This is a genomic window from Pseudomonas sp. NIBRBAC000502773, from assembly GCF_006517195.1.
GTDB classification, from domain to species: domain Bacteria; phylum Pseudomonadota; class Gammaproteobacteria; order Pseudomonadales; family Pseudomonadaceae; genus Aquipseudomonas; species Aquipseudomonas marginalis.
This window is the reverse complement of sequence record NZ_CP041189.1, coordinates 5,595,687-5,653,042: the sequence shown is the minus strand read 5'-3', so window position 1 is coordinate 5,653,042 and position 57,356 is coordinate 5,595,687. Positions and strand designations below refer to the sequence as shown.

The 57,356-nt window shown below is 59.3% G+C and carries 50 protein-coding genes and 1 pseudogene (1 of these 51 only partly in view); 25 read left to right on the top strand and 26 right to left on the bottom strand.

What is annotated here, in order from left to right:
- Positions 1-29: 29 nt before the first annotated feature.
- Both NIBR502773_RS26265 and NIBR502773_RS26260 read right to left on the bottom strand, forming a co-directional pair.
- Positions 30-797 carry a coniferyl-alcohol dehydrogenase gene (locus tag NIBR502773_RS26265; RefSeq protein WP_141157312.1) on the bottom strand — a complete coding sequence of 256 codons (768 nt, stop codon included), beginning with the start codon at positions 795-797 and terminating at the stop codon, positions 30-32.
- Between the two features lie 37 nt (positions 798-834).
- Positions 835-2,310 (bottom strand): benzaldehyde dehydrogenase, encoded by a 1,476-nt coding sequence (locus NIBR502773_RS26260; RefSeq protein WP_141157311.1) that lies wholly within the window; start codon positions 2,308-2,310, stop codon positions 835-837.
- A gap of 270 nt (positions 2,311-2,580) precedes the next feature.
- Between NIBR502773_RS26260 and NIBR502773_RS26255 the strand changes: the two genes are divergently transcribed.
- The gene (locus NIBR502773_RS26255; RefSeq protein ID WP_141157310.1) at positions 2,581-4,338 is read left to right on the top strand and encodes a sigma-54-dependent Fis family transcriptional regulator; all 1,758 of its coding nucleotides are present in this window, start codon (positions 2,581-2,583) and stop codon (positions 4,336-4,338) included.
- 98 nt (positions 4,339-4,436) lie between these two features.
- Positions 4,437-5,048, top strand: coding sequence for a TetR/AcrR family transcriptional regulator (locus NIBR502773_RS26250; protein WP_115488008.1), 612 nt, complete (start codon positions 4,437-4,439; stop codon positions 5,046-5,048).
- A 26-nt stretch (positions 5,049-5,074) separates the two neighbouring features.
- Here the strand turns inward: NIBR502773_RS26250 and NIBR502773_RS26245 are convergent, their stop codons facing one another.
- The 3 genes from NIBR502773_RS26245 to NIBR502773_RS26235 form a co-directional block, all read right to left on the bottom strand.
- Positions 5,075-6,178 carry a polyamine ABC transporter substrate-binding protein gene (locus NIBR502773_RS26245; RefSeq protein WP_065939623.1) on the bottom strand — a complete coding sequence of 368 codons (1,104 nt, stop codon included), beginning with the start codon at positions 6,176-6,178 and terminating at the stop codon, positions 5,075-5,077.
- Positions 6,179-6,218: 40 nt separating this feature from the next.
- Positions 6,219-7,556 (bottom strand): hypothetical protein, encoded by a 1,338-nt coding sequence (locus tag NIBR502773_RS26240; RefSeq protein WP_141157309.1) that lies wholly within the window; start codon positions 7,554-7,556, stop codon positions 6,219-6,221.
- A gap of 116 nt (positions 7,557-7,672) precedes the next feature.
- Positions 7,673-8,935, bottom strand: a complete 1,263-nt coding sequence (locus NIBR502773_RS26235; protein ID WP_141157308.1) for a serine hydrolase — start codon at positions 8,933-8,935, stop codon at positions 7,673-7,675.
- A gap of 252 nt (positions 8,936-9,187) precedes the next feature.
- Between NIBR502773_RS26235 and NIBR502773_RS26230 the strand changes: the two genes are divergently transcribed.
- Positions 9,188-10,330: a polysaccharide lyase family 1 protein gene (locus tag NIBR502773_RS26230; RefSeq protein WP_141157307.1), complete on the top strand. Its 1,143-nt coding sequence runs from the start codon at positions 9,188-9,190 to the stop codon at positions 10,328-10,330.
- 59 nt (positions 10,331-10,389) lie between these two features.
- On the opposite strand, the gene gspF is transcribed toward NIBR502773_RS26230, so the two are convergent.
- Genes gspF through gspG form a run of 7 tightly spaced genes read right to left on the bottom strand, consistent with a single transcriptional unit; the run spans position 10,390 to position 18,412 of the window.
- A complete protein-coding gene (gene gspF / locus NIBR502773_RS26225) occupies positions 10,390-11,601 on the bottom strand; it encodes a type II secretion system inner membrane protein GspF (RefSeq protein ID WP_115488004.1) in 1,212 nt (403 codons plus the stop codon).
- Positions 11,601-13,019, bottom strand: a complete 1,419-nt coding sequence (gspE, locus tag NIBR502773_RS26220) for a type II secretion system ATPase GspE (RefSeq protein WP_141157306.1) — start codon at positions 13,017-13,019, stop codon at positions 11,601-11,603. Before gspE ends, gspF begins: the two co-directional genes overlap by 1 nt.
- Positions 13,020-13,065: 46 nt before the next feature.
- On the bottom strand, positions 13,066-15,396 hold the full coding sequence (gspD, locus tag NIBR502773_RS26215) for a type II secretion system secretin GspD (protein ID WP_141157305.1): 2,331 nt from the start codon (positions 15,394-15,396) through the stop codon (positions 13,066-13,068).
- Positions 15,393-15,902, bottom strand: a complete 510-nt coding sequence (gspM, locus tag NIBR502773_RS26210) for a type II secretion system protein GspM (protein WP_141157304.1) — start codon at positions 15,900-15,902, stop codon at positions 15,393-15,395. The genes gspD and gspM overlap by 4 nt, the downstream gene beginning before the upstream one ends.
- Positions 15,895-17,034: a type II secretion system protein GspL gene (gene gspL, locus NIBR502773_RS26205; protein ID WP_141157303.1), complete on the bottom strand. Its 1,140-nt coding sequence runs from the start codon at positions 17,032-17,034 to the stop codon at positions 15,895-15,897. The genes gspM and gspL overlap by 8 nt, the downstream gene beginning before the upstream one ends.
- Positions 17,031-17,954 (bottom strand): type II secretion system minor pseudopilin GspK, encoded by a 924-nt coding sequence (gspK, locus tag NIBR502773_RS26200; protein ID WP_065939615.1) that lies wholly within the window; start codon positions 17,952-17,954, stop codon positions 17,031-17,033. The genes gspL and gspK overlap by 4 nt, the downstream gene beginning before the upstream one ends.
- 8 nt (positions 17,955-17,962) lie before the next feature.
- A complete protein-coding gene (gspG, locus tag NIBR502773_RS26195) occupies positions 17,963-18,412 on the bottom strand; it encodes a type II secretion system major pseudopilin GspG (RefSeq protein ID WP_027603442.1) in 450 nt (149 codons plus the stop codon).
- A 137-nt stretch (positions 18,413-18,549) separates the two neighbouring features.
- On the opposite strand from gspG, the gene gspI reads away from it, so the two are divergent.
- Positions 18,550-18,936 (top strand): type II secretion system minor pseudopilin GspI, encoded by a 387-nt coding sequence (gene gspI, locus NIBR502773_RS26190; protein ID WP_141157302.1) that lies wholly within the window; start codon positions 18,550-18,552, stop codon positions 18,934-18,936.
- Positions 18,937-18,940: 4 nt separating this feature from the next.
- Here the strand turns inward: gspI and NIBR502773_RS26185 are convergent, their stop codons facing one another.
- Entirely contained in the window at positions 18,941-19,372 is a 432-nt protein-coding gene (locus NIBR502773_RS26185; protein ID WP_115487997.1) for a type II secretion system protein N, read from the bottom strand.
- 68 nt (positions 19,373-19,440) lie between these two features.
- Between NIBR502773_RS26185 and gspH the strand changes: the two genes are divergently transcribed.
- Positions 19,441-19,902, top strand: a complete 462-nt coding sequence (gene gspH / locus NIBR502773_RS26180) for a type II secretion system minor pseudopilin GspH (RefSeq protein ID WP_092488366.1) — start codon at positions 19,441-19,443, stop codon at positions 19,900-19,902.
- On the top strand, positions 19,899-20,504 hold the full coding sequence (gspJ, locus tag NIBR502773_RS26175) for a type II secretion system minor pseudopilin GspJ (protein ID WP_115487995.1): 606 nt from the start codon (positions 19,899-19,901) through the stop codon (positions 20,502-20,504). Before gspH ends, gspJ begins: the two co-directional genes overlap by 4 nt.
- A gap of 63 nt (positions 20,505-20,567) precedes the next feature.
- On the opposite strand, the gene NIBR502773_RS26170 is transcribed toward gspJ, so the two are convergent.
- Both NIBR502773_RS26170 and NIBR502773_RS26165 read right to left on the bottom strand, forming a co-directional pair.
- Positions 20,568-21,341: a YkgJ family cysteine cluster protein gene (locus NIBR502773_RS26170; protein ID WP_257228074.1), complete on the bottom strand. Its 774-nt coding sequence runs from the start codon at positions 21,339-21,341 to the stop codon at positions 20,568-20,570.
- 244 nt (positions 21,342-21,585) lie between these two features.
- A complete protein-coding gene (locus tag NIBR502773_RS26165; protein WP_115487994.1) occupies positions 21,586-22,704 on the bottom strand; it encodes an NADH:flavin oxidoreductase in 1,119 nt (372 codons plus the stop codon).
- A gap of 102 nt (positions 22,705-22,806) precedes the next feature.
- Here NIBR502773_RS26165 and NIBR502773_RS26160 point away from each other — a divergent pair, with 102 nt between their 5' ends.
- Positions 22,807-23,190, top strand: a complete 384-nt coding sequence (locus NIBR502773_RS26160) for a helix-turn-helix domain-containing protein (protein ID WP_065939609.1) — start codon at positions 22,807-22,809, stop codon at positions 23,188-23,190.
- A 254-nt stretch (positions 23,191-23,444) separates the two neighbouring features.
- Positions 23,445-24,871 (top strand): annotated as a pseudogene (locus tag NIBR502773_RS26155) (aldehyde dehydrogenase family protein).
- 321 nt (positions 24,872-25,192) lie between these two features.
- Here NIBR502773_RS26155 and NIBR502773_RS26150 read toward each other — a convergent pair.
- Together NIBR502773_RS26150 and NIBR502773_RS26145 are read right to left on the bottom strand one after the other, a co-directional pair.
- On the bottom strand, positions 25,193-27,325 hold the full coding sequence (locus tag NIBR502773_RS26150; RefSeq protein ID WP_257228073.1) for a TonB-dependent siderophore receptor: 2,133 nt from the start codon (positions 27,323-27,325) through the stop codon (positions 25,193-25,195).
- A gap of 385 nt (positions 27,326-27,710) precedes the next feature.
- On the bottom strand, positions 27,711-28,577 hold the full coding sequence (locus NIBR502773_RS26145; protein WP_141157876.1) for a helix-turn-helix transcriptional regulator: 867 nt from the start codon (positions 28,575-28,577) through the stop codon (positions 27,711-27,713).
- A 152-nt stretch (positions 28,578-28,729) separates the two neighbouring features.
- On the opposite strand from NIBR502773_RS26145, the gene NIBR502773_RS26140 reads away from it, so the two are divergent.
- Positions 28,730-29,137, top strand: a complete 408-nt coding sequence (locus tag NIBR502773_RS26140; protein WP_115487991.1) for a hypothetical protein — start codon at positions 28,730-28,732, stop codon at positions 29,135-29,137.
- Positions 29,138-29,349: 212 nt separating this feature from the next.
- On the opposite strand, the gene NIBR502773_RS26135 is transcribed toward NIBR502773_RS26140, so the two are convergent.
- From NIBR502773_RS26135 to NIBR502773_RS26110, 6 genes are all read right to left on the bottom strand, one after another.
- Positions 29,350-30,645: an OprD family porin gene (locus NIBR502773_RS26135; protein WP_115487990.1), complete on the bottom strand. Its 1,296-nt coding sequence runs from the start codon at positions 30,643-30,645 to the stop codon at positions 29,350-29,352.
- A 286-nt stretch (positions 30,646-30,931) separates the two neighbouring features.
- Positions 30,932-31,627 carry a DUF4286 family protein gene (locus NIBR502773_RS26130; protein ID WP_115487989.1) on the bottom strand — a complete coding sequence of 232 codons (696 nt, stop codon included), beginning with the start codon at positions 31,625-31,627 and terminating at the stop codon, positions 30,932-30,934.
- A gap of 21 nt (positions 31,628-31,648) precedes the next feature.
- Positions 31,649-32,542, bottom strand: a complete 894-nt coding sequence (locus NIBR502773_RS26125) for a fumarylacetoacetate hydrolase family protein (protein ID WP_115487988.1) — start codon at positions 32,540-32,542, stop codon at positions 31,649-31,651.
- Between the two features lie 3 nt (positions 32,543-32,545).
- Positions 32,546-33,346 carry a 2-keto-4-pentenoate hydratase gene (locus NIBR502773_RS26120; RefSeq protein WP_115487987.1) on the bottom strand — a complete coding sequence of 267 codons (801 nt, stop codon included), beginning with the start codon at positions 33,344-33,346 and terminating at the stop codon, positions 32,546-32,548.
- Positions 33,343-34,149 carry an IclR family transcriptional regulator gene (locus NIBR502773_RS26115; RefSeq protein WP_141157300.1) on the bottom strand — a complete coding sequence of 269 codons (807 nt, stop codon included), beginning with the start codon at positions 34,147-34,149 and terminating at the stop codon, positions 33,343-33,345. Before NIBR502773_RS26115 ends, NIBR502773_RS26120 begins: the two co-directional genes overlap by 4 nt.
- Positions 34,150-34,439: 290 nt before the next feature.
- A complete protein-coding gene (locus NIBR502773_RS26110) occupies positions 34,440-35,618 on the bottom strand; it encodes a fumarylacetoacetate hydrolase family protein (RefSeq protein ID WP_141157299.1) in 1,179 nt (392 codons plus the stop codon).
- A 120-nt stretch (positions 35,619-35,738) separates the two neighbouring features.
- On the opposite strand from NIBR502773_RS26110, the gene NIBR502773_RS26105 reads away from it, so the two are divergent.
- The 7 genes from NIBR502773_RS26105 (at position 35,739) to NIBR502773_RS26075 (ending at position 44,880) form a co-directional block, all read left to right on the top strand.
- The gene (locus NIBR502773_RS26105; protein WP_115487984.1) at positions 35,739-36,725 is read left to right on the top strand and encodes a LysR family transcriptional regulator; all 987 of its coding nucleotides are present in this window, start codon (positions 35,739-35,741) and stop codon (positions 36,723-36,725) included.
- Between the two features lie 123 nt (positions 36,726-36,848).
- A complete protein-coding gene (locus NIBR502773_RS26100) occupies positions 36,849-38,396 on the top strand; it encodes a UxaA family hydrolase (RefSeq protein ID WP_141157298.1) in 1,548 nt (515 codons plus the stop codon).
- Between the two features lie 60 nt (positions 38,397-38,456).
- Positions 38,457-40,037, top strand: coding sequence for an aldehyde dehydrogenase (NADP(+)) (locus NIBR502773_RS26095; RefSeq protein ID WP_141157297.1), 1,581 nt, complete (start codon positions 38,457-38,459; stop codon positions 40,035-40,037).
- A gap of 273 nt (positions 40,038-40,310) precedes the next feature.
- Entirely contained in the window at positions 40,311-41,738 is a 1,428-nt protein-coding gene (locus NIBR502773_RS26090) for an MFS transporter (RefSeq protein ID WP_115487981.1), read from the top strand.
- 151 nt (positions 41,739-41,889) lie between these two features.
- Positions 41,890-42,714 carry a shikimate dehydrogenase gene (locus NIBR502773_RS26085; RefSeq protein WP_115487980.1) on the top strand — a complete coding sequence of 275 codons (825 nt, stop codon included), beginning with the start codon at positions 41,890-41,892 and terminating at the stop codon, positions 42,712-42,714.
- 307 nt (positions 42,715-43,021) lie between these two features.
- Complete coding sequence (locus tag NIBR502773_RS26080) at positions 43,022-44,020, top strand: Gfo/Idh/MocA family oxidoreductase (RefSeq protein ID WP_115488052.1); 999 nt, start codon at positions 43,022-43,024, stop codon at positions 44,018-44,020.
- Between the two features lie 38 nt (positions 44,021-44,058).
- A complete protein-coding gene (locus NIBR502773_RS26075; protein WP_115487979.1) occupies positions 44,059-44,880 on the top strand; it encodes an IclR family transcriptional regulator in 822 nt (273 codons plus the stop codon).
- Between the two features lie 182 nt (positions 44,881-45,062).
- Here NIBR502773_RS26075 and NIBR502773_RS26070 read toward each other — a convergent pair whose 3' ends face one another.
- Complete coding sequence (locus tag NIBR502773_RS26070; protein ID WP_115487978.1) at positions 45,063-45,872, bottom strand: sugar phosphate isomerase/epimerase; 810 nt, start codon at positions 45,870-45,872, stop codon at positions 45,063-45,065.
- A gap of 270 nt (positions 45,873-46,142) precedes the next feature.
- Here NIBR502773_RS26070 and NIBR502773_RS26065 point away from each other — a divergent pair, with 270 nt between their 5' ends.
- Positions 46,143-46,934, top strand: coding sequence for an SDR family NAD(P)-dependent oxidoreductase (locus NIBR502773_RS26065; protein ID WP_141157296.1), 792 nt, complete (start codon positions 46,143-46,145; stop codon positions 46,932-46,934).
- A 188-nt stretch (positions 46,935-47,122) separates the two neighbouring features.
- Here NIBR502773_RS26065 and NIBR502773_RS26060 read toward each other — a convergent pair whose 3' ends face one another.
- Positions 47,123-47,731, bottom strand: coding sequence for a TetR/AcrR family transcriptional regulator (locus NIBR502773_RS26060; RefSeq protein ID WP_141157295.1), 609 nt, complete (start codon positions 47,729-47,731; stop codon positions 47,123-47,125).
- 78 nt (positions 47,732-47,809) lie between these two features.
- On the opposite strand from NIBR502773_RS26060, the gene NIBR502773_RS26055 reads away from it, so the two are divergent.
- Positions 47,810-48,694: an NmrA family NAD(P)-binding protein gene (locus NIBR502773_RS26055; protein WP_141157294.1), complete on the top strand. Its 885-nt coding sequence runs from the start codon at positions 47,810-47,812 to the stop codon at positions 48,692-48,694.
- Between the two features lie 198 nt (positions 48,695-48,892).
- Here the strand turns inward: NIBR502773_RS26055 and NIBR502773_RS26045 are convergent, their stop codons facing one another.
- Entirely contained in the window at positions 48,893-49,810 is a 918-nt protein-coding gene (locus tag NIBR502773_RS26045; protein ID WP_027603431.1) for a LysR substrate-binding domain-containing protein, read from the bottom strand.
- Positions 49,811-49,997: 187 nt separating this feature from the next.
- Between NIBR502773_RS26045 and NIBR502773_RS26040 the strand changes: the two genes are divergently transcribed.
- The 7 genes from NIBR502773_RS26040 to NIBR502773_RS26010 all read left to right on the top strand — a co-directional run.
- Positions 49,998-51,518: an ABC transporter substrate-binding protein gene (locus NIBR502773_RS26040; protein ID WP_027603430.1), complete on the top strand. Its 1,521-nt coding sequence runs from the start codon at positions 49,998-50,000 to the stop codon at positions 51,516-51,518.
- Positions 51,519-51,599: 81 nt separating this feature from the next.
- Positions 51,600-52,517: an ABC transporter permease gene (locus NIBR502773_RS26035; protein WP_024077467.1), complete on the top strand. Its 918-nt coding sequence runs from the start codon at positions 51,600-51,602 to the stop codon at positions 52,515-52,517.
- Between the two features lie 9 nt (positions 52,518-52,526).
- On the top strand, positions 52,527-53,429 hold the full coding sequence (locus NIBR502773_RS26030) for an ABC transporter permease (RefSeq protein WP_065926124.1): 903 nt from the start codon (positions 52,527-52,529) through the stop codon (positions 53,427-53,429).
- Between the two features lie 32 nt (positions 53,430-53,461).
- On the top strand, positions 53,462-54,478 hold the full coding sequence (locus NIBR502773_RS26025; RefSeq protein WP_065939603.1) for an ABC transporter ATP-binding protein: 1,017 nt from the start codon (positions 53,462-53,464) through the stop codon (positions 54,476-54,478).
- Entirely contained in the window at positions 54,475-55,464 is a 990-nt protein-coding gene (locus tag NIBR502773_RS26020; RefSeq protein ID WP_141157293.1) for an ABC transporter ATP-binding protein, read from the top strand. The genes NIBR502773_RS26025 and NIBR502773_RS26020 overlap by 4 nt, the downstream gene beginning before the upstream one ends.
- Positions 55,461-56,885 carry a M20 family metallopeptidase gene (locus NIBR502773_RS26015; RefSeq protein ID WP_141157292.1) on the top strand — a complete coding sequence of 475 codons (1,425 nt, stop codon included), beginning with the start codon at positions 55,461-55,463 and terminating at the stop codon, positions 56,883-56,885. Before NIBR502773_RS26020 ends, NIBR502773_RS26015 begins: the two co-directional genes overlap by 4 nt.
- Positions 56,882-57,356: the 5' end (the start) of a M20 family metallopeptidase gene (locus NIBR502773_RS26010; RefSeq protein WP_115487972.1), read on the top strand. It continues 680 nt past the right edge of the window; the window shows 475 of its 1,155 coding nt (coding positions 1-475); the start codon lies at positions 56,882-56,884; the stop codon falls past the right edge of the window. The genes NIBR502773_RS26015 and NIBR502773_RS26010 overlap by 4 nt, the downstream gene beginning before the upstream one ends.

Below are 57,356 nucleotides of genomic sequence, written 5' to 3'. Positions count from 1 at the left end.
CGCACCGGGGTTTACCGCTGTAGCAACCCCTACACGTAGGTCGCCGCCAACCCACCGTCCACCGGCAGATTGACCCCGTTGACCCAGCGCGCGGCGTCGGAGCACAGGAAGGCGATCACCGCCGCCACCTCATCGGCCAGGGCCGGACGGGTCATGCGCTGGCTGTCCGCGGCCACCCGCTCCGGCCCGAGCATGCTGACAAAATCGTCGAGAATCGGGGTAAACACCGGCCCCGGCGCCACGCAGTTGATACGCACCGAGTGATCGCGAAACCAGGCCTGGGATTGCTGGAAGCTCCACACGATCAGCGCTTCCTTGAAGTACTGATAACAGCTGGCCTGCTCCACCGGATTGGCCGCCAGCCACTGCTGCCCGGCCTCGAAGCCTTGGGCGGCAGCCAGGGCCTTGTGCAGCTCCAGGCGTTGCGGCCACTGCGCACCGAGCACCGAAGCGACATTGACGATGCTGCCGCCCGCCGCCATGCGTGGCAGCAGCGCTTGAGTCAGGTGCCGCAACCCCAGGTAGTTGACCGTGGCCACCGCTTGCACGGGCGCGGTACCGGGCACGCCGGCAATGTTGCACAGCCCGTCGGCCCGCGCCGGCAGGCGTGCCACCAGGGCATCGATGCTGGCCGGATCGCCCAGGTCAGCCTGGAAGAAGCCATCCAGGGTCAGTTGCGGTGCATGGCGATCAACGCCGATCACCGTGGCACCCTGGAAGCGCGCGAGCCGCGCCAGCTCGGCGCCAATGCCGGAGGCGACGCCGGTGACGACCAGGGTTTTGTTGTGCAGGTTCATGTTCAAGCCCTCTTGTTTTTGTATAGGCATAGGTGGATCAAAACGGATAGGCAGGTGCAGTGTTCTTCACCGTGACCCACTGCCACTGGCTGTACTCGTCCCAGTCGGCCGGCCCGCCCACGCTGCCGCCATTACCGGAAGCACCGCGCCCACCAAAGGGGTTGATGCATTCGTCGGCGACGGTCTGGTCATTGATGTGCAGCAGACCGCAGTCAAGCCGCTCGCCGATGGCCATGGCACGCCCGACCGAAGGCGAGATGATCGCGGCCGAGAGGCCGTACTCGGTGCGGTTGGCCAGTTCGATGGCCTCCTCGTCCGTGGCAAAACTGACCACCGTGGCCACCGGCCCGAAGATTTCATCCTCAAACGCACGCATGCCTGGCCGCACACCGCTGAGCACGGTGGGCTGGTAGAACAATTGGTCGTATTCGCCGCCCGCCTCCAACCGCGCGCCCGCTTGCAGGCTGTCGCTGACGATCTCGTGCACGCGCTGCAATTGCCGTTGGTTGATCAATGGGCCGAGCGCGGCTTCACCGCGGGCGGCATTGCCCACGGTCAACGCCCGGGCCTTGTCCACCAACTTGCGCGTGAGGCGTTTGGCGATGGATTCATGGGCGAGAATCAAGCCGGTGGCCATGCAGATTTGCCCCTGGTGCAGCCAGGCGCCCCAGGCGGCATTGCTCGCGGCCAGGTCGAGGTCGGCGTCTTCGAGAATGATCAGCGGGTTCTTGCCGCCCAGTTCCAGCGCGACTTTTTTCAGGTGGCGTCCGGCCACTTCGGCGACTTTGCGCCCTGCCGCCGTCGACCCGGTGAACGCAATCATCTGCACATTCGGATCGCGGCACAGCGCCTCACCCGCCGGCGCGGCACCGGGCAATACCTGCAGCAGGCCCTTGGGCAAGCCCGCCTCTTCGAACAGCCGGGCGATCAGAAAACCACCGCTGACCGGGGTCTGCGGGTCGGGCTTGAGCACCACCGCATTGCCCGCCGCCAGGGCCGGGGCCACCGAGCGCAGTGAGAGCACCAGCGGAAAATTGAACGGTGAAATCACCCCGACCACGCCATGGGGCTGACGCCGGGCATAGGACAGGCGACCTGCCGCACTGGGCAGCACCAGCCCGTGAGGTTGGGACAACAGCCCCGCCGCCTGATGCAGCAGCACAATCGCCTCGCGCACTTCGTGCTCGCCCTTGAACAACGCGCCGCCGGTTTCCCGCGCGACGTACAGCGCCAGTTCGGCAAAGGACTGCTGGGCCAGGTCCGCCGCCTTGCGAAACACCTCGGCGCGCTCCCGTGGGCCGAGTGCTGCCCAGGCCGGCTGCGCCAGGGCCGCGCTGCGGCAGGCGACGGCGATGTCGGCCGGGTTGGCCATGGCGCAGCGCATCAGGGGTTCGCCGGTGGCGGGTTCGATCACCGCGATCACGGACCCCGAGGCGGGTATCCAATCGCCGTTGAACAGGCATTCGGACGCAATGGCCCGCTGTAGCAAGTGGGTGGTTTCAGGTACTGACATGGCAACTCCCGGTTCTTGTAATTGTCATCGCCTGCACAGGGTGCAAACGCCGCATCAAGCCTTGAGCAAAGGCTGTGCCGCTTGCACCCAACCACGCAGACATAAAGGACCGAGGGCTCTGGGACAAGGCCTGCCACGCGGCGCCCACGCCTCACCGCCCCATCGGCTGCAAAAACCGCGGCACCGCCACTTGTTCAATTGATAAGGTTATGTTTAATAACTATCTGAGCAGTTACTCATATCGATCACTCGCTTTGCAGGGGCATAACAATGACTAATCCCCACAGCGCGCTGCCCGACGACCGGGTGGCCAGCGCGCCCTACCATCCGCGCGGCGACAGCCGTCAACTCAGTGAGAGCAGTTCGCCCACCCCGGCGGAACTGACCGATTGCCTGTTCTTCTCGCCCGAAGACGGGCGTATCTGGCTCAACGATCAACGCATGGTGTTGCTGCACGGTTCGTCGTTCGGTGCCCTGCGCGCGGAGGTCATTGAACGTCTGGGGCTGGAACAGGCGCGTGGCCTGTTCACCCGCACCGGTTATGTCTCCGGCGCGCGGGACGCGCGGTTGATCCGCGAGCGCTGGCCACAGGCCGATGCCGCCGCCGTGTTTCGCGCCGGGACCCACCTGCACACCCTGGAAGGCATGACCAAGGTCGAACCGCTGCACTTCAAGTTCGATGCCGACTCGGGGTTCTATGAAGGCGAGTTCCTCTGGCACCACTCGTGCGAGGCCGATGAACACGTGGGTGCCTACGGCATCGGCCAGGACCCGGTGTGCTGGACTGAAACCGGCTATGCCATCGGTTTTGTCAGTGGCCTGTTCGGGCAAATGGTGATTTTCCGCGAGGTGGAATGCCGGGGCATGGGCCACCGCTGTTGCCGGGTGATCGGCAAGACCGCGGAGCAATGGGGTGACGTCGAGCAGGACCTGCGCTACCTGAATGTGTCCCAGGCCGTCACCAACGCCACGATCGCGCCCACGCCCGACCACCCGGTGAGCCACAGTGCCAGGGCCAACCCGCCGCAAACACTGGTGGGTGCGAGTGCGGCCTTCAACGCCGCGACACAAGCCCTGCAACGTGTCGCACTGACCCCGGCAACGGTGTTGATCAGCGGCGAGTCCGGGGTCGGCAAGGAGATGTTTGCGCGCCAGTTGCACCAGCTCAGCCGCCGCCAGGACAGCCCGTTCGTGGCGCTCAATTGCGCCGCGATTCCGGACAACCTGATCGAGGCCGAGCTGTTCGGTGTCGAACGTGGCGCCTATACCGGCGCGACGCACTCGCGGCCTGGACGTTTCGAACGGGCCCAGGGCGGCACGCTGTTTCTGGATGAGATCACCAGCCTCAGCCTGGCCGGGCAAAGCAAGTTGCTGCGGGCCTTGCAGGAACGGGAAATCGAACGGGTCGGCGGGGGGCGCGGGATCAAGGTGGATGTGCGCGTGGTGGCCGCCACCAATATCGACCTGCGTAAAGCCGTGGCTGACGGCAGCTTTCGTGAAGACCTGTTCTACCGCCTGAATGTCTACCCCATCGCCCTGCCCCCGCTGCGCGAACGCCGGGACGACATCCCGCTGTTGATCAATGCGTTCCTCACGCGCTTCTGCCAGGAATACGCGCGAACGCCGGCGGGCCTGACCATGCGCGCCCTGAAGGTGCTGCTGCGCTATGACTTCGCGGGCAATGTGCGCGAGCTGCAAAACCTGATCGAACGCGGCCTGATCGCCAGCGACGAAGGCCAACCCATTGACCTGGTGCACCTGTTTCGCAACGAACCGATGCCGACCGATCCCTACGGCCTCGACGACCACGGCAGCCTGTCCAACAGCGCACCGCCGCCGTGCCTGGCACTGTTCGACACCCTTGGCCAACTGGAACCGGGGTTTTCCATCGAAGGCCTTGAATCGCGCCTGCTCAACGAAGCCCTGCAACGCAACGCCGGCAACCTGGCCGCCGCCGCCAGGCTCGTGGGGCTGAGCCGTGCACAATTTGCCTACCGGTTGAAGAAGCATCAGCGGCAAAGCCCTTGATGGACAATTAGTGCTTTAAAAGCTTTACCCAATTAAGTATTTTGCAGGGATACCGGGGCGATAAGCGCCCCTCTTTTTACTCGTGACAAGGATCTCCTGTGAGCGGACTGCGTGAACGTCAGAAAGCCGAACGCCGGCAAGCTATCAGCCAGGCCGCGATCGAGCTGTTTGAGCGCCAGGGTTTCCAGAACACCACCATCGAGCAGATCGCCAGCCAGGCCGGGGTGTCGCCGCCGACGGTGTTCAAGTACTTCGGCAACAAGCAGGAAATCATCCTGGAAATCCTGCACCACGCCGATCAGCGCGCAATCAGCGACACCCGCCGCGAGATCCACACAATGGACGATCCGGTCGAAGCGCTGTGCCACCTGGAAAGCCTGCTCACCGGCTATGCCCTGGAAGTCATGCACCCCAGCCTCTGGCGTGAACTGCTGCCGCTGATCCTGTTCGGCGGCAGCAATGAACTGCCGGCCGGTTATCGCGCCATGAACGATGCGCTCAGGGCGGAAATCAGCGAACTGCTGCGGGAACTGCAACGGGCCGGCAAGCTGCGCCCGCAACTCGATGTGGAATTGGCCGCGTTCCTGTTGAACGACTATTCGCACCTGCAACTGTTCAGGCTGGTGAACCAGGAACAGCCGGATCTCGACGCGCACTCGACGCAGGTACGGCGCATCACCGAGCTGCTGTTCTACGGCATGCAGGCCTGACCCGTTGCAGGGTCAGGCCACACTGATCAGCGGTTGCTCTTGATGGCCGTCCAGGTGCGGGTGCGGATGCGCTCCACGGCGGCCGGAATCGGCTCCAGGGCGAACAGGGTCTTGCGCGCTTCCTCCGGCACATACATGTTGGGGTCGTTGCGGATGCTGGCGTCCACCAGCGCAGTGGCGTCCTTGTTCGGGTTGGGGTAGCCGATCTTGTTGCTGATGCGCGCAATCACGTCCGGGCGCAGGATGTAATTGATGAACGCATGGGCCTCCGCCAGATCGGGTGCCTTGGCCGGGATCATCATCACGTCCGCCCACATCGGCGCGCCTTCCTTGGGCAGTGCCATCTCGACCTTGACCCCCTTGCCGGCGGCATCCGCCAGTCGCGTGGCCAATGCGACACCGCCGGACCAGCCCACGCCCACACAGATATCACCGTTGGCCAGGTCCATGCCGTAGCGCGACGAGTTGAAGTAAGTGACGTAAGGGCGAATCTTCATCATCACGGCCTGGGCTTGCACATAGTCCTCACGCTTCTGGCTATTGGGGTCGAGGCCCTTGTAGTGCAGGGCAATCGGCAGGATCTCGTTGCCGGCGTCGAGGAAACCCACGCCACAACTGGCGAGCTTGGCGAGGTTTTCTTCCTTGAAGATGATGTCCCAGCTGTTCATCTGCACGTCGGGGCCCAGGGCCTTGCGCACCTTGTCGACGTTGTAGCCGATCAATGTGGTGCCCCATAGGTAAGGCACGGCGTAGCGGTTGCCGGTGTCACCCACGGCTTCCAGGGATTGCATGAACTGCGGGTCCAGGTGCTGCCAGTTCGGCAACTGCTGGCGGTCCAGCGGCTGCACGGCTCCGGCCGTGATCAAGTGCCCCAGGTTGGCGGTGCCGGGGAACACCACGTCATACCCGGAGTTGCCCGTCAGCAGCTTGGACTCCATGGTTTCGGCGCTGTCGAACACATCGTAAATCGGGCGAATGCCGGTTTCTTCCTGGAAACTCTTGAGCACTTCGGGTGGCAGGTATTCGATCCAGTTGTAGATCCGTACGGTGCGTTCTTCAGCCAGGCAAAAACCACTGATGAGCAACGAGGCGATAGTGCCCAGCACGGTGTTACGCAAAAATCTGTTCATGATCAAAACACTCCAGCGCGGCCGCGATGGCTCGCAGCACTTAATAGCGGTAGGTGAAATACAGTTCCAGCGCACTGAACATCTGGTCGTTACCGAACACCTGTTTGGCGGCGGCCAGCGGCTTGACCCAGTTGTAGGACAGCGACGTATAGAACGACGGCGTGGGCGTCCAGTCGAGAAAAACCACACTTTCGTCAGCAAAGCGCCGATCGCTGACCGGCGCGCCCATGTAGTTTTTCTCGTCCAGCCAGAACTGGTAGTGAATCGCGCCGAGGGTCAGGGTGTCGTTGAGGTGGGTCTTGAGGGAGAACTGCTGGACGTTTTCGTTGCTGTTGAACAGCAGGTAGTTGCCGACCACATCCCCGACCAGCCACGTGCTCCAGTCGACAAAGCCTTTGCTCAGTGAATCCCAGGCTTTCTGGCGGTTGTCGGTAAGGTTGTCGTCGCCGGAAAAGCTCGCGTAGCGGTAGCCAATGATCTGTGTCAGCGGCAAGGTAGCGAAGGCATAGTCGGCCTGGGCATACCAGGCGTTGGCATCGTAGTCGACACCCTCGCCGCTGCCGCGCTCCAGCGCGTACTCGGCATTCAGGGTCAGGGCCTGGACGCCGGGCACCTTGGCGTTGAGCGCCCTGACGTTGTACACCTGCATCCCGTCCCGACGGCGCGGCAGCGTGCTGCCTTTGGGGCCAAGGGCGTTGACCTTCATGGCCATGGCGCCAAGCGTCACTTGGTCATCGAGGTTGTAGTCGAGGTTGACGCCGGTCATGCGGAAATCGCCCAGGTCATCATCGGTGCGCAGGGTGAATACCTGGGACTTCAGCGCGCCATGGTCCCAGGCCAGGATCGCTGAATCCTTGAAGGCGGTTCGCGGGCCGAGCCAGTAGGCGCCATCCTTGTACTGGTCGAGGTTACCGTCCATGACGATGAACCCCGTACCGATCATGTAGTTCTGGCGGCCGGCGGTGAACTTCCACTCGCCGGCGCGAAAACCGCCGTAGAGTTCTTCGGCGGCGACCTTGCCGTCGGAGCTGCGGGTGAAGCCTCCCGCATCGCCATCGCCGAACGTGCTCGCCCCAACCAGGGAACCGCCGGCCAGCAGGCTGAAATCCGGTTGCAGCGCATACTCGAGCTTGACACCCGGTTTTACGTAGACCTCTTGCCAGTTGATGCGGGCGCCGCCGTTCTTGCCGCTGCGTGCATCGACCTGGCCGCTGCCGAAGTTGACGCCACGGGTAAACAGCGTCGCCCCGCCCACGGTGAGATTGACTTCACCCTTGAGATCGCCCTCCTCAAAGGTGTAGCCCGCCAGCGCGACGTGGGTGGTCAAGGGTAAGCCGAGCGCTAACAGCGCTCGAGAGAAACGCTTGGTGAAAACCATAAGAAGCTCCTGTGGAATTATTGTTGTTACAGGGCAGTCAATGGCGACGCAGGGCGCCGCCAACACCTGGGCAAGCCAGGTGAATAGAACGCAAGACTCTTATTGTTTGGCGTGGATCAGCGACTCAGGTGGGCGGCGATCGCGCGCAGCATGCGCACGCTGTCGTTATCGAACGGGCTGACCGCATCGGTGAGTGACGATTGCTTGACGATCACCACGCCGGACGGTTTGTCGATGAACAGGTATTGGCCGTGGATCCCTCCGGCCATCAGGGCTTGGCTGTGGTCGTTGAACACGTACCACTGGCTGCGATAGGACGCACCCGGCGTCCAGCTGGCGAACTCGGTATTTTGCGCGTAGATCGCCGGATCAGAACCGGCGGCGATACGCGCTACGGTCTCGGGCGACAACAGCTCGACCCCGTCCTGGCGACCGTCGTTGGCCAGCAGGCGACCGAAGCGCGCCATGTCTCTCAAGGTGGCACTGAAGCCCGCCCCGGCAACGTTACGGCCCCAGGGATCGGCCATGAAATAACCGTCGCGTTCGCACCCCAAGCGCCCCCAGATCTGTTCCAGCATCTGACTGCACGCCTGGCCCGAGGCCCGTTCCATGACCCATGCCAGGACTTCGGTGGTGGCGGTCACGTAATGGAAAAAGCCGCCGTGTGCGCCACGTTTTTTCAGTGACGGCAGGTATTGGTACAGCGATTCAAACTGGGCGTATGGCGCCGGTGCCGGCTGGAAACCGCAGGCATAACCGTACTGCGAACTCTCGGAGGCGGGATCGTCATACACCTCGCTGTAGTCGATGCCCACGGCCATATCGAACAACTGGCGCACGGTGGCATCGCCAAACGCACTGCCCACCAGCTCAGGCACGTAGTACGCGGCGGACAGCTCGGGCTTGAGCATGCCGTTGGAAACCAGTTGTTCGCCAAGGGTGCCGATCAGCGACTTGGTCACCGAAAACATGATGTGCCGGTCATCCGCGCGCTGGCCGTTGAAGTAGCGCTCGAACAACACCGTGTCGCCCTGCATCACTAAAAAAGCGTCGGTCTGGCTGGCCACAAGGTGTTCGATCACGCTGATGCTCAGCCCGCATTCGCTGTCGAAACACAGCGGGTCCAGCGCTGTGGGCGCTTCCTTGAGCTGACCGGCAGGCCTTGAACCCGCCGCCACATCAATCGTGGGACGCAGCCGCGCCAGATGACGGAACCCCCACTGGCTGAAGGGCGCGCGCATCCAGTTGTGCCACGTTACCCGGTGTTTCGGCTCGGCCGGGAAGCCCTGCATCAGCGCAGGTGCCACGGGGGTTGCAAAGCACGACTCATTGGCCTCGACGTAAAGAGTCGCCAGTACAGACGGGGTTTTAACACTCATCGGGATAACCCTGAAAATGACTCTGCGTGGGAGCAGATGCACAGGAATAATTATCCGATATTTTATTTTAGTCAATAAAACTTTTTACTCGTTAATTTTAAAAACAGTTGTACGACAACAAAGATACGCATGATAGTATTTCTCATGCAGCGGACGTTCGATTCGCTGCACCAGTGGCAAGGACGTCCGCTCGAGAAACGCGCATGCCTGTGCGCGTTTAAACACTCAAGTTAATCAAGGATCTGATTACTCATGACAAACCCCTCAACCTTCACTGCCTCAAAACTGGCCAGTGCCGTTATCGGTGCCCTGCTGTTTTCCAGCGTTCCTGCGCATGCCGCGGACATCTGGCTGGATTCGGCCACCACCGGTTGGGCCACTCAGAACGGCGGCACCAAGGGCGGCTCGCGAGCTGCGGCGAATAATATCTACACGGCAAAAAACGCGGCGGAGCTGAAAACCGCACTGAGCGCGTCGGTGGGCACCAATGGTCGCATCATCAAGATCACCGGCATCATCGATATCAGCGAAGGCAAGGCTTATACGACGACTGCTGATATGAAGGTACGCGGTCGCCTGGATATTCCTGGCAAAACCACCATCGTCGGTACCACCAGCAATGCCGAGATCCGTGAGGGTTTCTTCTATGCCAAGGAAAACGACGTCATCATCCGCAACATCACCATCGAAAATCCTTGGGATCCCGAGCCGAAGTGGGACCCCACGGACGGCAGCGCCGGCAACTGGAACTCGGAATACGATGGCCTGACCATCGAGGGTGCCAATAACGTGTGGGTCGATCACGTGACCTTCACCGATGGCCGCCGTACCGATGACCAGAACGGCAGCGCCAACGGCCGTCCGAAGCAGCATCACGACGGCGCGCTGGATGTTAAAAACGGCGCCAACTACGTGACCATCTCGTACTCGGCGTTCAAGTCGCACGAGAAGAACAACCTGATCGGTTCCAGCGACAGCCGCACCACCGATGACGGCAAGCTCAAGGTCACCATCCACAACAGCCTGTTTGAGAATATCTCTGCCCGTGCGCCGCGCGTGCGTTTCGGCCAGGTGCATCTGTACAACAACTACCATGTGGGCAGCACCAGCCATAAGGTGTACCCGTTCTCGTACGCTCACGGTGTGGGCAAGAACTCGAAGATCTTCTCCGAGCGTAACGCCTTCGAGATCGCCGGTATCAGCGGTTGCGACAAGATCGCCGGCGATTACGGTGGCAGCGTCTACCGCGACACCGGCTCGACCCTCAACGGCAGCGCATTGAGCTGCTCGTGGAGTTCGAGCATCGGCTGGACCCCACCGTACAGCTACACTCCGTTGGCTGCCGATAAGGTCGCCGCCGACGTCAAGGCCAAGGCCGGCGCCGGTAAGCTCTAAGCAGCGGTGTCACCTTCGTGAAATGAAAAGCCCTCGGTGACGAGGGCTTTTTTGTGCAGCTACTGCACCAGTTGGTTGATCTCGATGATCGGCAACAGCACCGCCATCACGATCACCAGCACCACCGCGCCCATCACCACGATCATCAGTGGCTCCAGCAGTGCGGTCATGCCCATCGCCCGGCGCTCGATATCGCGGGACAGTGTCTGCGCCGCGCGATCGAGCATCGGCGGCAGCGATCCGGTCTTTTCGCCGCTGGCGATCAGGTGGATCAGCAGGGGCGGAAATACTCTCTCCGCCGCCAGCGCCGTGGCCAGGCTGACGCCTTCGCGCACCTTGGCGGTGGCGTCGTTGACGCACTGGCTCAGGCAGTCGTTGGACAAGGTCTGGCGTGCCGCTTCCAGTGCACGCAACAGCGGCACCCCGGCGCCACCGAGAATCGCCAGGGTCGAGGCAAACCGTGCGGTATTGAGCCCGAGTACAAAACGCCCGATCAACGGCAGGCGCAACACGCGACGATGCCAACCCAGACGCGCCAGCGGGTTGCGCAGGTACACACGCCAGCCCCAGAAACCCGCGATCAAAGCACTGAGGCACAGCCAACCCCAACCGCGAATGAAATCACTGGCATTGAGCATCGCCAATGTCAGCCCGGGCAAGTCCTGGCGCGCCTGGGAAAACGCACTGACCACCTGGGGCACCACGTAGCTGAGCAGGAAGATCACGATGGCGATCGAGACCAGCCCTACCACTCCAGGATAGATAAACGCGGTGAGGATTTTACTGCGCAGGTTATTGCGTTCTTCGATGTAGTCGGCCAACCGCTCCATCACCTGGGCGAGGTCGCCGGACTCCTCTCCCGCCGCAATCAGCGCGCGGTAGATCTCCGGAAAGTCCCGTGGCCGCGCGGCCAAGGCATCCGCCAGGCGCATGCCGCTGCGTACATCGGCACGCACCGCACTCAGGGCCTGGACGATGTGTTTGCGCTCGGCTTGTTCCACCGTGGCACTCAACGCGGCCTCCAGTGGCAGGCTGGCGCTGAGCAGGCTCGCCAGTTGCCGCGTGGCCCAGGCCAGGTCGTTGTCCGACAGCTTGGCGCTGAACAGGCCCGCGCCAGCCCCCGAGGCCGTATTTTGCTCAAGGTGCACCGACAAGGCTGTCAAGCCACGCCGGCGCAGAATCCCGAACGCCTCGCGCTGACTGTCGGCTTCCAGGTGTCCACTCTCGATCTTGCCCATGGCGTCGGCGGCTTCAAAACGGTAGCGATTCATCAGGCGTCCCGTGTCACGCGGAGCACTTCTTCGGGTGCCGTCACGCCGCTGTTGACCCAGCGTTCGCCATCCTCACGCATGCTGCACATACCGGCGCTGCGGGCTGCGGCCCTGAGCGCCTGCTCACCGGCGCCCTGGTGAATCAGCGCGCGAATCGCGTCGTCAATGCAGAACAGTTCATGAATGCCGGTGCGACCGCTATAGCCGGTGTGGTTACACGCCAAACACCCCAGTGGACGCCAGGTGCCCGGGCTGGCCGGGTCTTCTTCCTTGCATTGCGGGCAGAGACGACGCACGAGGCGTTGCGCCAGAACCCCAAGCATTGAAGACGCCAGCAAAAACGGCTCGACGCCCATGTCCAGCAGGCGGTTGACGGCGGATACCGCGTCGTTGGTGTGCAACGTAGCGAGTACCAAATGCCCGGTGAGCGAAGCCTGCACCGCGATTTGCGCGGTCTCCAGGTCGCGGATTTCACCGATCATGATGACGTCCGGGTCCTGACGCAGGATCGCTCGCAGCGCCAGTGCGAAGGTCATGTCGATCTTGGCATTGACCTGGATCTGGCTGATGCCCGGCAGGTCGTATTCCACCGGGTCTTCCACGGTGAGGATATTGCTGGTACTCGCATCCAGCCGCGCCAGGGCGGCGTAGAGGCTGGTGGTCTTGCCGCTGCCCGTGGGCCCGGTGACCAGCACGATGCCGTGGGGCTGGCGAATCAAGGTATCGAGCCTGGTCAGTACCGAGGGCGCCATGCCGAGGGTTTCCAGTTGCAGACGGCCGGCTTGCTTGTCCAGCAGGCGCATCACCACCCGTTCGCCATGCCCGGTGGGCACGGTCGACACGCGAATATCGATGGGCCGCCCGGCCACGCGCAGGGCGATACGGCCATCCTGGGGCAGGCGTTTTTCGGCGATGTCGAGCTGGGCCATGATCTTGATCCGCGACACCAGCGCACCATGCAATGCCTTACGCGGCGACACCACGTCACGCAGGGTGCCGTCGACGCGGTAGCGCACCACGGAGTGGGTTTCATAGGGCTCGATATGGATATCACTGGCCTCGTCCCGCGCCGCCTGGGTGAGCAAGGCGTTGATCATGCGGATCACCGGCGCGCCGTCCTGGGTGTCGAGCAGGTCGGTGATCTCGGGCATGTCCTGCATCAGGCGGTCGAGGTCGACCTCGTTCTCTGCCGCACCCACCACGGCGGCGGCGCTGCCCGTATCGGCATAAGCACTGGCGAGAAGGCCGTCGAGTTCGTCGTCGCGTACCTGCTCAACCCGCGACTGGCCGAACTGGCGCCGTACTTCGCTGATCGACCAGCCGGGGGTTGAGGGGCAGACGGTGAGCAGCATGCCGTCGGCGCCGGGACGCAGGAGGATGCGTTGGGATTTGGCCCAGGCGTAGGGCAGCAGGCTCATACCCCTCTCCCACAGGAATACACATTTGGTCCTGCGTAGAGCAGGCTCACGGTCGTGCACCTACAGGCACCGCGCGAATCACCGCCCTCGGCCCCTGCTGCTGCCCGCCCGGAATCCCCTTCTCCACCACCGGCAACTGCGGCGCCTGCACATCCGGCATCGCCCAGCTGTGTTCCGGCTGGGAATGGCCCTGGGCACGGCGCATGTAGTCATAGCGGTTCAGGGTGATCGCGCGCCCGGCACCACTGTCGCGGATGATATACGGGCGCAGGAACACCATCAGGTTGGTCTTGGTGACCGCCCGGCGTTCATTGCGAAACAGCACACCCAGCCCCGGAATGCTCGACAGCCACGGCACGGCTTCATTGCTCTGGCTGTAACCGTCCTGGAGCAGGCCGCCGAGGACCATGATCTGCCCGTCGTCGAGCAAGATACTGGTGTCGATCGCGCGCTTGTTGGTGACGATGCCGGCCGACGCGGCGCTGCTGGACGCGCGCTCATCGATACTGCTCACTTCCTGGTAAATATCGAGTTTGACCGTGCCACCCTCGGAGATTTGTGGGCGCACATTCAGCTTCAAGCCGACCTCCTCACGGGTGACCGTCTGGAACGGATTATTGCTGGTACCGCCGCCACCGGTCACGTAGCTGCCACTGACAAACGGGATAGTCTGGCCAACAAAAATACTGGCCGCCTCGTTATCCAGGGTCAGCAGGTTCGGCGTCGACAGGACGTTGCTGCCGCCTTTGCTTTTAAGCGCGCGGGCCAACACCTTGAGGTCCATGACCTTGCCAATGCCGGGCACATCCACGGTACCGTTGATAAAGCCGAGGCTGAGCCCGCCAGGCAGCACGTCAACGCTGGTCTTGCCATTCAGGTTGAACCCCGCGCCGCCCAAGTTAGTCCCGCCAATCACGCCTTTGCCGGCCAGGTCGCCGCTCTGCCACTGCACGCCGAACTCATTGGCATCGTCCTCGCCGACTTCAACGATAAGGCTTTCAATCACCACTTGGGCGCGGCGCTGGTCGAGCATGTCGATGACTTCACGCAGGTTGCGGTACAGCGGCTCCGGGGCAGAAATCAGCAAGGTGTTGGTGGTCGAGTCGGCCTGGAGGGTCACGCCACCGGCGGTGAAGGCGACGTTTTGCTCATTCGTTTGCCCGCCGGGCTGGCTGCTCGAGCTGCCGGTCGTCTGCGCCGACTCATTGGCGCTGGTGGTACTGCCTTGGCCACTGCCCTGCCCGGTCTGGCTGCCGGAGATATTGGCACCCATTGTGCTGAGCACCGACCGTGCATTGTCACCGCCGCCGCTGTCGCTTTCACCGGTCAGCAAACCGCGTAACGACTGCGCCAGTTTCGCGGCCTGGGCGTTGCGCAAGTACACCACGTGCAAATTGCTTGGGTTGGCTTGGGCGTTATCCAGCTTGTAGATCAGGTTACGCGCCAACTCGGTTCGCTCCGGGCTGCCGGCACGAATCACGATCGCGTTGGAGCGCGGGTCGCCCACCACCGTGATTTTCTGCGTCAGATCGCTGCCCGGCTGCTCCAGCAGTTGCGAGACCATCTCGGCGATATCCACGGCGATCCCGTTTTGAACCTGCACCACGTCGGTGTCGATGGCGCTCGGTGTGTCGATGCCGTCGATAAGCTGCGCCACCCGCGCCAGGTTCTCGGCGTAGTCGGTGACAACAATGGTGTTGTTGCCCGGGTAGGCGTTGATCGGGTTGTTTGGCGAAACGATCGGGCGCAGCACCGGGATCAGATTCACCGCGTTTTCGTATTGCAGGCGGAAGGTGCGCGTGAGCATGCCGCTGCCGCCCGGCTTGTCGGCACTGTAGATCGGCCCGCCGAGCAGCTTGGCATCGGCCTCGGGCACCACGTGCGCGATACCGCCCACATCCACCACGCTGAAGCCCTGCATGCGCAGTGCCGCCAGCAGCATGTCGTAGGCCTGATGCGCCGGCACCTGCCCTTCGGAAACCAGCGTGAGGGAACCCTTGACGCGCGGGTCGACCAGGAACTGCTGCCCCGTCGCACGGGACAACGCCCGCACCACGGCTTGAATGTCGGCCTCGACGAAATTCAGCGTGACCGGTTGATCGCCCAAGGGTTTGTTCGGCGCCACGCCGCTGTGACCGGCACCGCCGCCACGTCCGGGGTTGGTAACCTTGTGCAAGGGCCGCGACTGCCGTTCGATTTGCACTTGCGCACGCTGCCGGTCTACCAGGGCATCGCCGCTGCGCTGGGTGGTGGCCAGGGGCAGGCCGAGCTCACTGTCCTGGGGTAAATCCGCCGTGGGCTGCGCGCTGCACGCCCCCAGTGCGAGCAACAGAAACGGCGCAGCCGTGCGTACATAATGGGAACCTGACCACTTCATGATGCTTCCTTAGCGCCGTGCATCCGATCCATACGGACGGTTCCTGTGAGAGTGCCTGCCGTGTTGTCGGCCGAGGCTTCGCTGGCGCGTTGCAAACGGGCCTCCACCACGTCCAGCGAAAATTGCCTTGGGTCACTCAATAACCAGCCGAGCACCGCATCGGCGGGGGCCGCGTCGAGTGTCAGTTGCCAGGACGCATCCTGGGCCTGTAACCGGTAGTGCCCCGCCAGTCCGGCAGCGTCGAGGGATTGCCGCAAGGAGTGTTCAAGGTCCAGCCCGACAGGCGTGGTGACCTCGCGAAGCAACAGCGCCAGTGCCTGGCTCTGGGCGCGCAGCTTCGGGGTTTCGGCTTGCCAATAGTCAATGCTCTTGAGCGCCGGCTGGATCAGCGACAGCCAGACCAACAGGCTGGCGAGAAACACCGCCGCGCCGCTGAGCATGGTTTTTTCCCGCGGGGCCAACGCTTTCCAGCGCCCTTTGAAGGCCATCAGCCGCGGATTATTCATCGTCGTTTTCCACGCTGGAATCACCCTCTCCCGACGCGGGTTCGGCCATCGCACTCAGCGTCCAGATGCGCTCGTTGCGATGGGCGGAAAGTCCCGCCTGGCTCAGCGCAGCCTGTACAGCGCCGTCGGCAGCGGGAGTGGCTTCGGCGGTCATCTGCAGCTGCAACTGGCGCTCGCTGAAGGTCAGCTGCTGGACGCTGCCAGCCATGAACGGCAGCGCCATGGCGGCTTGCTGCACCAGGTAAGCAAAGTCGTGATTGAGCTGCGCGGGCCCGCCCCCTTGCCGGATCGCCAACTGCTGGCGAGCCTGTTGCAGAGGGTTGAGAATCACCGGCAGCTCGGGAAATGCGTGCTTCACGCGCTGGCTCATCTGCTGCTTGAGCTGCTGCCCTTGCGCAACTTCGCGGGCGGCGTAAAGGTTGAGCCCGGCCACCCAGACACCCACGGCCAACGCACAACAGCCCAACGCCCGCCCCCAACCGGCCGCCGGTGCAGTGCGCCGGCCGACCCCGGCGTGCAATCCCCAGCCAGGGGCAGCGCCGTTCCAGCGCTGGTGGTCCACGGGCCACAGCACACTTTCGCCGCTGGCGGCGAGCGCTTCCAGGCGGTCCTCAACCAACGGTTCCACCGTCCCATGGGCGAGGGTGAAACGCAGCAGCAACTGGCCCTCTACCACACATCCATTGACCTGCCCGGCCGCTGGCACGGCTAAGCGGTAAGGCGCCGGATACAGGCCGCCCAGCTTCAATCCGTGCAGGCCAAGCAACTGACCGAGGCGATCCAGTACAGCCTTGGGCAGCCAGCTCAGGTGCACCTGTCCATCGGTATCGCGAGCGCTGTGCGCCACATGCATCTGCTCGCTGGGCCCCAGGATCAACGCCTGCGCAGCGCAGGTAACGGCCGCATCGATACGGGACGCTGACAGCGGCGGTAGCTCGATGCGAGTAAGTACCGTGTCCATGGGGTGAAGGAAACACTCGACGGCCTGAGACTTGGCCTGTTGTCCCAGCTGGCCAAGGGTGCTGATGCCGGTATGGCTGACGCGCCCCTTGCGGTCCAGTTGCGCGAACTCAAGCTCGGTGTCCGACGTCAAGGACTCCAGCGGCGGCAAGGCAAGGCGCAGGCGCGTCATACGCCCAGCCTCGACCAGATCACCCTGGGCATTGCGTCTTCCGGACGATGCAGCAGCGCAGCCAGGTGCACACGGCGCTGGTTGCGACGGGCCTGCCCCTGGAGCAGGAACCACTCACTGGTGATCCCGACGTTGAGGTGATCCACGTTCAAGTTGGGCAATCGCGCACGGTTAACGAAGTCGCCGCGATTGATAAACCACTGGCCGCGATCGCGCTCGGCGACCAACGCCTTGGCCTGCGCCCAGGACAAACCCGGCACCACCGCGGCCAGCACCTCGGCGCTGGCCGTATTGCCGTTGACCCAGGTGTTGACCGGAAGAATGCTGACGTAACGCTCGAGCCGCGCCAGGACCCGCTCATTGAGGCCTTCGATACCGCGTAATTGATCAAGACTGCGCAGCATCGGCTGGGTGGCGGGTAATGGCGGGGGCGGCTGCCCCACTGTTGAGGCAACCGGCCTATGTGGGTAGGCCGCAATCACGCGTTGGCTGATGCGCTGCGCCAGGCGGGCCTCGACACCGATCATCTCGCACAACCGCTCAAAGCTGCGCATCTGCCCGAGATCAACAGACTCTTGGGCGATTAGATTGCGCAGGTTGAACTTGCCTTGCAGGTCCTCAAGGCGGCCTTCGAATTCGCCGTCCTGAGCGGTGTTGATCGGCCGGGCCCATGGCTGGTCAAGCCGCGTCAGCACATCCTGCTCGCGGGCGTCCCGGAGCAATCGTCGGCTGACTTCCAGGCCGCCCAGCAGTGAGGCACTGCCCTGCACTCGCGCCTGCTCGGCCTCAAGTGAACGGGTAAAAACGCTCTGGCGGGTGAGCATGCCGGCGGCGAGCACGGCGACCACTGCCGCGATCAGCATCGCGCTGATAATCGCCATGCCGCGCTGTTTCGCCCCTGTGGGCGAGTGTGATTTCATGGCCGCGCTTAGAGCTGCCAGGATCCGATATCGGCATTCACACCGTCGCCATCAGGCTGTCCGTCGGCGCCGAGGGAGAAGATGTCGACTTCGCCGTTCGCGCCGGGATTCAAGTAATGGTAAGGACGGCCCCAGGGGTCGTTGGGCAGGCGCTCCAGATAAGAACGCCAGTTGGTATTTTTTGCATCTGCCGGGCGCTCGACCAGTACCTTGAGGCCCTGGTTCATGTTGGGATAGGTACCGTGGTCGAGGCGATAAAGCTTGAGCGCCTGCATCAGGCCGGCGACGTCCTGCTTGGCCGCAATCGCCCTGGCCTGGTCCGGACGGTCCAGCACTTTAGGCACGACAATCGCCGCCAGAATGCCGAGGATGACCACCACCACCATGATCTCGATCAGCGTGAACCCTTGCTGAGCGTGGCGGGCGCGAGGCCCATATTTGATGCGCGCGAAATCCATATCCACCATCCTTGGCTCGATCCTAATTCGGCGCGCAGTGTAACAAAACTAACTATCTGGATAGCAAAAATAATTGGCCGCTGCCCGCGGCTCTCTGAGTGCTACTCTACGGCGTGTTTTTACGCCAAGAGTGACCCATGGAGCTGTCGCGCAAGGAGCAGGGTTTTACATTGATCGAGGTGCTCGTGGCCTTGGCGATCATTGCCGTGGCGATGGCGGCGGCGGTCCGCGTTGCAGGCTTGATGACCCAGAGCAATGGGTTGCTGCGCGACCGCTCGATGGCGCTGTTGTCGGCCCAGGGCAGGCTCGCCGAACTGCGCCTGGAGGGACGCCTGCCCAAAGGGCACAAAGCGTTTGACTGTGATCAGGGCCGCTTGCTGTTGCGTTGCGAACAGAGCATCGCACCGAGCGCCGATGGACGCCTGATGCGCGTCACCCTGCAGGTGTCGGAGCGCAAGCGCGAGGCGCCACCGTTGGCGCGGGTGGAAACGCTGCTCAACCCGCCGAAGACAACGCCCCAATGAGCGTTCAGGGTCGGGTCAAGCGCGGTAGCACCACCGAGTCCGGCAGCGTGCTGACCTTGATGCGGGTGTGCTGCGTGCCACGCTCAATCACCACCGCATCGCCCTCGATCGCGGCCAGGCGCACACCCTGGGCCAATGACTCGCCCACCCGAAAACTGCGCGGCGGCCCCTCGTTCAGGCTCAGGATCGCCACCGCCCCGCGCGCGCCCGCCATCAGGCCGGAGACCTTGATGTCCACCACCGCCGGCTGGTTGGAAAACCACTGCAACGCAGGGGTATCCGGGCGAGCAGCCAAAACCGGCGGCTCGACCGGCGGCACCTGGGACTCGGCCGATGTCAGCAACACGGAAGACCAGACCACCACACCCGCGAGCGCCGTGGCCAATGCCACTGCCTGCACCACTCGCGGCGCGGTCAAACGAAAAATAGCGACCAAGACAAAACCTCCTTGTTGTCCTGCCGGGCAGTCTACAGGAGAGACCCACGACGAAGGAGCGTTGTGTCATGACCAAGGCCAATCAACAAGGCTTCACCCTGATCGAATTAATGGTGGTGCTGGTGATCATCGGCATCGCCTCAGCGGCGATCAGCCTGAGCATCAAACCCGACCCGTTGCAATTGCTGCGCAAGGATGCCAACCGCGTGGTCCAGATGCTGCAGATCGCCCAGGCCGAAGCCCGGGCCGACGGCCGCCCCATCACGTGGCGGGCCGACACTAAAGGGTTTCGCTTCAGTCGGCGCCACGAGTCTGGCCAGGGCTGGGATCACTTCATGAGCGACTCGCAACTGCGTCCCCGTGCCTGGGAAACCCCCTCGATGAGCGTGCGGGTAACCCCCAGGCAACCGGTGGTACTGAATGCCGAATGGTTCGCCTCGCCCTTGCAACTGCAGCTTTCGGATGGCCAGCACCGCCTCGACATTCAACGCACGGCGACCGGCCAGATACGCGTGGCAAATGCACCATGAAAACTCACCAGCGCGGCTTTACCCTCATCGAAGTCATGGTAGCGATCATGCTGATGGCCATTGTCAGCCTGATTGCCTGGCGCGGCCTCGACAGCGTGAGCCGTGCCGACAGCCATCTGCAGGCCAGCACCGAGCAAACCGAGGCGTTGTTGCGCACACTCAACCAGCTGGACCGCGACCTGGCCCTGCGCGCCAGCGTTGAACTGAGAACGCCAGCCTTGAACGATGACGAACAGCCCGACGGGCTCGCCGCAATCAGCGTTCGCAGCTCCGACCAGCATGATTTTCAACTGAACGTGATTCGTAATGCAGCCCTTCCCGAAAACGGTCTGCAACGGGTGCGCTGGTGGCTGGAGGGTGACACGCTGTACCGCGCCACATCAGCGGCCAGTGATCGATACCCGTTGCCTGCGCCCAAAAAAGCAGTGGCCGTCTTATCCGGTGTCAGCGACCTGCAAGTGCGCATCTGGGAACCGGGCCAGGGCTGGCGTCAGCTGGCCGGCAACCGTAAAGCCGATCCCATCGGCCTGGAAATCAACCTGACCCGCCAGACGCCGCAGGGGGAAGAACGCTATCGGCAAGTGGTGGGGCCGCTGCAATAAGCGAGTCAGCGACGACCAAGGTATCCCCACACCCTGGAGCGGGCAAAGCACTGAGCTCTTCGATTAAAGCGAGTGAAAGATATATTCAGTCCGTGCACGAAGATCCAGTTCAACACCTGCCCCCTGCAGACGAGTGTGAAGGTCAGCGTCATCGACGCGGACTTTCCAGGACACATCGGCCGGTACATCGCCTCCCGCGCGAACGAGACTGATGGCCTGCTGCAATTGCACACGGTCGGTTAAGTAAACAGCCAGCGCGTTGCCTTTCCAAGCGGCAACACTTATCCCCAGTGCCGCGCAGACTGAAACTTTTGCCTTGGCATCGTCGCGGTCAGCCTGCCGGGAGCGTTGAATCTGATCCTCCAGGACAGGATCAACTACACGGTCGGACCATAGCACCTCTCCCGACTCCCAGACTTCCGGCGGGCAGACCTTTTCTTCGGGGCGCAGGGTCAGAAATGGATTGATTTCCATCGGATAGATTCGACACACCAGCGGTCGATCTTCATAGATCGTGCAGCGGTTATCCTCCCCTAGACTTGGACACTGGGTCAGTGCGTTACCCGCAAAAATGGCAATGACCTGAATACGTGCCTCTCCACTGGCCACATCGACCGCGCGTTGCACGCTGTGGTCGTAGTGCCCTGGCAACGGGAAGACTGACGTGTCGAAAGCTTCGAGTATGACTGCGACGTTACCGCCACGATTTAACCACTCCTCGGCCTCTTGAAGCGTCAGAGGGATAAGACGTTCTTTACAGCACGTTCCACACCCGTTGCAGGTAAACCGCGTGACGTTGTTTTTTATGGGCGTCACTGATTGGCTTATAGGTGTCATGATCAATCCTGTTTCTCGCTTCCAAACTTCCAGTAGAGGCGATGGTTAAAGAAACCAATGATATAGGCTGTATACCTGGTTTCAATCAGGCACTGAATCCCTACCAGGTATACTTGAACATCCCTTCCCATGACCGGTCGCCACCGCTTGACAGATCGCTCGGCATCATCAGTGGCGACGCCGTATCACCCGGACTCCGGGCCTCTACGACTCGCACGTAGATGCCCGGAATCCGGTCCAAGGCTTAAACCAATTCGGCTAAAGAGGCCGGATTGAAGCCCTTCAGATCTGCGTAATCGCCTTTTTCCACTTTGGCGACCCAATCCTTGTCACTCAGCAGAACACGCCCTACTGCGATCAGATCAAACTCTTCGCGCTCCATTCGCTCGACAAGCCGATCCAGGCTCGCAGGGGTCGATCCCTTGCCGGCGAATGCGTGAGTAACATCATTATCCAGCCCGACCGAACCGACGCTGATGGTCGTGGCGCCAGTGACTTTCTTCGCCCAGCCCGCGCAGTTCAGCCCGTTCTCACCATCAATTTCGGGGAACTCAGGGTCCCAGAAGCGTCGCTGCGAGCAATGCAGAACATCCACACCCGCTTCAACCAGCGGCAGCAGCCAGTCTTCCATCAGTGCAGGCGTCTCGGCGAGGCGCACCCCGAAGTCCTGCTGCTTCCATTGACTGACGCGCATGATGATGGGGAATTCGGGCCCGACCGCATGACGCACAGCAGACACGATCTCAGCGGCAAAACGGGAGCGCTCTTTGATCGTCGGTCCGCCATAACGATCGGTGCGCAGATTGGTGCCGGCCCAGAAGAACTGATCGATCAAATAACCATGCGCCCCATGGATCTCAACGGTGTCGAAACCCAGGCGCCTGGCATCCGCCGCCGCCTGGGCGAACGCAGCAACTGCGTCTGCAATATCCTCCTCGCTCATCGCCACACCGCGAGGGACGTTTGGCGAATCGAGGCCAGACGGGCTTTCAACCGGCGCATCAGGCTCCCAGCCGCTGACGTCACGCACTGCGCCGGTGTGCCAGAGTTGCGGCCCCATACGGCCCCCGGCAGCGTGAACAGAATCGATCACGTTCTTCCATCCGGCCAGCGCTGCTTCACCGTGAAAAAAAGGAATACCGGGACCGTTACGTGAAGCGGGACGATTAATGACGGTGCCTTCTGACAAAATCAATCCGACTCGACCCTCAGCCCGCCGCCGGTAGTAGGCAGCGCTACCTTCACCGGGGATGCCCTCTGGCGAAAATTGCCTGGTCATCGGCGACATGACAATCCGGTTTTTCAGTTCAAGCGAGCGGATGGAAAGAGGACGAAATAAAACGCTGGTATCTGGGCTTGACATTGGATGGACTCCATTTGCTTTTGGAAACCATATAAGTATATTTTGTAAACTAAATGTCAATTAGGCACCTAGAATCGCCTAGGTATACATGAGGAAACTTCGATGCTGGAATTAAAGCCGCAATGTTTTTCGTCGGAGTGCCCAAGCCGGGCGCTGTTCGACCAAATCGCAGACAAGTGGTCGATGATGGTTCTGGCGGTACTTGATGACGGGCCGCATCGCTTTAACGCCATCAAGCGTCGCCTCGAGGGCGTCACTCAGAAGGCCCTGACACAGTGCCTGCGACGACTGGAACGAAATGGTCTTGTCTCGCGCCAGGTCATCTCGTTTTCGCCCGTGGCAGTCCAGTATGAGATCACCCAACTGGGTCGAACACTGCAGCAGCCATTTCGCGAATTGCATAAATGGACGCTCGACAAATTGCCTGAGGTTGAAACGGCCCGGTTGAAGTTTGACGAGGCCGCGCAGGTAAGCCCGGCGGAGTGAATGCCTTCGCAGGTTTGCCCGCGGTATCCCTGAACCTACCAACGCTACTTTAAGTGCCTAATTGACTCCAGGTTTATCGCGTATACCTTGTAAGGGTCGCCCAAGATGGCCTCATTTCGATGCCTTGTTGCGACCTTTGATCAACGCCTCTCTGCGACTCTCGACGATTGGCCAAGCGCCTTCGATATCGACGCGGCAGCGCTGATCCCAACGGCCTGACCTGTTTTGGAAAGCCCACTATGACGAGGACTAAAATGCGCGAAAATCTTCAGTTTTACATCGATGGTTCGTGGGTGGAGCCCGCTGGCAATATCGTAATGGATGTCATTAATCCGGCTGACGAAACGGTTGCCGGCCAGGTTGCGCTCGGCGGTCCCCTCGATGTCGATAAAGCGGTCGCAGCGGCAAGAGCCGCCTTCCAGACGTTCTCGCAAATATCGGTTGAGGAGCGTCTTGCACTCTTTGATCGAATCATCGCGGCCTACCAGTTGCGCGCACAGGATCTTGCGACAGCAGTGTCCGATGAAATGGGCGCACCGCTATGGCTTGCCGAGCAATTGCAAGTCACGGCCGGCCTGGCCCACATTCAAATCGCTCGCGCCGCGATAGCCAAATACAGTTTCGAACACGAGATGGGCACCACTGAGATCGTACGCGAGCCGATTGGCGTTTGTGCGTTGATCACGCCATGGAATTGGCCGCTCAACCAGTTGACCTGCAAGGTGGCCGCAGCGTTGGCGACAGGCTGCGCGATGGTGGTGAAGCCTTCTGAAGTGTCGCCCTTCTCGGCGACGATCTTTACCGAAATCATGCATGATGCCGGTGTACCAGCCGGTGTTTTTAATCTGGTACATGGAGACGGCAAAGGTGTTGGCGACGCACTGACGGGCCATCCTGAAGTCGATCTCGTCTCGTTTACTGGATCCACCCCCGCCGGCATCCAGGTAGCGCGCAATGCTGCACTGACGGTGAAACGCGTACACCAGGAACTGGGTGGAAAGTCGCCGAACATTCTTTTGCCGAGTGCCGATTTTCCGTCAGCTGTGGCGGCGGGCGTGGCTCAAATGATGCTCAACAGCGGTCAATCATGTAATGCGCCGTCACGGATGCTTGTTCCATTTACACGAATGGATGAGGTCGCCGATCTCGCGCGCACGGCGGCAGCGCAGTGGGTTGTCGGACACCCGGCAAGTAACGCGAAAATGGGCCCGGTCGCCTCCGAGGCACAGTGGCGCAAGATCCAGAACCTGATCCAGGTCGGCATCGAAGAAGGTGCAACGCTGATAACAGGTGGTCTCGGCCGACCCGAAGGGCTCGACACCGGTTTCTATGTGCAGCCGACCGTCTTCTCCAACGTGACGAATGACATGACTATCGCCCGCGAGGAGATCTTCGGCCCGGTGCTTGTCATCATCGGTTATGCCGATGAAGCCGACGCCGTGGCGATCGCCAATGACACGGTCTTCGGCCTTGCCGCTTATGTTCAGGGCGAACATGCAGCCGCCGAGGCAGTGGCGCGTAAACTTCGGGCCGGACAAGTCACGCTCAATTATGCCGACATGGATTTGGCGGCCCCGTTCGGGGGTACAAACAGTCGGGTAACGGTCGTGAATGGGGAGAAGTTGCGTTCGGCGATTTTCTCGAAACCAAAGCGATCGTCGGCTTTCGCCGGGCGGTGTGACATGCCTGCTGCCGGCCATGCGGCCATGCGGCCATGCGGCCATGCGGCCATGGGCAGAGTAACCGTCAAACACCAACCAACCATGCCAGGACATTCGGTTACGCTTTATAAATCGGCACCTATGGCTTAGATGACGTAGCGGTATGATCACGTACCGCTACTCACCGTTATTGAGCACGGGGCAGACTTATCAGATGCCCAGGCGCGACTGCGGAAAAATCAAATCGTTTAAAAAGAATCGGCTTATAAAGACCACATGCCAGCTTTTTTACGGTGCGTCGTGCTTATCAATAGTGACAGTGCAGCAGTTAGCCGCGCGAGCTAAAGTTTATAGTTCACTGTCATCAGTGCATTACGCGGCGCCCCATAACTTACAGTGTCAAAGTCGCCTTTCTGCGTGGCATACTTCTTATCGAACACGTTGTTAACATTGATTGATACGTCCATGTTCCTTGTCAGCTCATAACGTGCCATCAGTGACGTCAATGCATAAGGATCCTGTTCAGCCACCCGTGTGCTGGTACTGCTGCTTAAGAAGCGACTTTGCCATCTTACGCCTCCACCCAACGTAAGCTTTTCAAACATCCCAGGCAATGTATACGTCGTGAACATCTGCGCGGTAGTACGGGGTACCTGTGCATTTAACCTGGCGTCGTCGCCATCTTTGGCCGTGAAAGCGGCAACGCCGGCGTAAATATTCCAGCGGGCAGCGACTTCACCCTGCATGTCAAACTCGATCCCACGGGATTTGGTGCCATCAACACCTTTGTAAGCCTGCGCACCGCTTGGTGTAAGAAGACTGCCATCCGGCTGTGCGGCATTGTCCAGTTCGGTATCAAACAATGCGACAGAAGCATTCAGTCGACCCTCCAGGTATTCAGCCTTGAGGCCAATCTCTTTCGTCTTGCCTTCAGTCGGCGTGAGGACGTTGCCGTTGCTATCTCGGAATGATGTCTGCGGATTGAATATGCCGGTATAACTGATATAGACAGAATATGTGCTATCGATGTCGTATATCAAACCTGCATAAGGCGTAAATTCATTACTCTTCTTATAACTGAACGACGTTCCGCCTACGGTTTCGTCGACCTCGTATCGGCTGAAGCGCCCGCCGATAATCAACTTCAATGGATCAGCCAGAGAAAATCTCGCCGTACTATAGAAACCACGCTGCTTAACCTCGGTATTGGTCGGTATCGATGTCATTGCATCAAAGTCAGGCTTGGGGAAGTGACTGCTCCAATCGTATATATTGCTGGGCGTGAACCCCGGAAAAAAAGGGCTGACATCGTCTTTATTCGAGGTATATCGAGAACTCATACCGCCCACTACCAAGTCATGTTGGCGCCCCATTAATTCAAAGGGACCGCTCGCCATCACATCAAAGGTGGTTTGACGACTTTTCCCTTCGCCGGCCAACGCAACCGGATAGGCGCCATTAGGGAAAGTGCCTAATCCCGTATCCTGGTCGGGTGTCCCAGAACTGCCCATTAGCTGGGTGTCATACTCAGTGCGGTACTGATTCATGACACCGTGGACTTTCCAGCCGTTATCGAACCGGTGCTCCAGTTCGGCAAAGGCGCTCTGCCGGGTACTGTCCCAGCGGTTCCAATCCGCTGCCACAGATTTAGATCGCGACCATTCTGCCTCTGAACCATTGCTGAACCATAGAGGAGTACCGCCCCAAGTCGGTCGCTTAGGGGAACTGTTCTGATAGTCGTACCCTATATCCAGGGTGGTGTCTTCGGTGAGATCTGCCTCAATGATTCCGTAGAACGCTTGCTTTTGTGTTTGATAACCATCGACATAGGAGTGCCCATCGTTATTGACCCCCACTACCCGTGCCCGGACACGACCGTCTGTTGTCAACGGTACGGAAATGTCCCCCATCTCTCGAAAACTGTCCCATGACCCCGCACTGATGGAGGTGGACGCCGAGAACCCTGGCGTCGGTCTCTTACGCACTAAGTTGATCGCGGCAGACGGATTGCCTGTGCCGGTAAGAAGTCCGTTAGCTCCGCGCACAACTTCGACACGATCGTAGAATGCTGTTTCCAGGTCGCTAATACCGCTGCCGTTTATGACGTCGCCGATGACAGCCGGTATGCCGTCGTACTGGATGTTATCGATCAGAAAGCCTCTGGAGTAAAAACTCGTGCGTTGGCTATCTGATTGGTATGACGAGATACCCGTGGTGTTCTCCAGCACCTCCTGAACTGAATCCAGCTTTTGATCGTCCATGCGTTGACGTGTCACCACTGAAATGGATTGCGGCGTCTCCCGAAGCGTCAACGGTAAGCGGGTCGCTGCTGTGGTCGGGCCGGTAGTGTAAAGCCCTGTCCCTTCCGTCGTAGTGGCATCGGGTATCCCTATGCCGCTTATCGTCACCGACGGCAGAATCATCTCGCCCGGTGAAAAGGTGCCGTCATCGGTTTCGGCAGTGTCCTGCGCCATCACACCACTTGAACTACCTAGAAACACCAGCAACGCTGCAGTAACGGGGTTTGCCACCCGCCGTTGAGGCACGCAAAAGCGTCTCTTACCGCAGTAAGTCAACGAACTCCACATCGGCCATTCCTTAATTGAGAAAAAACAGACAGCGGCTGACAGTTGAACAACGGATTTGAGGGAATGCCGACACATTCAACGGAATCAAGCCGGAAAATAGAAATGACAGATCACTTTCAATTGGAACTGATAGTCATTCGTTGTTGCGCAATCTAGCAATAAGCACCTATTGCCAGGTATCGAGATGTGGCCAGATTATTTTTCAGTTCAGCCAATGTTCGCGACGGAACTTTTCTCGCCAGAATTGATGATTCTCAAGTGAGATCGCTGACTAGCCGAGGTTTGGATCTTCAGGGAGCAGGATTGAAGGCATCGGCAATGATTCACCTGCAATCAGAGCACTGGGTGAGCGGGCGGAGAGATACTGCAACGGCGGCTTACCCACTGTTTTACGGAACATAGTGATGAAGCCGCTGGCTCCCTCATATCCGAGGTCCGATGCAACCGTTTGAACGCTCTCTCCTTTAATCAAACGTTGCAGTGACAGAATCACATGCAGCTGCCGACGCCAACGCCCGAAACTCATCCCGACCTCCTGCAGTAAAAGCCGACTCATACTGCGTTCACTCATACCGATGCGAGTAGCCCAGTCGTGTACCGAAATCTTAACCCCAGGGTCGGCCAGGAGCAGGTCAGCGAGCCTGCGCAGACGCTTGTCGCGAGGCATTGGTAAATGCAGGTCCTGCACAGGGGCAGCCGTCAACTCGTCCAACAACGTTGCGATTAGCCTGTCTTCGCGCCCGGCATTCACGGTGTCTTCCGAGAAACCCGCCGCCTTCAGCAGCAACTCACGCAAGAGCGGCGATACACCAATCGTGCAGCAGCCTCGCGGAAGATCCGGGGCCGCATCAGGTTCAACGAACAGACAATAACATTCCGTTTCTCCTGAGCCCCGTGTTGCGTGTGGCAAACCACCGGGTATCCATACGGCACATTGCGGTGGGACAATCCAGACTCCATTTTCTATTTCGCAATTGAGAACGCCGCGCACGGAATAGAGCAATTGCGCTTTACGATGTTGGTGGCGGGCTTGCTCCCAGTCCTTGCTAACCATCGAAGCGCCGAGCGCAACGACGGGCCGCGAAATGCCATCGACATCCCATTTGGGCACCGTGTTTCTATCAGCCGTGTCCGCCATCGCAGATGCATGCCCTTCTTTAAGCCATGAACAATCTGGCTGATTCAAACAATATTGTGGCCAGCCTGTGCAATTACGCCGGTCCGTTTCCAGCGTATCCTGAAAATGCAGGACATTACAGAGGCTTGGCAACTCATCGAAGGAGCACCAAAATGCGTTTCGATACCACCCAATTTCCGCTCGTCTGGTTGCAAAAAAGTGCACCGGGGGTTAGTCGGGAAGAGTCATTCGCAGCGTTCGAAGCTTTGCTTTCTCGCAATGAGCCCTTCGTGCTCATCAGCAACGAAGGGCTGGATAAGGAGCAACAGGAACACTCACCCGATGAAATGAAACAGATGGCTTTGTGGATGAAACGCCACAAAAGCGAGCTCAAGAAGTATGTCAAAGCATCGATTCAAATCGAGTCGAGTATTACCAAACGCCTGGCAGGCAAAGCTTTCGCAGTGGTGTATGAAAAATTTTGGGGCTATCCCATGTTCATGACAGCGACTGAAGATGAGGCCTTGGCACTGGCGCACAAATCATTGAGCCTTCAGTTCTTGGAAACCAGAGAGTTGTAAAGTGGAAAGGACGCTGGCCCCATGCAAGCTATCTAAGAGTTAAACACTCTGCGGCCGAAATCATTCGCTGATCAGGCGGGAGTGGGGCCTGATCAAATCGTTCTATCATCTGGAACCAGGTACTTGGCAATCAAGCAATCACTTGCGCCAGGAAAAAGTAGCGGCGCACCCGAACGCCGCCTACTTATCAAAGAGTGCGATCGAAAGAGACGTTACAGTAGGGAGAGGGGGTAATTAATAAAAATCCGGTTTTCATCAAACTCATTGGTGCTGAAGTCCCTGCGAACACTCGAATTGCGCCATCTAACGCTGAGATTTTTCAGTGCGCCGGACTGCACCACGTAGGCCAGTTCCGACTCTCGGCCCCATTCTTTGCCATCTGTGATCGAACCTGTGTGGACATTATCACCGCTGATATATCGGTTCATTAATGTCAGGCCCGGGACACCGAGCACAGCGAAGTTAAAGTCATGGCGTAGCTGCCAGGAGCGCTCCTGAGCGTTATCAAAACTGGCGTTATAGCTGTCGTTGGCCAATGTTCCGCCACTGGTGCCGTTGACCCGCATCCAGGCGCTGTCGCCGGTGAGTTTTTGCAGGCCGACGTAGAAGGTGTTGCCGCCGTATCTGGCCGAGAGCAAGGCAAAGGTGGTCTTGTTGTCAAGGTCGCCGGCCAGGGCGCGGCCGTCTTCCTTGCCGTTGAAGAAGCCCAGGTTGGCGCCCAGGGTCCAGTCGCCCGCGGGCTGGCTGTGGCTGAGATTGACGTACTGTTGCTGGTAGATGTCGGTGAGCTCGGCGTACCACACGCCAACCTGGGTGCGCTTGTCGTTGAAGGTGTATTCGCCGCCGCCGAAGTTGAAGCGGTCGGAGGTGAACGCGGCTTTGCCGTTCATGAACATGTCTTCCATGCTCGCGTCGTTGCGTGGGCTGTTGCTACGAAATTGGCCGCCATAGAGTGTCAGGCCGGCGATCTCGTTGGAGGTCACCTGGCCGCCACGAAACGTCTGTGGCAGAGAACGACCATCGTCAGAACGCAGGATCGGCAACACCGGCATCCATTCGCCCACCTTCAATTCAGTCTTCGACAGCTTGGCTTTCAGCGCTACGCCCAGACGCCCAAAGTTATCGGCGGGACGGCCGTCGTCGTGGATCGGCAACAGTTGGGTACCGCCGGTGCCTTTGCCACCATCAAGCTTTTGGGAATAAAGACCTAATACATCGACACCGAATCCTATTGGCCCAGCGGTATAACCGGAACGAGCGTCAAGGATGAAGCTCTGTGTCCACTCTTCGGCTTTGTTCTGTGGAGCGGCGCTGTTGGGATAGGCCGGATTGATGAAATTGCGATTGATGTAAGCGTTGCGCAAGTTGAGGGTGGCGGTAGCGCCATCGACAAAGCCGCTATTTTGATCGGCCTGAACAGCGGCTGACGTACCCGCGCAGAACGCAAGCGTCACAGTAATCAGGGATTGATGTGCAGGCACGCTGCGGAAAATAACAGGGTAGCGCATGATGTTTTCTCACGATGAGTTATTATTTTTGTTGTTGCGATTTCTAGCGTGTCATTCAATTTGTGCACAGGCAGCTCGAATAACTAACTACCCAGTGACTGCGCAGCTCCCTTATTTATCTTGTGATAATCCTTTATTGAGTAACTTGATAATTGATTAATAGCACCTTAAGCAAAACCCGAGCGTGCGCAGACGCGAGCCTGAATCAATGCCGGTAATGGCACGCTCTTGGGGAATTGCTTGAGAACAACGACTGAGAGTTAAAACATATTCGAACGCCAGGCGATCAACCCGCACTCCCTGGCGTTTTGCAACGTGTGTATTCCAATTGATAAAGCGTGGTTTCTGGCTTCATCGATTGCCCCTCCAGCAGCCGTTGCAAATCAGCCACAAAAGACTCGCCGGCGACGCGAACGTAGTCCGGCGCACAGCCTTCGATCATGACGATCCACGCCGGTATCTGGGTCCCTTCCGCACGGGCCTTTTTCTCTGCGGTTTCAACCTTGCTCACGGCCTCATCAGCCACGCACAAATGCACACCCGTAATACCTTGTGTATCAGCAAGAGGCGGAAGCACGCGTTGGCGCAATGCGTCTGACACCGACTTATGCCCCCCCTCGACAACGTCGAAACGGACCGTCAGCAAATACGCGCCCTGCCCCACACCGCTGGTATACGTAACCTCGCATATGGATCGCGCGACGTTGCGATAGGACTGCACCGACTGCTTTGTCCAAGCCGTCGGACTGTTGAGACGCGATAAATAATCCTGCCCTCCCAACACCTGCACCGTGTCAGCCTCATAGAGGTTGAAATAGGTCGGTCCTGCATCCAAGGCGATGTATCGGCGCCCCCGCAAAAACCCCGGAATTCCAGCCCGCTCAGGCATGTGTTCCCGGTTATGCCACTCATAGAACTCGTCCCGCGCTTCGGGCAAAAGATCATGCCAGATCGCGACTACACCTGTTCCTGCAAAGCTCATAGCGTTTTCCTCCAGCGATAGTCAGTCAACATTGGGATGGCGACCGGCGACCCATGCAGCGCCCATTTCAGCAACGTAAGGAACCACGGTCTGAAATTGTTCACCCAGCCCTTGGCCGCCAACACGCATGGTGTCACCCGCCTTGAGAAATACCGGCGGCTTCTGCCCGAGCCCCACACCGGGCGGCGTACCGGTAATGATGACGTCACCCGGCATCAGCGGCATGAAGCGACTGAGGTACGCGACAATGTGTGCAACGCTGAAAATCATCGTACGGGTATTGCCGGTCTGGAGACGTTTGCCGTTCACGTCGAGCCAGAGATCAATGGCCTGCGGGTCGGCAATTTCGTCGCGGGTGACCAGCCAAGGTCCCAGTGGTGCGAAGGAAAAACCGCTTTTTCCCTTGGTCCACTGCCCTTCGTACTCAAGCTGATAAGCCCGCTCGGAGACATCGTTGGCCAGGCAATAACCGGCGATGTGATTCAAAGCCTGTGACTCATCAATCTGCCAGGCAGGCGTACCGATGACGATGGCCAATTCGACCTCCCAATCAAGCTTCTGAGCGCCCGTGGGTAGAATCACCGGGTCATTGGGGCCGCTGATGGACGCGGTGTGCTTGTTGAAGACCACCGGCTGGCTCGGGATAGGTGTATTTGTTTCAGCCGCGTGATCGGAGTAGTTCAGGCCGATGCAAATCAGGTTCGGTACGCTGCCTACACATGGACCAAGGCGTGTGCCAGGCGCCACCACCGGGAGCTTTTCAACGTCAACAGCACGTAGTTTTTCCAGCACTGACGGGCTCAGGGCCGACGCATCGATGTCGTCGACAATGCCCGAAAGGTCTCGCACGATCCCTTGCGAATCCAAGATTCCCGGCTGTTCCTGCCCCGGCAAACCAAAACGAACTAAGCGCATTTGTTACTCCTCCAGCGTTGAGAAATGGACAGACAATGAGCCTGCTTCGCCGAACTGAACATGCAGCGGCTGATTGACGGGCACATCGAGAACACCTGCATAGGACCCGGTGATAATCACCTGCCCTGCTTGCAGCCCTATCCCTTGTGTAGACAGAAAATTGGCCAGCCAGACGATCGGCAACAGCGGATCCCCGTCCGGATGGCGACCCTTGATATTCAAAAGCTCTGCCGTTGCATCGCTCAGGGTGATATCCAGTTCAGAGGGCATGCTGGCAGGGTTCGACAGCGTAATTGGCGCCCCAAGTACCAGGCCGTGATTGAATAGACCGTCCGCAAGCAATTGCTCGAACGGCAGAGTGTGTGGCTCGGTGTAACGGCAATCGATGACTTCCAATGCCACATGCACGTCGCTGATCGCAGCAATGATCTGTTCAGCGGTATAAGGCTCGATACGTGCCGGTAAATCATGGGCCAGGACGCATGCCAGTTCAGGCTCGATGCGTGCCTTATCGGTGTCGGCGGCCAGTCGGTAACGTTCGCCTTTTACAATGCTGTCGCTGTAGATCGGGGCAACGATCCACTTGCCAGCCGGCGGTAACGCACACTTCCAGCCCCCCACGGTTTTTCCAGCCAATGGCCCTACGTGCTGCTGAATGGCAAAACCTTGTGCGAGGCTGCTTGGCAGGTTCGGGCCTGGCAAGGCTGCCAGCCGAACACCCTCCAGCCGTGCACGAACCAGGGCGGCAGCGGCGATTTCCAGACCTGGCCCCGCCTCGGTCCATGCAGGTGCGGGCTGGCTCATACGTTCTCCGAATGCACGCTGTTCTGGCGCGGCCAAACCGTACCCAGCTTGTTGGCTGCATCTTCGAGCAGCGCATGCAATTGGTCATAACGTTCAGGCTGCATGCGCAAGACCGGGCCGGCGATACTCATCGTGCCGACCACAGTACCGGTCGGAATCAACCTGACCGGTACGGCAATCGCCCAAACACCCGCCTCGGCTTCCTCAATGACCAAGCCATACCCGCGCTTTCGTGTCAGCTCCAGCTCGGCCAACAGACCTTCGATGCTGTTGATCGCTTTCGGCCCCTGCCCCGTCCCGGCGTCAGCTTTCCCCAATCCGCTACGCAGCGCATGCTCAACGGCCAGTTCATCAGGCATTGAGGCCAGCCAGGCTTTGCCATTGGCGGTGGCATAGAGATTGATGGGTTTATCCATGGCCGGCGAATACATGAGCCCCGGCGCGGCACCTTGGGCCGAAGACAGCCAGGACAGGGTGCCCTCGTTGACCACCGTCAGTCGCACCAACTCGTGACACTGGACAGCCACTTGCTCAAGGATCGGCTGGACCAATTCAGGCAAACCAATCCCATGTAAATAGCGCTGCCCCAACAGTGCCAGCTTGAGAGTCAGGCGGTATTGCGAGGTGGCTTCATCCTGCTCTGCCCACCCTTGCTCGACTAACTGAGCAAGCACTCGATGAGCGGGCCCCTTTTCCAAGCCCAACTCAGCTGCGATATCGGACATCCGCATCCAGCGAGCTTCGCGTGCCAGCAGCTCAATGGCCTCTAGGCAGCGGTCGACAGCACCTTTGACGACTCTCATATTTTTCTCGACTTATCTTTGACAATGAGGTGAATGTGAGCAACATTGTTCGTAATGGAACGACGTTCCAATAGTATGCAGGCACCTCTTGATAAGTCAAACCCGCCTGTGCCAAGGGTTGGCCTTATCCAGACAGGGCTGGCACCGCAGCCGGGGCCAGGCCGTGGGGAGCGCCTGACAGATATTGAAAACCGCCCCGTCAGGTTCGGCTCTTTTATCAATAGACGTACCCGCGTCTATGTTCAATCTTCCCGGAAGACCGCCCAATGCCTCCCACCACCCCGCCTTACCTACAGCAGTCCGCGGGCAGCAAGGTTGCGCATCATCGCTCGCAAGCCGAAGGTCCAGGGCGCAGCCGCATGACTGTAGGTGACGGTGTTACGCAGCGTGCCCAGCAGCGGGCTACCTATGCTGACCTCATCCCCTTGCTTATGCGTAAAGCCGCTTCCGGGCTCTTCACGATCTTGGGTAGGCGCAAACAATGTCCCGAGAAAAAGCATGAAACCATCAGGGTATTGGTGATCGCCGCCGACCGTCTGGGCCACAAGATCCAACGGGTCACGGCTGATGAATGCCATGGAACTGCTGCCCTCAAGGGTAAAGCCGTCGTCGCCCTGAACGTGCAAATCCACGACGCAATTGCGCACGTCATCGAGCGTAAACGCTTCATCGAACAGACGAATAAAGGGGCCGATCGCACAGGACGCATTGTTGTCCTTGGCCTTGCTCAACAGCAGTGCGCTGCGGCCTTCGAAATCACGCAAGTTGACGTCATTGCCCAAGGTGACGCCATGCACTTGGCCTCGACTGTTCACCGCCAGCACAACTTCCGGCTCTGGGTTGTTCCATTCAGACTTGTGATGGATTCCGATTTCGCTGCCGCTGCCCACTGCAGCCAGAACCGGTGCCTTGGTGAAAATCTCAGCGTCCGGGCCGATACCGACCTCCAGGTATTGCGACCACATACCCTGCTTGATCAGTACAGCTTTAAGGCGCATCGCGTCCGGCGAGCCCGGTTTGATTGCCCGCAAGTTATCGCCTATCGCGTCTTGCACCAAGCGGCGAACACTTTCGGCGTTGGCAGCGTCACCTCGGGCCTGCTCCTCGATTACCCGCTCAATCATGCTGGACGCGAACGTTACCCCGGCCGCCTTGATGACCTGCAAATCCGCGGGGGGCAACAGAAATGCCTTGCCGGGATCGGCATGGCTGCCGGTGTTCCCAAGCAACTCCTCGACGGTACCGATGTACCTGCCAGGGGCCTGACGAACAGCCAGCAACGGCGAGGTGTGTTCCAGCAGCTCGCTTACCGTCGAAAAAATTTCAGAAAGATCAAACACACCTTCATCGCGCAACACCACTGGCGAGGGTCCTGCAATCGCACCCGGGATCCAGGCGCGGCCGATCAGCGTTCCGGCCAAGCAATCCAGCGGCAGGGTGTTTTCGCGCGTCAGTTTCAAATTCGCCATAGAGCTTCCAGAGCAGTCAGCCATCAGAGCCGCAAAAGTAATGGACCACTCCCATAAATCCCAATGAAAGAAACTCACCAATCAATGCTGTTTCGTTATCGACAGACAAGGCCTTATCCGATGGAAAACGATCAAATTACATTTGCCAGTGTCACCCGATGGCTGAAGATCAAACATCTGGTACTGGTCAATAGCCTGGCCAAGACCCGCAATATGCACACAACCGCAGAACACATGAATGTTACGCAACCAGCCATCAGCAAATTGCTTCGCGATCTGGAAGTACTTCTGGGCTTTCCATTGTTTGAGCGTCAAACGCGCAACCTGGTCCTGACTGAACTAGGAGAGTTCGTGGCCCGTTATGCGCGTATTACCCTGGAAGACACGGAATCGTTCGTCGACCAAGTCAACAAGCTACGAAAAGGCGGGCATGGTCATTTAAAAATCGGCACCATTTTCGCTGCAACATCAGTGGTGCTGCCGGAAGCTATCGCCAGCATAAAACGTGATCGCCCCCTCCTTTCCATCGAGGTGATCGAACAAACCAGCAATCACTTGCTGGAAATGCTCGAACAAAAAAAACTCGATTTAATCATCGCGCGCTTCACGGATGAGGATTGCCAGCCTTTCGAATTTACGTCGCTGGGACCTGAACCCTTCTGCCTTGTCGTGAACAGCACACACCCTCTGTGCCAACTTGAGGAGGTCCCCACCGAAGCACTCAGCGAATGGCCATGGGTCATGTATCCCTTCAACACGCCGATCCGACAACGCATGGAACGCGCGTTCAGGACGTTCCGGATCGCCCCGCCGACCAACACAGTGGAGACCATTTCGATGCAGACCTTCCTGCAGCTACTGCAGTCCGGGCCAATGCTTGCCATGCTCCCCGAGTCAATGGTCCAGTCGCACCTGCAAAATGGGCAGCTTCAAATCCTCAATACGCCCTTCACAGTTGAGTCTCAGGATTACGGGGTTATCACCCGCAAGGATGAGCCCCTGTCAGAGCCCACGCGGAGGTTTGTTGAGACCTTATTAGCGTTCGCCAGGCTGCGGCAAACGACTACAGAGAAGAGGTCCTGCAGCGATCCCGGTAAAAGTCGATGAGGCAAAGTTATCGAGCAATCGAAAGCTCTCATTAGGCAGCCATTTCTATGAATCCTATAGTGCCGCCACAAAACTGCGGCGCTATTGGTGACCGCGCACCACCCAGCAGCCCGTGAGGATGCGATGGAACTGATCATGAAAACCGGCGCAGCAGCTGTGCTGCGTTTGAACCCCCTGGACGATGTGCTGATCGCACGCCGACCGCTGGCCGCGGGCGAAATCCTTGAGCAGGAAGGCGTGACGGTCCTTCAAGCGATTGTGCCGGGCCATAAAGTGGCCTCCCGGCGTATCGAAGCCGGTCAACCGGTGAGACGCTATGGGCAAATCATTGGTTTTGCCGTTGTCGACATAGAAGCAGGCGAGCATATCCATGTGCATAACCTGGCTATGGGGGACTTCGCTCGGGATTATGCGTTCAGCGTCGATGCCAAGCCCCACGTCAAGCCGAGTGAAGCCCCATCGTTCATGGGTATCGTACGCCCGGATGGACGCGTCGCGACGCGCAACTACATCGGCATTCTTACCTCAGTGAATTGCTCTGCCACAGTCGCCCGGGCCATCGCAGACCATTTTCGCCGGGACATCAATCCCGCTGCACTGCAAGCGTATCCAAACGTCGACGGTGTTGTTGCGCTCACCCATTCTGCCGGCTGCGCCGTTGATCCTGCGGGCGACGGCTTGAGCCTGTTGCGTCGGACATTGGCGGGGTATGCGACCCACGCCAACTTTGCCGCCGTACTGGTCATCGGGTTGGGCTGCGAGACGAACCAAATCGACTCATTACTCACGACGCAGGGACTCACCCGTAGTAATACGCTGCGCACATTCAATATTCAGGACAGTGGCGGTACATCCAAGGCCATCGCCAGTGGCATTGACCATGTGAAGGAACTGCTTGGCGAGGCCAATCGAATTCAACGTGAATCGGTCAGCGCTCGTCATCTGATCGTTGGGCTTCAGTGTGGTGGCTCGGATGGCTACTCCGGTATTACGGCCAACCCTGCGTTGGGCAATGCAGTGGATCGCCTGGTCGCCTGCGGCGGTACCGCGATTCTTTCTGAAACCCCTGAGATATACGGTGCCGAACACTTGCTGACACGACGGGCAGTCAGCCGTGAAGTCGGCGAAAAACTTATCGCTCGAATTCATTGGTGGGAACGCTACTGCGAGCGTATGGGGGCCGAACTGAACAATAACCCCTCTGCCGGTAACAAGGCAGGCGGCTTGACCACCATTCTGGAAAAGTCGCTGGGCGCGGTGGCAAAGGCTGGCTCGAGCAACCTGATGGATGTCTACGAATATGCCCAGGCCGTCACGGCCAACGGGCTGGTTTTCATGGACACCCCTGGCTATGACCCCGTCTCCGCAACCGGCCAGGTCGCTGGCGGTGCCAACCTGATTGCGTTTACCACCGGGCGCGGATCGGCCTATGGCTGCGCCCCTGCCCCATCAATCAAGCTGGCAACTAATAGCGCCTTGTGGGCGCGTCAGCGAGAAGACATGGACATCAACTGCGGCGAAATAGCCGAAGACACGTTGACCATCGAAGCGTGCGGTGCAGCGATCTTTGAAAGCATGCTACGCATTGCCTCGGGCGAGCGCAGCATGAGCGAACAACACGGATACGGACAAAATGAGTTCGTGCCTTGGCAGATCGGCGCCGTCACCTGATTTTCAGTGCTGGGAACGCCTTGCCCAGCTATCGCTTGCACATTCAACCTGGAGACCACCATGTCCCTCATCACCGGCCAGAACTTTATCGGCGGTCAGCGCAGCGCCGCCGGCAGTATGATCGTCAAGAGTGTGGATGCCAGCACGGGGGAGACCTTGCCCTATGCCTTCCACCAGGCGACGCCGCAAGAAATCGAGGATGCGGCTCGCGCAGCCAACGACGCCTTTTCCAGCTACCGCCGCCTGAGCGCGAACAAACGGGCTGAATTTCTCGATGCCATTGCCGACGAACTGGAGGCGTTGGACGATGAGTTTATTGCCCTGGTTTGCCGTGAAACAGCATTGCCTGCAGCTCGTATCCAGGGTGAGCGCGCACGTACCAGTGGCCAAATGCGCCTGTTTGCAAATGTGCTGCGGCGCGGTGACTTCCATGGCGCTCGTATCGACCAAGCGCTACCCCTTCGCAAGCCGTTGCCACGCCCTGACCTTCGCCAGTACCGCACAGCAATCGGTCCAGTCGCTGTGTTTGGTGCAAGTAATTTCCCGCTGGCTTTCTCCACGGCCGGCGGCGATACCGCCTCCGCGCTCGCGGCGGGTTGTCCGGTGGTATTCAAAGCCCACAGCGGCCACATGGCGACGGCAGAACAGGTCGCCAACGCGATCATCCGCGCGGCCGAGCGCAGTGGCATGCCCGCCGGTGTCTTCAACATGATTTATGGCAGCGGCGTAGGCGAAGCCTTGGTCAAACACCCGCTCATCAAGGGCGTTGGTTTTACCGGTTCACTCAAAGGTGGTCGAGCATTGTGCGACATGGCCGCCGCTCGCCCCGAGCCCATTCCAGTCTTTGCCGAGATGTCGAGCATCAACCCGGTAGTGATCCTGCCCCAGGCACTCTCGCGTCGAGCCGACAGTATCGCTCACGATCTTGCCGCCTCGGTGGTTCAAGGTTGTGGGCAGTTCTGCACCAATCCCGGACTGGTGGTCGGCATTCTCTCGGATGCATTCAGTGCCTTTCAGAATAGAGTGGCGGCGCTGATAAGCGACCAACCGGCGCAGACAATGCTCAATGCAGGCACCCTGCGTAGCTATGCGGCTGGCTTGCAGAACCTGCACGCACACCCCGGCATGGTGCACCTGGCTGGCAGCAACCAACAGGGGCACCAAGCCCAGCCGCAGTTGTTCAAGGCCGACGTAGAGTTGCTGCTTAACGGCGACAAGGTTCTTCAAGAAGAAATCTTCGGCCCCACCTCTATCTTCATCGAGGTCAATGACCAGACACAGCTCAACGCCGCCATAAATGCCCTTCACGGACAGTTGACCGCAACCTTGATCGGTGAGCCAGAAGACCTGACGCAATTCGCGGAGTTGACTGCTTTGTTGGAGGTGAAGGTCGGCCGCATCCTCATCAATGGCTACCCAACGGGTGTCGAGGTCTGCGACTCAATGGTGCACGGCGGCCCTTATCCGGCGACGTCCGACAGTCGCGGCACCTCGGTCGGCACGTTGGCTATCGACCGCTTCCTGAGACCCGTCTGCTTCCAAAACTACCCTGATGCATTGCTGCCCGAGGCTCTCAGGAACGCGAATCCGTTGAACATTTTCAGACTGGTCGACGGGCATCTTTCCCGAGACAGCTTGTAAGCCCACAGGCGTGCTAACAGCGCTGTAAACCACTTCAAAAGCACTTGACGGGCGGACGAGCGTTGTCCTCCCGCAGGTCGCTGTGCAAGCACCACACACTGCTTTCGCACCGTCGCGAAGCCCACATTGAGCGTTTCGTCGCATAAGTCATGGCCGAATTCTATTACTGGTTTCATCCAGTCAACTGCACCTTGACAACCGCCTTTCCAAAGTAACAGCATTACTAATGGAACACGGTTACAACAATAAAAATCCAAAAGACGGAGACACGTCATGAATCACAGCACATTGGTTGAGCCTCATTCCAAACGACAGTCAAGGAAAGCCGCTGCCAGCGGCTGGATCGGTTCGGCTCTGGAGTATTACGACTTTTTCATCTACGCCACCGCAGCGGCCTTGCTTTTCCCACAGCTGTTTTTCCCAACAGACAATCCGACCGTAGGCATCATCGTCTCGCTGGCAAGCTTCGGCGTTGGGTACATCGCTCGTCCAATCGGAGCCGTGGTATTAGGGCATCTGGGCGACCGCCATGGACGCAAGACCGTACTGGTCTACTGCATGTTTTTGATGGGCTTTTCGACCGTGAGCATCGGACTGCTTCCTACCTACCAGCAGATCGGTGTCTGGGCTCCTGCCCTGTTGATTTTTTTGCGTCTGATTCAGGGATTTGCAGTCGCTGGAGAGGTGTCATGTGCCAGCTCCATGACCCTGGAACACGCCCCCGATGGACGTCGAGGTTATTTCGCAAGCTTTACGCTTCAAGGCGTACAAGCCGGACAACTGCTCGCGGCTGGGGTTTTCCTGCCTCTGGCCCAGTTCATGCCAGCTGATCAATTTGCTGCCTGGGGCTGGCGAATTCCATTTCTCCTCAGCGCCCTGGTGCTAGTCGCCGGATGGATCATTCGCCGTGAAGTTCATGAAGCGCCGGTATTCACCGAGGCGCAGACCAAAGGCGAGACACGCAAATTACCCGTGGTCGAAGTGTTCACCCAGAGCTGGCGAGATGTGTTGCGAGTGATTGGGATGGCGCTGTCCGCGGTCCTTGCAATCGTCGCCTCCGTATTCGGAGCAACCTATGCAGTCCAACCGGCCTACGGCATTGGCTTTCCTTCCGGCGTGTTCATGTGGATACCGGTGTTAGGCAATCTGTGTGCCGTGATACTTATCCCCTTCGTAGGCAAGCTCTCTGACAGGATTGGTCGTCGGCCTCCGGTAATTGTGGGTGTTCTTAGTGGCGGACTTCTGTCATTTGCGTACCTCTATGCGATCAGCATCCACAACCTATGGCTTTCGTTGATACTCTCGCTCCTCATGTGGGGCGTGGCTTACCAAGGTTTCAATGGTGTCTTCCCAAGCCTGTTCCCAGAATTGTTCCGTACACGTGTCCGTGTTACCGGCATGGCCATTGGTCAGAATATCGGCGTAGCCTGCACAGCTTTTCTGCCAGCCCTTTTCGTATCGATTGCGCCTCCCGGGACCGAGAATATCCCGCTGAAAATCGGAGCGTTGACTTTTGGTATCTGCGCAATCTCTGCGATAGCGGCGTTTACTACCCGCGAAACATACCGGATTCGCCTGAAGGACCTCGGCGACCCTAATGCAGTTCCGATGTCCAAAGAGGAATACGAACGGGTGCAGGAACAGTCCAACTCCAAATCGCAACCCAATGCAGTCCCATCCGTGCCAGCGACACGCTCCTGACAGCCTGCCCTGCTACCACCACCGCGCTGTTCAATTTCTCTGCACAGCGCTTAGAGTAATACCGTAGTGATAATGCACACGTTGTCAGTAGTGGGTGCCGACATCCCCCTACTGACAATTGGCGCACCACTGCCAACGCCAGTAGGTTGACATGCATCCACGTATTACCGGCAGCACTCGTCTATATGGATTAATTGGCGCCCCCCTCAAGAGCGCCAAGTCCCCAATGTTGTTGAACACGTTATTTGCCGAAGCGCAGTCCGACGCCGTCTGCATTCCACTGGAGATAGGTCCCGCCGACCTGGCTGACTTTGTCAGAGGCATACGAGCCGTGGGCAACCTTGCCGGGCTTCTGGTCACCATGCCGCACAAGCAGAGCATGCTTGACGTTGTGGACGTTCTTCACCCTACCGCGCGCCAGATCGGCGCAATCAATGTCATTCGCTGTGATAGCGACGGGCGCTGGGTGGGTGCCGTGTTCGACGGGCTTGGCTGCGTGCTGGGCATGCAGCGCCAGGGCGTTACCCTGCTGGGGAAATCCGTTCTGCTTGTCGGTGCGGGCGGCTCGGGAAGGGCAATCGCGTTTGCCGTTGCCGCTGCCGGCGCCCGATCGTTGATCATTTCAGACCTGGATGCGCACCGCGCCCTGGACCTGGCGCAATGCGTCGCCAAAGAGAGTCCGTGCGCTGTGCATGCAGGCCCAGCAGATCCTAAAGGCCATGACATCGTGATCAATGCCACCCCGCTCGGCATGAACCCTGATGACCCGATGCCGATAGACGCAAAGCAGCTGGCCTCAACTACGGTGGTGGTCGACATCATCACCAGGTCCGAGCCGACCGCCTTGCTGCTCGAAGCGCAATCGCGTGGCTGCCGGACCCTTGATGGCCACCCGATGCATGTGGGCCAAGCGCTGCTGGCCTTAAGCTTTCTAGGTTTCGAAGACATAGAGCGTCGCTACTCGAGCGGATTGTAAGGATCCCGTATAACCCACTCCGATCGTCACCCTGCCCCGCCTCTTAATACCCTCTATCGAACCCGTCAACGATGTGTACATGCCCCGCATGTGCACATTTTTGCGTGCCCATTGAAATGGCATCTCAGCTAGTTGCCACACACCACTTCACAGCAAAACGAAACTGACTTCCGTTCGTAATCAGCTCGTGCTAGCCTGCGGTGCAACCTCGCAATAGCGGCTCGCACGTTGTTATTTTTGTACTTGACCTGCAATCCCGAGGGCACCGGCAAGCTAGTCAAACTCTCTTGTTTATAAGGAATGAATGTTGAAAGTCGTTCTTCTGGAAGTCAGCCACTGGCACACCCCGCTCTACCTCGACGCCCTCGAGCGTTTGCCTGATGTGACCGTCACGGCGGTATCCGACGCCACGGGATCGCGTGGTCCAGCCCTTGCCCAACGCTTCGCAGCGCAGCCGTACGATCACTGGAAAAACCTGCTGGATAACGAAGAGGCTGATTTTGCGTTCGCCTTTGGTCCACACGATGAGCTGTATGCCATGGGCATCGCATTGATCGAACGCAACATTCCGTTCGCGATGGAGAAGCCTTGCGGGCTCACCCAGGATGAAGTGCTGGACCTGTACCGACGTGCCGAAGCCGCAGGTCTGTTCGTGGCGGTACCGTTGGTTTGGAGGCACAGTGAATTACTGAACCGCCTCAAACAAGCGGCGCTCCAGAGCGGTGCCAAATGGAGAACCCAGGCGTTTCGATTCAACGCCGGGCCACCCGAACGCTACCTGATGAACAGCTGCTCCTGGATGCTTGACCCGAAACGCTCGGGGGGCGGTTGCACGATCAACCTGGCCGCTCATTTCATCGACCTGGTTCAGGAAATTTCCGCAGAGCGCATACGCAGCGTGTCCGCAGTGATGTATCGCGACCCGCAGCTGACGGCGGTGGAGATCGGCTCAATGATGACCCTGGTGACCGAGAGCGGCTGCATCTGCACCATCGAGACGGGGTATAACTACCCCGGAAATACTCCCGAGCAGCGGGAGTACTCCTTTTCATTGTCAACCGATCAGTTCTACGCACGCTCGACCCCGGATGGCATGCGCCTGACCGACGCTGCCGGCCAGGCAAGTGACCTTCACATGAGCCTGAACTCCGACGTGTATTACGACAACTTCGTAACCGACGTCCTGTCCCCTGGCCGAGACACCGCGTATACAGGTGCCGGACTTGCAACGATGCACAGCGTCATGAGTATCATCGAGGCTGCCTATGAGTCAGATCGCCTTGGTGGCGCTCCCATCACACTCTAGCCCCCCCGACGCGAGGTTGCTGGCCATGGCCAGCGACAATGAGGATTGAAAAATTGTCACATATCGGCCGCTACTTCAACACCCTGGAACTGCTGCTTTCCCATCCAGACGGTCTCGCCCTGTCCGAAATCAGCGAGCAGACCCAAGTCGCCATGGCCACGGCCCACCGCATATTGAGCGCGCTTCGAGAACGAGGCTACGTCTACCAGGACGAACAGGATCACTACCGCCTGACGCTGAAGATCCCCAGCATGGGCGCGAACTACATCACTGAAACGGGCTTCGCCAGGATCATGCAACCCTTGCTGGACGATCTGGCCAGCGAAACCGGCGAGCACGTTCGGCTGGCGGAGGTTGCCGAGGATCATCTGACCTGGGTACTACAGGCCACGAAAAATACCAGAGGTCTTCAGTACCGCCGCGCCCTGGATGAAAAAATCATTCCTCACACAACTGCGGCGGGCAAAGCGTGGCTTTCCACCATGCACGAAGAGCGCGCCATGCGAATTCTTACCGCCTGGGACATCGAGAACACCCGAGACTACGCAGGGCCCAATGCACGGGTTTCGATTCGCGACATCCTTGATGACATCGCCTTGATCCGCAAAGAGGGGCACGCGGTCGTTCGCGAAGAAGGTGAAGTGGGCGTGTGTGTCGTGGCGGTAGCCATATTCGACATCTCACGGCCAGACAGCTCGGTCCCGGTGGCCACCCTGAGCATCGCCGGCCCCATCGCACGCATGCGAGAGGAAACCCTCGGCGCTCATATAGAAAGCTTGAAACGCTCAGCCATCAAGGTGGGCGAGCACTGGGCACTCTGGACCTCGGTCAGTGGGAAGGATTCACTGCCTGCGCGGTAGCACCGAGCTTACCGTCGCGACCATCAACAGCCCCAACAGGCCTTAGCCCGCAGAACGCTTATGATCGCGCGCGGGCCTGTTGCTGGTGACAACGCTGCCGCTTGGACCTGGGGCTAGTGCAAGCCTCAGGGCCACTGGAGCAGTCAGGTCGCAGGCTGTAACGACACGCGACCGAAAGGTGATTACGGAATTGCCCAACCCTTGGCACGAAGATCCTGCACGCCCTTGTTCAGCTCATACAAAGCGTTTTCTTCACGGATGATTTCGAGTACGCAGTTTTCAATACCGCAGGTCGCCTGAACAGCGTCGCCCAATCCGACGAAGTCCACGACACCGGTACCGACCGGATCATGCCCCCACACATCCATACCGGTGTCGGACACATGCACAAAGTCGATCGCGGCATGGTAAGCCAGCAGGCTCGCTACCGGGTCTTCACCTATGTAAGCGGCATTGGCGATGTCGTAGACGACCTTGACCACATCGTCATTGAGGGTGCCTACAACCTCTGCCAGTTCCGGCATGGTGGGGGTAAAGCAATACGGGGTATTTTCCAGCAGCAAGCGTACGCCAGCCTGCTTCGCCATCGGAATCAGGACTGCCAGGCTTTCGTACATCCAATCGTAGGTCTTTTCAAGCGGCGGGGAAATCATGGGACGCCTGGTACCGGGAGATATCACCACTTCCTGAGTACCCCAAGCTGCGGCCAGGTCAATCACCGACTTGATGTGCTCGATGCTCTTCTGGCGCATGTTTGCGGCGGGACTGGCCAGATTAATGTCATAGCCGCCGGCGTTGAGGGACCTGATCTTTGCGTCGTACTCATGAAGACGCACGCTTACGCTAGAACGTTCTGCCGTCGAGATTTCTACCGGCCAGCAATGTGGTGAGCTGACGGGTACTTCAAACACGCGATGCCCGTGCTCGGCCAGCTGCGCAATTGCATCAATTGCCTTGGATGACCATAGATAGGAGAACGTGCTGATGATCATATCGAAACATCCTTTCAGTTGAGTATTCGCTGGAGTGAAAACGGCCATTCGTATTATGGATTTTGTACCTGGACCACTATCGCTAGCGGGAAGACGCGACGATGGATGGATCTGGACCGTCATGACCACTGCACTGGCAAGGGTATCTGACGACGAAAAAAACGATATCGGAATCAAATTCCATTGTCAATTTGATTGCAAAGTGAAATCTATTTTCGTATTTTACGAACCTCTTTTACTTCAATGTCTAACTATAAGAAGGAGTACCCAATGAGAGCTTTGGTCAGTGGCGGTAGTAGCGGTATCGGTGCGTCTGCATGCTTGAGGATCGCGGAGGCGGCCCTTGCCCGGGGCTTGCAGCCGAAAATTGCGGTATGCGGACACACACTCACGACTACGCAGGAAGAAGTCGTTCAATCCATCAAGGCCATGGGCGGTATCGCCATCGCATTGTCCGGAGATCTCGGCAACCCTGAGGTGCCGAGCCAGTTGGTGGCGGCTGCAGTAGCGGAGTTCGGCGGGCTCGACGCGTTGGTGGCGAATGCCGGCATCGCCAGCCCTGGCGCGATCTGTGATTTGTCCGTCGAGGACTGGGACGATATGTTCTCGGTCAATCTTCGCGGCGCCTGGCTGCTGGCCAAAGCCAGCTACCCGTACCTACGCGAGAGCAGAGGCTCGGCGTGCTTTACCTCGTCGATGTCTGGCCAGCTTCCCCATGCCGGCTCCGGCGCGTACAGCCCCACCAAGGCAGCATTGACAATGCTGGCCCAGACGCTCGCGCTGGAGTGGGCTCCTGACGGAATCCGTGTCAACGTGGTGTCCCCAGGCATGACCCATACGCCGATGTCGGAAAAAATGTATGCCGCCCCCCAGATCAAGAAAGCACGGGAAGCAATCATTCCGCTGGCGAGAATCGGCGAGCCCGTGGATATCGCGAACGTGATCGAATTTCTCGTCAGCCCCTTATCGGCCTATGTCACGGGACAGGATATATGTGTCGATGGTGGCTTCTCCAAATCGATACTGAGTCATATTCCGGGGCGACCAAGCTCCAAATCATAAGCACAGTTGCTTTAGAGTGAGTTCAGCACTCAGCTCGGAGGGGTGAGTTGAGTGTAAGCGAGGCCGTACGGGCTTAGGCTTAAGTGTTACGTGCGGCTTCAACCGGCTCCAGCACCCTTTGCGTGCTTACACCTTTACTGAGACAGCTCAACGATTTAACGGATACCCCTAACATCGGGGTTACTCACTCATATCGTTTCAGTACCCGAACTATCTTGGCTCTCAGGCCATGCCGACATCGCGACATCAATGAGGCCGCCAAGTACCTGGTTAGTCGCCCCGACTGAAGGCAGATTTACCACAGCCTGCAGTATTCCGAAGTAATACCAAGCCAGTAGATCCAAATCGACATGCTGCCCTATCTCACCCTCCAACTGACCATGAGTCAAAATATCCACAAAAATCTGTCGCTGCTGACAAGCCGCAAAATTCGCGGTTTTCTTTCCTGTGGCAGTGAGGTCTTCTTGCTCAGCGTTACTGCGAGATATCAGGCAACCAGGCGGACGCTCCACGCCAAATTCCTTCGGAAGAAACTCTCGTAGCAGCGCTTCTATGCTCGCCCTGGAGGTCTGTGCCCGGGTCGATCTCATTCGCGTTAATACACGGTCGGTATATAGCTGAAGCGACTCGTTGAAGAGCCCATCCTTATCATGGAACCGCTGGTACAGGCTTGATCGAGACAACCCCGTTGCCTCAGTCAGATCGCTGACCGATGCGTTTGCGTACCCATGCCGCCAGAAAACAGCCGTCGCCGCCTTCAGGACTGCACTTTCGTCATATTGCGGTTTACCGCTCATAAATCCTCCGTTGACAACATGGAACGATCAGACCAGGATATTTGGACTGATCGTTCCACAATATAGGAAGATTTCATCATGCTCAATCAATCGACCAATCGGAAGCAACCACTGAGCATCGCCGTTGCCGGCGCGACGGGCCGCGTAGGCAGGCGATTGATCAGTCAGTTAGCGCAAGACCCAGTCACCCTACTGGCGCTCACACGGCAAAAATCAGCTACCGCTTTTGCCCCAGGGGTGGTCGCTGCCGAGTTGGATTTTGATCAGCCGGCAACGCTCAGAAAAGCGCTTGTGGGTGTCGAGAAACTGTTCATTGCTCACGGCACTTCACCCCAACAAGTCGCCAACGAGATTGCCCTTATTGACGCTGCCGTAGAAATGGGAGTGCAGCACATCGTAAAGCTTTCGGTCATGGGACCATCGACCCCTATCAATCCATTTGCCTGGCATTCATTGATAGAAGCCCACCTGGGTCAACAACCTATCGCCTCTACCGTATTGAGACCTACCACGTTCATGGACGTGCTCAAGCGTGCTGGCAACGCTGTTGCAACGGGCACTTGGGCAGGCGCCGCAGGCCATGGACGTGTGAACCTGATAGACACTCGAGATGTAGCGGACTCGGCGCGCATAGCATTACTGGAGGAAGTAGCAGAAGGCTCACAACGTGCGTATCACCTGACTGGGCCGCGAAACTGGACAATGCCGCAAGTTGCCGAGGAATTATCCAGTCTGTTAGGCCACACAGTCGCCTATACCCATCGGTCTCCAGCCGCACAGCATTCAGCGCTAGTTGCCGATGGATTCTCCCCGTTTGTAGCCGAGATTCTCGTGGGGCTTGATCGCATCTTCCATGATTCCATACTGACAGAACGAACCTTTACCGTTGAAGACCTCACGGGTACCCCACCGCGTTCGCTGTCCGCCTGGCTCCGTGAAAACCTTGAGGCCTTCAAGAAATAAGAACTACCGAGCATTAGAACTCGATAGCAGACGCACACCTTTTAAATCTCAAACTAGAGGTTGCTGTTCATGAGAGCATTCAAACATCCGGAAGCCAGGGAGTTCATCCTTGAGCGTGTTCTCTATGCGTTAAGCATCAGTCAGCACAGAAAAACTCGCTGATCTTCCAAGGTGGAAGATGGGAGTAACCTCATTTTTTCAAAGCCGCTTCGCCTTCGCCAGCTCAGCGATCAGAAAATCCCTGAACGCCGAAACCGCCGCCGGTAGATTGCGCCCAGCCATGCTTTGCAGTTCGATGCGCCGCGCCTGCATGCCTTCATCAAGGATCGGCAAGCATTGCAACTGCTTGTCCGCCACCTGTTGGTGCAAGGTCATTTCGCTGGCCAGGCTGATGCCTCCCTCTTCACGGACGAAACTGTAGAGCGCGGCAACGTAATTGGTGGTCAATACCGGGTCGAACAACAACCCCTGGACGCCGCAACAGATGTCGAACAGTTGCCGTATCGTAGTGTCGGCCTTGGGTAACGCAATGGGCCAGGGTTGCAACTCGGCGAGGTTGACAGACTCCCGCCCGGCCAAGGGATGGGCATTGGAGACCACGGCAAAAATCGCCCCGCTCAGGACATGTTCGACCTTGATTTCCTTTTGCGGCGTCAGGCTGAACGTCATCGCCAGGTCGGCTTCACCGGAGCGAACCTTCTCGGTCGCTTCAGCGGGCGCACAGACCTCCAGCGTAAAATGAATGCCCTGATACTCACGCCTGAACGCGCTGATGCTCCTGGGCATGTATTCCAGGGCAAATCCTTCCGAACAAGCAACATGCACATGGCCGCGTTGCAAGCCATGCAACTCGGTAATTTCCAGCACCACCTGCTCGGCCTCAAGCTGCGACTTGCGCGCATACGCCGCCAGTCGCGCCCCCGCCTCGCTGAGCACCATGCCGCGGGCACGACGCTCAAACAGGCTGGCATCCAGGGCCAACTCAAGCTTGGAAATTTGCCGGCTCACCGCTGATGCCGCCACATTCAGCCGCATTGAGGCCTCGCTGATCGATCCGCATCGGGCGACTTCAAGAAAATAGCGCAGTGCCGTGGACTGCACGCCATACAGCTGCATCGGAGCCTCCAAGGATTGCCTTTTCGGCAAAGGAAGTATCGAAATATTGTGCTTGCGGCATTGATAGCCCTTCCCTACATTCGTGTCCAGACCAAAAAAAACAGCGCCCGACCTTTTCCTCCTCCTTCTACGCATTTGCGATTCGCTGCCCTTTGATTCAACCACTCTCGCCAACGGAGACGACGGCATGGGCATCAAAGGTTTCGCCTGCAGTATCGCGCTGATGGGCCTTATCAGCAGCTTTCCGGCACATGCCGGCAAAGCCAACGACACCCTGGTTTACGCTTCCGACAGCGAGCCTGAAAACATCAGCCCCTATCACAACGATTTACGCGAAGGCGTGATTCTCGGCCGACTGATCTGGGACAACCTGATCTACCGCGATCCCAAAAGCGGCGAATACAAACCCATGCTGGCCACCAGCTGGAAGCAGGTCGACGACACCACCCTCGACTTTGAGCTGCGCAAGGGCGTCAAATTTCACAACGGCGACGCCTTCACCGCCGACGACGTGGTGTTCACCCTCAACTACGTGGTATCGCCCGAAGCGAAAGTCGTTACCGTGCAAAACGTAGACTGGATCAAGGGCGCCGAAAAAACCGGTGACTACAGCGTCCGCCTGTATTTGAAGAAGCCTTTCCCGCCGGCACTGGAATACCTGTCCAACGCCGTTCCGATGTTTCCCAAGCAGTACTTCGAGAAGGTCGGCCTGGCCGAATTCAGTCGCAAGCCCATTGGCACCGGGCCGTATAAAGCCGTGTCGGTGGTGGCCGGCGAAGGCGTGACCATGGAGATCAACAAGGACTACTTCCCGGACAGCCCACAAGGCAAGCCCCACATCAGCCACCTCAAGTTCCGCGTGATCCCGGATGCAGAAACCCGTCTGGCCGAGTTGATGACCGACGGTGTCGACTGGACCTGGCGTGTGACCTCGGATCAGGCGGTCGACCTCAAGGGTATGCCGAACCTGACCGTGACCAGTGGCGAAACCATGCGCATCGGTTTCCTGATTCTTGATGCACGGGGCACCTCCACTGAAAACTCACCGATGAAGAACCTCAAGGTGCGCCAGGCCATCAACCATGCGATCAACCGCAATGCGCTGGCCACGCAATTGGTGGGGGGCGAAGCCAAGCCCTTGCAGGTTGCCTGCTATCCCGGCCAGTTCGGTTGCGATACCACTGCGGCCACGGTCTACGACTATGACCCCGCCAAGGCCAAGGCGCTGCTCGCCGAAGCTGGTTACCCAAATGGCTTCGAGACAGAAATCTTCGCTTATCGCGACCGTGATTACGTCGAAGCCATCATCGGCAACCTGCGCGCAGTGGGCATCAACGCCAAGCTGCGCTACCTGAAGTACGCCGCCCTGCGCGATCAGCAACGTGGCGGCAAGGTGCCCATGTCGTTTCAGGCCTGGGGCTCGTTCTCGATCCTCGACACCTCGGCGTCGGCCGGTACCTGGTTCAAAGGCAATCCGGACGACAATATCAAGGACCCACAAGTCCAGGGCTGGTTGCAGACCGCCGACAATGCCCTCGACCCGCAAGTGCGCAAGGACAACTACCGCAAGGCCTTGCAGCGCATCAGCGAGCAGGCCTACTGGGCGCCGCTGTTCAACTACTCGATGAACTACGCCTACACCTCGGAACTCGCGTTCACACCGTACCCGGATGAGCTGCCGCGTTTCGTCGAGTCCACGTGGAAGTAATACGTAACCGGGCGCACGGACTCTCGTGCGCCACGGACACGTCCTCACACTTGTCATCCATTGGATATGAGGAAACTTGCCATGCTTGGATTCCTTCTGCGCCGCCTGGGCATTGCCATTTGCGTTGCCATTACCGTGTCGGTGATCAGCTTTTCTCTTTTGCACCTGTCCGGCGACCTCGCCACTGCCATTGGCGGACCGGAAGCCACCAGCGAACAGATCGAACAGATTCGCGTGCAGTACGGCTTGAACAAACCGCTGCCGACCCAGTACTTCAACTGGCTGGGCGATTTGCTGCGGCTGGACCTGGGCAACTCGTTTTTCTTTCAGGAATCGGTCTACAACCTCGTCGCCAGCCGCTTGCCGATTACCCTGGGGCTAGGTGCCATGGCGCTGGGGATCGCCTTGCTGGTGGCCATTCCACTGGGCGTGCTGGCCGCCGTCAAACGCGACACCTGGGTTGACCGGCTGGCCTTGAGCATCGCGGTGCTGGGTCAGGCGATGCCAAGTTTCTGGTTTGCGCTGATGCTGATCGTGGTGTTCGCAGTGACGCTCAAGTGGCTGCCGGTGTCCGGCAATTCGACCCTGCTGCACTTCGTCATGCCGGCCATTGCCCTGGGCTACTACGCGACGCCGGCAATCATGCGTCTGACCCGCGCCGGCATGCTTGATGTGCTCAGTTCCGATTACATCCGCACCGCCCGCGCCAAGGGCCTGCGCCCTGCCCGCGTGCTGTTCAAGCATGCACTGCGCAACGCGCTGATTCCGGTCGTCGCGCTGGCGGCGGTGGAGTTCGGCTTCATGCTCGGCGGCTCGGTGGTGATCGAAACCGTATTCTCCCTGCAGGGCATCGGGCAACTTGCTTGGGACGCCATCGCCCGTGATGACTTTCCGGTGGTACAGGCCGTGGTCCTGTTGATTGCGGTGATCTACATCATCCTCACGTTGCTGGCCGATGTGCTCAACGCACTGCTCGACCCGCGTATTCGCGTGCGCTAGGAGGCCTACATGAGCACCCCCACTACTCTTGCGATCAATGACTACCTGCCACCACCGAGCAGCCTGAGCCGAGTACTTGGCAAGAGCTTGCGGCATCGGGGTTTCGCCATCGGCGCGGTGTTGTTGCTGATTATCTTCGCAGGTGCACTGTTCGCGCCGTGGCTGGCACCTTACGACCCTTATGCGCAAGACGTGATGCTGCGCATGAAACCACCGGTATGGATGGCCAACGGCACCTGGGAATACGTGCTCGGCACCGACAAGCTGGGCCGTGACTACCTGTCGAGGCTGCTCTACGGCGCACGTATTTCGCTGTTCATCGGCATTGCAGCGGCGCTGATTTCCGGCTTTATCGGCACGCTCATGGGGCTGTTGGCGGGCTACTACGGCGGCAAGGTCGATGGGTTTATCAGCTACCTGATCACCACCCGGCTGGCGATGCCGGTGGTGATGGTCGCGCTGGCCTCGGCCTCGTTGATGGGCGGCTCACTGAAAGTGGTGATCGTGCTGCTCGGCTGCCTGTTATGGGATCGCTTCGCGGTGGTGGTCAGGGCCTCGGTGCAACAGATTCGCGATGCTGAATATGTGGCGTCGGCCCAGGCGCTCGGCTGCTCGACCCTGCGCATTCTGGTCAGTGAAATCCTGCCCAATCTGGTCGGCGCACTGATCGTCGTCGCGACGCTGGAAATGGCCCACGCGATCCTGCTGGAGTCGGCCCTCTCGTTCCTCGGGGTTGGCGTGCAGCCACCGACGCCGTCCTGGGGCCTGATGATCGCGGAAGGCAAGCCCTACATGTTCTTTTCCCCGTGGGTCATCGCCATTCCCGGCGTCGCCCTGATGATTCTGGTGCTGGGCATCAACCTCGTCGGCGATGGCCTGCGCGATCTGATCCTGCCCGACGGCCGTAACTGATAGACCGCCGTAACTGATAGAGGGAACCGAACATGGCACTACTCCATGTAGAAAACCTGCGCGTGGACATCCCCATGGGCAACAGCCCGACGCCGGATGACATGCTGCATGCCGTACGCGGCCTGAGTTTTGAAGTCGAGCGCGGTGAAATGCTGTGCATCGTCGGGGAATCCGGCTGCGGCAAATCCCTGACCTCGCTGGCGTTGATGGACCTGTTGCCACGCAAGGCAAAACGCACCGCGTCCCGGCTGACGCTGGACGGCATCGACATGCTCGGCCAGAGCGAGCGGCGCATGTGCGACCTGCGCGGCAACCGCCTGGCGATGATCTTCCAGGAGCCGATGACCTCGCTGAACCCGGCCTACAGCATTGGCGATCAACTCAGCGAGGTACTGACCCAGCATCGCAAGGTCTCACGCAAGGAGGCCCTGGCGCGCGCCGCGCAGATGCTGGAGAAGGTCGGGATCAGCAATGCCACCGAGCGCCTGCGCCAGTATCCGCATCAACTTTCCGGCGGGCTGCGCCAGCGAGTGATCATCGCCATGGCGTTGATGTGCGAACCGGACCTGATCATCGCTGATGAGCCCACCACGGCCCTGGACGTAACCATTCAAGCGCAGATCCTGCGCTTGATCCGCGACATCCAGAAAGAACTCGGCCTGGCGGTGATCTTCATCACCCACGACCTTGGGCTGGTGGCACGAATCGCCGACCGGGTCGCCGTGATGTATGCCGGGGAAATCGTCGAAACCGCCCCTGCCCTGCAACTGTTCGAGAATCCGCAGCATCCGTACACCCGGGGTCTGCTGGCGAGTATTCCAATCCCTGGCCGGACCAAACCGGGTGAGGCGCTGGGTTCGATTCCAGGCCTGGTGCCGAGTCTGGTCGGCGAACAGCAAGGGTGTGCGTTCCGCAATCGTTGCGGTCAGGCGATCCCGGCCTGCGCGCAACACATCCCCGAAGTCGAACAGGACGGGCACATGGCGCGCTGCCTGTTCGCTGCCCCGGCCCCGGCACCGATTCGCCTTCAGGAGCGTGCAAGGTCATGAAAAAAGACATCGCTTTGGAGCTGTGTGACATCCGCCGTGAGTTTCGGATCAACCAGGGCTTTTTCAAACCCGCCGCCACCCTGAAGGCCGTGGATGGTGTTTCCCTGCGCCTGATGCGTGGCGAGACCCTCGGTCTGGTGGGCGAGTCCGGTTGCGGCAAAAGTACCCTGGCCAAGATGCTGCTCGGTCTGTTGCCGCCCACCAGCGGCGACGTGTTGGTCAATGGCAAACACCTGGCGGCGACTGATCGCAAGGAAATGTCCCGGCATATCCAGCCGATTTTCCAGGACCCGTATTCCTCGCTGAATCCACGCAAGACCCTGCGCGAAATCGTTACCCTGCCGCTGATCGTGCATGACATCGGCAGTACCGCCGAGCGCCGCAGGAAGACCGAAGCGATGCTTGATGTGGTCGGCCTGCCCAAGCGAGTGATCGACAGCTACCCGAGCCAGCTGTCCGGCGGGCAACGCCAGCGGGTGGCGATTGCCCGGGCGCTGATCATGCGCCCTGACGTGTTGATCTGCGACGAGCCCACCTCAGCGCTGGACGTGTCGGTGCAGGCGCAGATTCTCAACCTGCTGCCGGACCTCAAGCGTGAATTCGGCCTGACCTATCTGCTGATCAGCCATAACCTGGCGGTCATCGAACACCTCGCCGACCGGGTCGCCGTGATGTACCTGGGGCGCATCGTCGAAGAACGCACGCGCGAATCGTTGTTCGCTCAACCCGGTCACCCATATACCCGCGCCTTGCTGGATTCGGTGCTCACGCCCGATCCGCGCCTGGGCATTCCCGAGATCGGCCTGCACGGCACCTTCCCCAACCCCATGTCACCGCCGTCCGGCTGCGCTTTCCATCCGCGCTGCCCGAGCTGCTTCGCCCCCTGCAAAACGGCCTACCCGGCCAATGGTCCGCTTATCGGCGGCAACGTGCGTTGCCACATTCACGACACTTCTGCCCAAACACTGGAGCTTGTCCACTCATGAGTCGTTCACTGGCTATCAGCAACACCACAGCGCAATTCGACAACGGCGAATTCTTCAATCTGCTCCAACGCAGCGTCGCCCTGCACACCGAAAGCCAGGCAGCAGACAGCCAGCCCGAGCTGTATCGCTACCTCAATGAGTTCATCACCCCGCATGTCGAGGCGATGGGTTTCAGCGTCAAGATCTATGACAACCCGGTGGCCGAGCGCGGCCCCTTCATGATCGCCACGCGCATTGAACACCCGGACCTGCCGACCGTGCTCAGCTACGGCCACGGTGATGTGGTGCGCGGCTATGAGGCGCAATGGCGCGAAGGCCTGTCGCCGTGGTACGTCATTGCCGAAGGCGATCGCTGGTACGGCCGCGGCACGGCGGATAACAAAGGCCAGCACCTGATCAACCTGACTGCGCTGGAACAAACGCTCAAGGCGCGCGATGGCCAACTGGGTTTCAACGTCAAGCTGCTGCTGGAAATGGGCGAAGAAGAAGGCTCGCCGGGCTTGAACGCATTCTGTGCCGCCCACAGTAAAGAGCTTGCGGCGGATATTTTCATCGCCTCAGACGGCCCGCGCCTGGCGGCATCACGCCCGACGATTTTTCTCGGCTCGCGCGGGGTCTTCAATTTCGAGCTGGTGGTCGATTTACGTGAAGGCGCTCATCACTCCGGCAACTGGGGCGGGTTGCTGGCCAATCCCGGCATCATCCTGGCCAATGCCATCGCGAGCATGGTCGATGAACACGGTCGGGTGAAAGTGGCGGGCCTGATGCCCGAGACACTGCCGGAGCCGGTTCGGCAGGCGCTGGCCGATATTGCCGTGGGTGGCGGACCGGGCGATCCGGATATCGACGCCAATTGGGGTAACCCGGCGCTTTCGCTGAGCGAAAAGGTGTTCGGCTGGAACACCCTCGACGTCATCGCCTTCAAGACCGGCAACCCAGACGCCCCGGTGCATGCGATTCCCGGCAAGGCTAACGCCCACTGCCATATCCGCTTCGTGGTCGACAGCGACTACACGACCTTTATCCCGGCAGTACGTACCCACCTGGATGCGCATGGCTTCAGCAATGTCGAGGTCAAGCAAAGCCGCATCGATGTGATGCATGCCACTCGGCTGGACCCGCAGAGCCCTTGGGTCGATTGGGCGCTCGGCTCCCTGGCACAGACCACCGGCAAAAAACCTGCGCTGCTGCCAAACCTCGGTGGTTCGCTGCCCAACGACGTGTTCGCGGACGTGCTCGGCCTGCCGACATTGTGGGTGCCGCACTCGTACCCAGCCTGTTCACAACATGCGCCGAACGAGCACTTGCTGGCGCCGGTGGTCAAGGAAAGCCTGCAAATCATGGCCGGGCTGTTCTGGGACCTGGGCAACGACGCGGCACGCCTGACCCGGGAGCATCAGTTACGGGAGCAGGCGCAATGAGCGCCACGCCACAACAGGCCCTGGACTGGCTTGCCGACCAGCACCAAGCCATGGAAGCGCTGCTGCGGCGCATCGTCGACACCGACTCCAACAGCTATGACAAGGCGGGTGTCGACGCCGTGGGCGCGCTGCTCGCGGCTGAACTGGAGGCCGACGGCATCCTGCTCAAGCGCATACCGGTCGAGTGTTTTGGTGACGTGCTGCTCGCCGAAGTGCCAGGCGATTCTGGAAAACCGGTGCTGTTGCTGGGCCATCGCGACACGGTCTTCCCCAAGGGCACCACCACGACTCGCGGCTACAGCCGCGACGCCAACCTCGCCTACGGCCCCGGCGTCGCCGACATGAAAGGCGGCCTGGTGCTCAATTGCTTCGCGCTCAAAGCACTCAAGCGCGCCGGCCGGTTGCCCTATCCGGTGCAGGTCCTGTACACCGGCGACGAAGAAATCGGCTCCGGCAGCGCCAGGCCCCATA

Excerpts from the sequence above, each read along its gene's own strand:
- NIBR502773_RS26265 (WP_141157312.1), bottom strand. The coding sequence starts at position 797 with ATGAACCTGCACAACAAAACCCTGGTCGTCACCGGCGTCGCCTCCGGC.
- NIBR502773_RS26260 (WP_141157311.1), bottom strand. The coding sequence starts at position 2,310 with ATGTCAGTACCTGAAACCACCCACTTGCTACAGCGGGCCATTGCGTCC.
- NIBR502773_RS26255 (WP_141157310.1), top strand. The coding sequence starts at position 2,581 with ATGACTAATCCCCACAGCGCGCTGCCCGACGACCGGGTGGCCAGCGCG.
- NIBR502773_RS26245 (WP_065939623.1), bottom strand. The coding sequence starts at position 6,178 with ATGAACAGATTTTTGCGTAACACCGTGCTGGGCACTATCGCCTCGTTG.
- NIBR502773_RS26240 (WP_141157309.1), bottom strand. The coding sequence starts at position 7,556 with ATGGTTTTCACCAAGCGTTTCTCTCGAGCGCTGTTAGCGCTCGGCTTA.
- NIBR502773_RS26235 (WP_141157308.1), bottom strand. The coding sequence starts at position 8,935 with ATGAGTGTTAAAACCCCGTCTGTACTGGCGACTCTTTACGTCGAGGCC.
- NIBR502773_RS26230 (WP_141157307.1), top strand. The coding sequence starts at position 9,188 with ATGACAAACCCCTCAACCTTCACTGCCTCAAAACTGGCCAGTGCCGTT.
- gspF (WP_115488004.1), bottom strand. The coding sequence starts at position 11,601 with ATGAATCGCTACCGTTTTGAAGCCGCCGACGCCATGGGCAAGATCGAG.
- gspE (WP_141157306.1), bottom strand. The coding sequence starts at position 13,019 with ATGAGCCTGCTGCCCTACGCCTGGGCCAAATCCCAACGCATCCTCCTG.
- gspD (WP_141157305.1), bottom strand. The coding sequence starts at position 15,396 with ATGAAGTGGTCAGGTTCCCATTATGTACGCACGGCTGCGCCGTTTCTG.
- gspM (WP_141157304.1), bottom strand. The coding sequence starts at position 15,902 with ATGAATAATCCGCGGCTGATGGCCTTCAAAGGGCGCTGGAAAGCGTTG.
- gspL (WP_141157303.1), bottom strand. The coding sequence starts at position 17,034 with ATGACGCGCCTGCGCCTTGCCTTGCCGCCGCTGGAGTCCTTGACGTCG.
- gspK (WP_065939615.1), bottom strand. The coding sequence starts at position 17,954 with ATGAAATCACACTCGCCCACAGGGGCGAAACAGCGCGGCATGGCGATT.
- gspG (WP_027603442.1), bottom strand. The coding sequence starts at position 18,412 with ATGGATTTCGCGCGCATCAAATATGGGCCTCGCGCCCGCCACGCTCAG.
- gspI (WP_141157302.1), top strand. The coding sequence starts at position 18,550 with ATGGAGCTGTCGCGCAAGGAGCAGGGTTTTACATTGATCGAGGTGCTC.
- gspH (WP_092488366.1), top strand. The coding sequence starts at position 19,441 with ATGACCAAGGCCAATCAACAAGGCTTCACCCTGATCGAATTAATGGTG.
- gspJ (WP_115487995.1), top strand. The coding sequence starts at position 19,899 with ATGAAAACTCACCAGCGCGGCTTTACCCTCATCGAAGTCATGGTAGCG.
- NIBR502773_RS26170 (WP_257228074.1), bottom strand. The coding sequence starts at position 21,341 with ATGACACCTATAAGCCAATCAGTGACGCCCATAAAAAACAACGTCACG.
- NIBR502773_RS26165 (WP_115487994.1), bottom strand. The coding sequence starts at position 22,704 with ATGTCAAGCCCAGATACCAGCGTTTTATTTCGTCCTCTTTCCATCCGC.
- NIBR502773_RS26160 (WP_065939609.1), top strand. The coding sequence starts at position 22,807 with ATGCTGGAATTAAAGCCGCAATGTTTTTCGTCGGAGTGCCCAAGCCGG.
- NIBR502773_RS26150 (WP_257228073.1), bottom strand. The coding sequence starts at position 27,325 with ATGGCGCAGGACACTGCCGAAACCGATGACGGCACCTTTTCACCGGGC.
- NIBR502773_RS26145 (WP_141157876.1), bottom strand. The coding sequence starts at position 28,577 with ATGGCGGACACGGCTGATAGAAACACGGTGCCCAAATGGGATGTCGAT.
- NIBR502773_RS26140 (WP_115487991.1), top strand. The coding sequence starts at position 28,730 with ATGCGTTTCGATACCACCCAATTTCCGCTCGTCTGGTTGCAAAAAAGT.
- NIBR502773_RS26135 (WP_115487990.1), bottom strand. The coding sequence starts at position 30,645 with ATGCGCTACCCTGTTATTTTCCGCAGCGTGCCTGCACATCAATCCCTG.
- NIBR502773_RS26130 (WP_115487989.1), bottom strand. The coding sequence starts at position 31,627 with ATGAGCTTTGCAGGAACAGGTGTAGTCGCGATCTGGCATGATCTTTTG.
- NIBR502773_RS26125 (WP_115487988.1), bottom strand. The coding sequence starts at position 32,542 with ATGCGCTTAGTTCGTTTTGGTTTGCCGGGGCAGGAACAGCCGGGAATC.
- NIBR502773_RS26120 (WP_115487987.1), bottom strand. The coding sequence starts at position 33,346 with ATGAGCCAGCCCGCACCTGCATGGACCGAGGCGGGGCCAGGTCTGGAA.
- NIBR502773_RS26115 (WP_141157300.1), bottom strand. The coding sequence starts at position 34,149 with ATGAGAGTCGTCAAAGGTGCTGTCGACCGCTGCCTAGAGGCCATTGAG.
- NIBR502773_RS26110 (WP_141157299.1), bottom strand. The coding sequence starts at position 35,618 with ATGGCGAATTTGAAACTGACGCGCGAAAACACCCTGCCGCTGGATTGC.
- NIBR502773_RS26105 (WP_115487984.1), top strand. The coding sequence starts at position 35,739 with ATGGAAAACGATCAAATTACATTTGCCAGTGTCACCCGATGGCTGAAG.
- NIBR502773_RS26100 (WP_141157298.1), top strand. The coding sequence starts at position 36,849 with ATGGAACTGATCATGAAAACCGGCGCAGCAGCTGTGCTGCGTTTGAAC.
- NIBR502773_RS26095 (WP_141157297.1), top strand. The coding sequence starts at position 38,457 with ATGTCCCTCATCACCGGCCAGAACTTTATCGGCGGTCAGCGCAGCGCC.
- NIBR502773_RS26090 (WP_115487981.1), top strand. The coding sequence starts at position 40,311 with ATGAATCACAGCACATTGGTTGAGCCTCATTCCAAACGACAGTCAAGG.
- NIBR502773_RS26085 (WP_115487980.1), top strand. The coding sequence starts at position 41,890 with ATGCATCCACGTATTACCGGCAGCACTCGTCTATATGGATTAATTGGC.
- NIBR502773_RS26075 (WP_115487979.1), top strand. The coding sequence starts at position 44,059 with ATGAGGATTGAAAAATTGTCACATATCGGCCGCTACTTCAACACCCTG.
- NIBR502773_RS26070 (WP_115487978.1), bottom strand. The coding sequence starts at position 45,872 with ATGATCATCAGCACGTTCTCCTATCTATGGTCATCCAAGGCAATTGAT.
- NIBR502773_RS26065 (WP_141157296.1), top strand. The coding sequence starts at position 46,143 with ATGAGAGCTTTGGTCAGTGGCGGTAGTAGCGGTATCGGTGCGTCTGCA.
- NIBR502773_RS26060 (WP_141157295.1), bottom strand. The coding sequence starts at position 47,731 with ATGAGCGGTAAACCGCAATATGACGAAAGTGCAGTCCTGAAGGCGGCG.
- NIBR502773_RS26055 (WP_141157294.1), top strand. The coding sequence starts at position 47,810 with ATGCTCAATCAATCGACCAATCGGAAGCAACCACTGAGCATCGCCGTT.
- NIBR502773_RS26045 (WP_027603431.1), bottom strand. The coding sequence starts at position 49,810 with ATGCAGCTGTATGGCGTGCAGTCCACGGCACTGCGCTATTTTCTTGAA.
- NIBR502773_RS26040 (WP_027603430.1), top strand. The coding sequence starts at position 49,998 with ATGGGCATCAAAGGTTTCGCCTGCAGTATCGCGCTGATGGGCCTTATC.
- NIBR502773_RS26035 (WP_024077467.1), top strand. The coding sequence starts at position 51,600 with ATGCTTGGATTCCTTCTGCGCCGCCTGGGCATTGCCATTTGCGTTGCC.
- NIBR502773_RS26030 (WP_065926124.1), top strand. The coding sequence starts at position 52,527 with ATGAGCACCCCCACTACTCTTGCGATCAATGACTACCTGCCACCACCG.
- NIBR502773_RS26025 (WP_065939603.1), top strand. The coding sequence starts at position 53,462 with ATGGCACTACTCCATGTAGAAAACCTGCGCGTGGACATCCCCATGGGC.
- NIBR502773_RS26020 (WP_141157293.1), top strand. The coding sequence starts at position 54,475 with ATGAAAAAAGACATCGCTTTGGAGCTGTGTGACATCCGCCGTGAGTTT.
- NIBR502773_RS26015 (WP_141157292.1), top strand. The coding sequence starts at position 55,461 with ATGAGTCGTTCACTGGCTATCAGCAACACCACAGCGCAATTCGACAAC.